The 54,974-nt window shown below is 69.0% G+C and carries 59 protein-coding genes and 1 tRNA gene (2 of these 60 running past the window's edge); 26 read left to right on the top strand and 34 right to left on the bottom strand.

The features are described from left to right. Positions 1-670: the 3' portion of an alpha/beta fold hydrolase gene (locus tag GPZ80_RS07360; protein WP_187219382.1), read on the top strand. It extends 266 nt beyond the left edge of the window; only the last 670 of its 936 coding nucleotides appear in the window; its start codon lies beyond the left edge, outside the window; its stop codon occupies positions 668-670. Between the two features lie 7 nt (positions 671-677). Here the strand turns inward: GPZ80_RS07360 and GPZ80_RS07355 are convergent, their stop codons facing one another. From GPZ80_RS07355 to nth, 4 genes are read right to left on the bottom strand one after another with little or no spacing between them, the layout of a single operon-like run. Next, a complete protein-coding gene (locus tag GPZ80_RS07355) occupies positions 678-1,862 on the bottom strand; it encodes a MarP family serine protease (protein WP_187219381.1) in 1,185 nt (394 codons plus the stop codon). Positions 1,863-1,865: 3 nt separating this feature from the next. After that, positions 1,866-2,555, bottom strand: a complete 690-nt coding sequence (locus tag GPZ80_RS07350; RefSeq protein WP_187219380.1) for an NUDIX hydrolase — start codon at positions 2,553-2,555, stop codon at positions 1,866-1,868. Beyond that, entirely contained in the window at positions 2,552-3,142 is a 591-nt protein-coding gene (locus GPZ80_RS07345) for a TlpA family protein disulfide reductase (RefSeq protein WP_187219378.1), read from the bottom strand. The genes GPZ80_RS07350 and GPZ80_RS07345 overlap by 4 nt, the downstream gene beginning before the upstream one ends. Continuing rightward, positions 3,139-3,855, bottom strand: coding sequence for an endonuclease III (gene nth / locus GPZ80_RS07340; RefSeq protein WP_187219773.1), 717 nt, complete (start codon positions 3,853-3,855; stop codon positions 3,139-3,141). Before nth ends, GPZ80_RS07345 begins: the two co-directional genes overlap by 4 nt. A 188-nt stretch (positions 3,856-4,043) precedes the next feature. On the opposite strand from nth, the gene GPZ80_RS07335 reads away from it, so the two are divergent. From GPZ80_RS07335 to dnaN, 4 genes are all read left to right on the top strand, one after another. Next, a complete protein-coding gene (locus GPZ80_RS07335; protein WP_091380583.1) occupies positions 4,044-4,295 on the top strand; it encodes a hypothetical protein in 252 nt (83 codons plus the stop codon). A 155-nt stretch (positions 4,296-4,450) separates the two neighbouring features. Further along, positions 4,451-5,125 carry a Crp/Fnr family transcriptional regulator gene (locus tag GPZ80_RS07330; protein WP_091380091.1) on the top strand — a complete coding sequence of 225 codons (675 nt, stop codon included), beginning with the start codon at positions 4,451-4,453 and terminating at the stop codon, positions 5,123-5,125. Positions 5,126-5,515: 390 nt separating this feature from the next. Then, positions 5,516-6,757 (top strand): MFS transporter, encoded by a 1,242-nt coding sequence (locus GPZ80_RS07325; protein ID WP_187219376.1) that lies wholly within the window; start codon positions 5,516-5,518, stop codon positions 6,755-6,757. 53 nt (positions 6,758-6,810) lie between these two features. After that, complete coding sequence (dnaN, locus tag GPZ80_RS07320; RefSeq protein WP_187219374.1) at positions 6,811-7,908, top strand: DNA polymerase III subunit beta; 1,098 nt, start codon at positions 6,811-6,813, stop codon at positions 7,906-7,908. Between the two features lie 339 nt (positions 7,909-8,247). On the opposite strand, the gene GPZ80_RS07315 is transcribed toward dnaN, so the two are convergent. Together GPZ80_RS07315 and GPZ80_RS07310 are read right to left on the bottom strand one after the other, a co-directional pair. Then, complete coding sequence (locus GPZ80_RS07315) at positions 8,248-9,039, bottom strand: MBL fold metallo-hydrolase (protein ID WP_187219372.1); 792 nt, start codon at positions 9,037-9,039, stop codon at positions 8,248-8,250. Continuing rightward, complete coding sequence (locus GPZ80_RS07310) at positions 9,036-9,857, bottom strand: NUDIX hydrolase (RefSeq protein WP_222719037.1); 822 nt, start codon at positions 9,855-9,857, stop codon at positions 9,036-9,038. The genes GPZ80_RS07315 and GPZ80_RS07310 overlap by 4 nt, the downstream gene beginning before the upstream one ends. A 520-nt stretch (positions 9,858-10,377) precedes the next feature. On the opposite strand from GPZ80_RS07310, the gene GPZ80_RS07305 reads away from it, so the two are divergent. Continuing rightward, complete coding sequence (locus GPZ80_RS07305; protein WP_187219369.1) at positions 10,378-11,250, top strand: Gfo/Idh/MocA family protein; 873 nt, start codon at positions 10,378-10,380, stop codon at positions 11,248-11,250. On the opposite strand, the gene GPZ80_RS07300 is transcribed toward GPZ80_RS07305, so the two are convergent. Genes GPZ80_RS07300 through sp36 form a run of 4 tightly spaced genes read right to left on the bottom strand, consistent with a single transcriptional unit; the run spans position 11,247 to position 13,403 of the window. Continuing rightward, the gene (locus GPZ80_RS07300; protein ID WP_187219367.1) at positions 11,247-12,164 is read right to left on the bottom strand and encodes a hypothetical protein; all 918 of its coding nucleotides are present in this window, start codon (positions 12,162-12,164) and stop codon (positions 11,247-11,249) included. The genes GPZ80_RS07305 and GPZ80_RS07300 overlap by 4 nt on opposite strands. Before the next feature lie 23 nt (positions 12,165-12,187). Beyond that, positions 12,188-12,793, bottom strand: coding sequence for a hypothetical protein (locus GPZ80_RS07295; RefSeq protein ID WP_187219365.1), 606 nt, complete (start codon positions 12,791-12,793; stop codon positions 12,188-12,190). Continuing rightward, positions 12,790-13,245 carry a RidA family protein gene (locus GPZ80_RS07290; RefSeq protein ID WP_187219363.1) on the bottom strand — a complete coding sequence of 152 codons (456 nt, stop codon included), beginning with the start codon at positions 13,243-13,245 and terminating at the stop codon, positions 12,790-12,792. The genes GPZ80_RS07295 and GPZ80_RS07290 overlap by 4 nt, the downstream gene beginning before the upstream one ends. Continuing rightward, positions 13,245-13,403, bottom strand: a complete 159-nt coding sequence (sp36, locus tag GPZ80_RS07285; protein WP_091380118.1) for a Sp36 family protein — start codon at positions 13,401-13,403, stop codon at positions 13,245-13,247. The genes GPZ80_RS07290 and sp36 overlap by 1 nt, the downstream gene beginning before the upstream one ends. Before the next feature lie 49 nt (positions 13,404-13,452). Between sp36 and GPZ80_RS32500 the strand changes: the two genes are divergently transcribed. The 3 genes from GPZ80_RS32500 to bagB are packed head-to-tail and all read left to right on the top strand — an operon-like array spanning position 13,453 to position 15,905. Then, on the top strand, positions 13,453-13,701 hold the full coding sequence (locus GPZ80_RS32500; RefSeq protein ID WP_187219361.1) for a hypothetical protein: 249 nt from the start codon (positions 13,453-13,455) through the stop codon (positions 13,699-13,701). A 42-nt stretch (positions 13,702-13,743) separates the two neighbouring features. After that, a complete protein-coding gene (gene bagA / locus GPZ80_RS07275; protein ID WP_187219359.1) occupies positions 13,744-14,748 on the top strand; it encodes an ATPase BagA in 1,005 nt (334 codons plus the stop codon). Then, entirely contained in the window at positions 14,745-15,905 is a 1,161-nt protein-coding gene (gene bagB / locus GPZ80_RS07270) for an ATPase BagB (RefSeq protein WP_187219357.1), read from the top strand. The genes bagA and bagB overlap by 4 nt, the downstream gene beginning before the upstream one ends. On the opposite strand, the gene GPZ80_RS07265 is transcribed toward bagB, so the two are convergent. After that, entirely contained in the window at positions 15,863-16,177 is a 315-nt protein-coding gene (locus GPZ80_RS07265; protein ID WP_091380130.1) for a WhiB family transcriptional regulator, read from the bottom strand. The two genes, bagB and GPZ80_RS07265, sit on opposite strands and share 43 nt — an antisense overlap. Positions 16,178-16,445: 268 nt before the next feature. Between GPZ80_RS07265 and GPZ80_RS07260 the strand changes: the two genes are divergently transcribed. Next, positions 16,446-18,944: a transglycosylase domain-containing protein gene (locus GPZ80_RS07260; RefSeq protein WP_187219355.1), complete on the top strand. Its 2,499-nt coding sequence runs from the start codon at positions 16,446-16,448 to the stop codon at positions 18,942-18,944. Between the two features lie 356 nt (positions 18,945-19,300). Here GPZ80_RS07260 and GPZ80_RS07255 read toward each other — a convergent pair whose 3' ends face one another. Further along, positions 19,301-19,771: a GatB/YqeY domain-containing protein gene (locus GPZ80_RS07255; protein ID WP_187219354.1), complete on the bottom strand. Its 471-nt coding sequence runs from the start codon at positions 19,769-19,771 to the stop codon at positions 19,301-19,303. Between the two features lie 69 nt (positions 19,772-19,840). Here GPZ80_RS07255 and GPZ80_RS07250 point away from each other — a divergent pair, with 69 nt between their 5' ends. Then, positions 19,841-20,806 (top strand): metallophosphoesterase, encoded by a 966-nt coding sequence (locus GPZ80_RS07250; protein ID WP_376771652.1) that lies wholly within the window; start codon positions 19,841-19,843, stop codon positions 20,804-20,806. A 17-nt stretch (positions 20,807-20,823) separates the two neighbouring features. Continuing rightward, positions 20,824-20,897, top strand: a tRNA-Pro gene (locus GPZ80_RS07245). 122 nt (positions 20,898-21,019) lie between these two features. On the opposite strand, the gene GPZ80_RS07240 is transcribed toward GPZ80_RS07245, so the two are convergent. After that, positions 21,020-21,619 carry a LacI family DNA-binding transcriptional regulator gene (locus tag GPZ80_RS07240; RefSeq protein ID WP_312880177.1) on the bottom strand — a complete coding sequence of 200 codons (600 nt, stop codon included), beginning with the start codon at positions 21,617-21,619 and terminating at the stop codon, positions 21,020-21,022. 131 nt (positions 21,620-21,750) lie between these two features. On the opposite strand from GPZ80_RS07240, the gene GPZ80_RS07235 reads away from it, so the two are divergent. Together GPZ80_RS07235 and GPZ80_RS07230 are read left to right on the top strand one after the other, a co-directional pair. Further along, a complete protein-coding gene (locus tag GPZ80_RS07235; protein WP_187219350.1) occupies positions 21,751-22,389 on the top strand; it encodes a hypothetical protein in 639 nt (212 codons plus the stop codon). Continuing rightward, positions 22,361-23,272 carry an NAD(P)-dependent oxidoreductase gene (locus GPZ80_RS07230; RefSeq protein ID WP_246476850.1) on the top strand — a complete coding sequence of 304 codons (912 nt, stop codon included), beginning with the start codon at positions 22,361-22,363 and terminating at the stop codon, positions 23,270-23,272. Before GPZ80_RS07235 ends, GPZ80_RS07230 begins: the two co-directional genes overlap by 29 nt. A 7-nt stretch (positions 23,273-23,279) precedes the next feature. Here the strand turns inward: GPZ80_RS07230 and GPZ80_RS07225 are convergent, their stop codons facing one another. The 3 genes from GPZ80_RS07225 to GPZ80_RS07215 all read right to left on the bottom strand — a co-directional run bounded on the left by GPZ80_RS07225 (position 23,280) and on the right by GPZ80_RS07215 (position 27,425). Further along, positions 23,280-23,780: a type II toxin-antitoxin system VapC family toxin gene (locus GPZ80_RS07225; RefSeq protein ID WP_187219348.1), complete on the bottom strand. Its 501-nt coding sequence runs from the start codon at positions 23,778-23,780 to the stop codon at positions 23,280-23,282. Continuing rightward, entirely contained in the window at positions 23,773-24,516 is a 744-nt protein-coding gene (locus GPZ80_RS07220; RefSeq protein WP_187219347.1) for a hypothetical protein, read from the bottom strand. The genes GPZ80_RS07225 and GPZ80_RS07220 overlap by 8 nt, the downstream gene beginning before the upstream one ends. An 851-nt stretch (positions 24,517-25,367) precedes the next feature. Then, positions 25,368-27,425 (bottom strand): hypothetical protein, encoded by a 2,058-nt coding sequence (locus GPZ80_RS07215; protein WP_187219345.1) that lies wholly within the window; start codon positions 27,423-27,425, stop codon positions 25,368-25,370. Positions 27,426-27,583: 158 nt separating this feature from the next. Here GPZ80_RS07215 and GPZ80_RS07210 point away from each other — a divergent pair, with 158 nt between their 5' ends. Continuing rightward, positions 27,584-27,928 carry a hypothetical protein gene (locus GPZ80_RS07210; RefSeq protein WP_187219343.1) on the top strand — a complete coding sequence of 115 codons (345 nt, stop codon included), beginning with the start codon at positions 27,584-27,586 and terminating at the stop codon, positions 27,926-27,928. A gap of 39 nt (positions 27,929-27,967) precedes the next feature. On the opposite strand, the gene GPZ80_RS07205 is transcribed toward GPZ80_RS07210, so the two are convergent. Genes GPZ80_RS07205 through GPZ80_RS07195 form a run of 3 tightly spaced genes read right to left on the bottom strand, consistent with a single transcriptional unit; the run spans position 27,968 to position 29,494 of the window. Then, the gene (locus tag GPZ80_RS07205) at positions 27,968-28,552 is read right to left on the bottom strand and encodes a hypothetical protein (protein ID WP_187219341.1); all 585 of its coding nucleotides are present in this window, start codon (positions 28,550-28,552) and stop codon (positions 27,968-27,970) included. Positions 28,553-28,610: 58 nt separating this feature from the next. Beyond that, positions 28,611-28,820, bottom strand: coding sequence for a ferredoxin (locus GPZ80_RS07200; RefSeq protein WP_187219339.1), 210 nt, complete (start codon positions 28,818-28,820; stop codon positions 28,611-28,613). Between the two features lie 32 nt (positions 28,821-28,852). Further along, positions 28,853-29,494, bottom strand: a complete 642-nt coding sequence (locus GPZ80_RS07195; protein WP_187219337.1) for a hypothetical protein — start codon at positions 29,492-29,494, stop codon at positions 28,853-28,855. A 61-nt stretch (positions 29,495-29,555) separates the two neighbouring features. On the opposite strand from GPZ80_RS07195, the gene GPZ80_RS07190 reads away from it, so the two are divergent. Continuing rightward, on the top strand, positions 29,556-31,397 hold the full coding sequence (locus tag GPZ80_RS07190; protein ID WP_187219335.1) for a S9 family peptidase: 1,842 nt from the start codon (positions 29,556-29,558) through the stop codon (positions 31,395-31,397). On the opposite strand, the gene GPZ80_RS07185 is transcribed toward GPZ80_RS07190, so the two are convergent. Next, complete coding sequence (locus tag GPZ80_RS07185; protein ID WP_187219333.1) at positions 31,398-31,955, bottom strand: NADPH-dependent FMN reductase; 558 nt, start codon at positions 31,953-31,955, stop codon at positions 31,398-31,400. An 81-nt stretch (positions 31,956-32,036) separates the two neighbouring features. Here GPZ80_RS07185 and GPZ80_RS07180 point away from each other — a divergent pair, with 81 nt between their 5' ends. The 3 genes from GPZ80_RS07180 (at position 32,037) to GPZ80_RS07170 (ending at position 35,260) form a co-directional block, all read left to right on the top strand. Continuing rightward, complete coding sequence (locus GPZ80_RS07180; RefSeq protein ID WP_187219332.1) at positions 32,037-33,086, top strand: alpha/beta hydrolase; 1,050 nt, start codon at positions 32,037-32,039, stop codon at positions 33,084-33,086. Positions 33,087-33,149: 63 nt separating this feature from the next. Further along, positions 33,150-34,382 (top strand): MFS transporter, encoded by a 1,233-nt coding sequence (locus GPZ80_RS07175; protein ID WP_187219330.1) that lies wholly within the window; start codon positions 33,150-33,152, stop codon positions 34,380-34,382. A 56-nt stretch (positions 34,383-34,438) separates the two neighbouring features. Then, positions 34,439-35,260 carry a hypothetical protein gene (locus tag GPZ80_RS07170; protein WP_187219328.1) on the top strand — a complete coding sequence of 274 codons (822 nt, stop codon included), beginning with the start codon at positions 34,439-34,441 and terminating at the stop codon, positions 35,258-35,260. Positions 35,261-35,405: 145 nt separating this feature from the next. Here GPZ80_RS07170 and GPZ80_RS07165 read toward each other — a convergent pair whose 3' ends face one another. Beyond that, positions 35,406-37,160, bottom strand: coding sequence for a serine/threonine-protein kinase (locus GPZ80_RS07165; protein ID WP_187219326.1), 1,755 nt, complete (start codon positions 37,158-37,160; stop codon positions 35,406-35,408). 142 nt (positions 37,161-37,302) lie between these two features. On the opposite strand from GPZ80_RS07165, the gene GPZ80_RS07160 reads away from it, so the two are divergent. The 3 genes from GPZ80_RS07160 to GPZ80_RS07150 all read left to right on the top strand — a co-directional run bounded on the left by GPZ80_RS07160 (position 37,303) and on the right by GPZ80_RS07150 (position 40,179). Continuing rightward, positions 37,303-38,145, top strand: coding sequence for a helix-turn-helix domain-containing protein (locus tag GPZ80_RS07160; protein ID WP_187219324.1), 843 nt, complete (start codon positions 37,303-37,305; stop codon positions 38,143-38,145). 6 nt (positions 38,146-38,151) lie between these two features. Continuing rightward, a complete protein-coding gene (locus tag GPZ80_RS07155) occupies positions 38,152-38,355 on the top strand; it encodes a DUF397 domain-containing protein (protein WP_187219322.1) in 204 nt (67 codons plus the stop codon). Positions 38,356-38,448: 93 nt separating this feature from the next. Beyond that, positions 38,449-40,179 (top strand): LPXTG cell wall anchor domain-containing protein, encoded by a 1,731-nt coding sequence (locus GPZ80_RS07150; RefSeq protein WP_187219320.1) that lies wholly within the window; start codon positions 38,449-38,451, stop codon positions 40,177-40,179. Positions 40,180-40,248: 69 nt separating this feature from the next. On the opposite strand, the gene GPZ80_RS07145 is transcribed toward GPZ80_RS07150, so the two are convergent. After that, positions 40,249-41,310 (bottom strand): aspartate-semialdehyde dehydrogenase, encoded by a 1,062-nt coding sequence (locus GPZ80_RS07145; RefSeq protein WP_187219318.1) that lies wholly within the window; start codon positions 41,308-41,310, stop codon positions 40,249-40,251. Then, on the bottom strand, positions 41,307-42,572 hold the full coding sequence (locus GPZ80_RS07140; protein WP_091380180.1) for an aspartate kinase: 1,266 nt from the start codon (positions 42,570-42,572) through the stop codon (positions 41,307-41,309). Before GPZ80_RS07140 ends, GPZ80_RS07145 begins: the two co-directional genes overlap by 4 nt. A gap of 179 nt (positions 42,573-42,751) precedes the next feature. Here GPZ80_RS07140 and GPZ80_RS07135 point away from each other — a divergent pair, with 179 nt between their 5' ends. Both GPZ80_RS07135 and GPZ80_RS07130 read left to right on the top strand, forming a co-directional pair. Then, positions 42,752-43,963: a putative hexosyltransferase gene (locus tag GPZ80_RS07135; RefSeq protein WP_187219310.1), complete on the top strand. Its 1,212-nt coding sequence runs from the start codon at positions 42,752-42,754 to the stop codon at positions 43,961-43,963. Further along, positions 43,953-44,531, top strand: coding sequence for a nitroreductase family protein (locus GPZ80_RS07130; protein WP_187219308.1), 579 nt, complete (start codon positions 43,953-43,955; stop codon positions 44,529-44,531). Before GPZ80_RS07135 ends, GPZ80_RS07130 begins: the two co-directional genes overlap by 11 nt. Here GPZ80_RS07130 and GPZ80_RS07125 read toward each other — a convergent pair. Together GPZ80_RS07125 and GPZ80_RS07120 are read right to left on the bottom strand one after the other, a co-directional pair. After that, complete coding sequence (locus GPZ80_RS07125; protein ID WP_187219307.1) at positions 44,528-44,866, bottom strand: hypothetical protein; 339 nt, start codon at positions 44,864-44,866, stop codon at positions 44,528-44,530. The two genes, GPZ80_RS07130 and GPZ80_RS07125, sit on opposite strands and share 4 nt — an antisense overlap. A 46-nt stretch (positions 44,867-44,912) precedes the next feature. Continuing rightward, positions 44,913-45,209, bottom strand: coding sequence for a hypothetical protein (locus GPZ80_RS07120; protein ID WP_187219305.1), 297 nt, complete (start codon positions 45,207-45,209; stop codon positions 44,913-44,915). A 238-nt stretch (positions 45,210-45,447) separates the two neighbouring features. Between GPZ80_RS07120 and leuA the strand changes: the two genes are divergently transcribed. Then, positions 45,448-47,238, top strand: coding sequence for a 2-isopropylmalate synthase (gene leuA, locus GPZ80_RS07115; RefSeq protein ID WP_187219303.1), 1,791 nt, complete (start codon positions 45,448-45,450; stop codon positions 47,236-47,238). Between the two features lie 49 nt (positions 47,239-47,287). On the opposite strand, the gene GPZ80_RS07110 is transcribed toward leuA, so the two are convergent. The 7 genes from GPZ80_RS07110 to GPZ80_RS32025 all read right to left on the bottom strand — a co-directional run bounded on the left by GPZ80_RS07110 (position 47,288) and on the right by GPZ80_RS32025 (position 52,497). Continuing rightward, a complete protein-coding gene (locus GPZ80_RS07110; protein WP_187219301.1) occupies positions 47,288-47,854 on the bottom strand; it encodes a P-loop nucleotide/nucleoside kinase family protein in 567 nt (188 codons plus the stop codon). Positions 47,855-47,942: 88 nt separating this feature from the next. Further along, complete coding sequence (locus GPZ80_RS07105) at positions 47,943-48,506, bottom strand: LppU/SCO3897 family protein (protein WP_187219299.1); 564 nt, start codon at positions 48,504-48,506, stop codon at positions 47,943-47,945. A gap of 116 nt (positions 48,507-48,622) precedes the next feature. Beyond that, a complete protein-coding gene (locus tag GPZ80_RS07100; protein WP_187219298.1) occupies positions 48,623-49,087 on the bottom strand; it encodes a helix-turn-helix transcriptional regulator in 465 nt (154 codons plus the stop codon). Beyond that, on the bottom strand, positions 48,975-49,850 hold the full coding sequence (locus tag GPZ80_RS07095) for a flavin-containing monooxygenase (RefSeq protein WP_246476849.1): 876 nt from the start codon (positions 49,848-49,850) through the stop codon (positions 48,975-48,977). The genes GPZ80_RS07100 and GPZ80_RS07095 overlap by 113 nt, the downstream gene beginning before the upstream one ends. A 111-nt stretch (positions 49,851-49,961) precedes the next feature. Next, on the bottom strand, positions 49,962-50,879 hold the full coding sequence (locus tag GPZ80_RS07090; RefSeq protein WP_187219296.1) for an alpha/beta fold hydrolase: 918 nt from the start codon (positions 50,877-50,879) through the stop codon (positions 49,962-49,964). A gap of 47 nt (positions 50,880-50,926) precedes the next feature. After that, positions 50,927-51,835 (bottom strand): nucleotidyl transferase AbiEii/AbiGii toxin family protein, encoded by a 909-nt coding sequence (locus GPZ80_RS32030; protein WP_222718982.1) that lies wholly within the window; start codon positions 51,833-51,835, stop codon positions 50,927-50,929. Positions 51,836-51,849: 14 nt separating this feature from the next. Then, entirely contained in the window at positions 51,850-52,497 is a 648-nt protein-coding gene (locus GPZ80_RS32025; RefSeq protein WP_222718981.1) for a hypothetical protein, read from the bottom strand. An 80-nt stretch (positions 52,498-52,577) separates the two neighbouring features. Here GPZ80_RS32025 and GPZ80_RS07080 point away from each other — a divergent pair, with 80 nt between their 5' ends. Continuing rightward, the gene (locus GPZ80_RS07080) at positions 52,578-53,084 is read left to right on the top strand and encodes a DinB family protein (RefSeq protein ID WP_187219294.1); all 507 of its coding nucleotides are present in this window, start codon (positions 52,578-52,580) and stop codon (positions 53,082-53,084) included. A 44-nt stretch (positions 53,085-53,128) separates the two neighbouring features. On the opposite strand, the gene GPZ80_RS07075 is transcribed toward GPZ80_RS07080, so the two are convergent. Further along, the gene (locus GPZ80_RS07075; RefSeq protein ID WP_187219292.1) at positions 53,129-54,190 is read right to left on the bottom strand and encodes an ABC transporter ATP-binding protein; all 1,062 of its coding nucleotides are present in this window, start codon (positions 54,188-54,190) and stop codon (positions 53,129-53,131) included. Between the two features lie 20 nt (positions 54,191-54,210). Continuing rightward, a protein-coding gene (locus GPZ80_RS07070; RefSeq protein ID WP_312880176.1) for an ABC transporter ATP-binding protein crosses the window boundary here: on the bottom strand, positions 54,211-54,974 show its 3' portion. The gene runs 322 nt beyond the window's last position; the window shows 764 of its 1,086 coding nt (coding positions 323-1,086); its start codon lies beyond the right edge, outside the window; it ends in the stop codon at positions 54,211-54,213.

Here is a 54,974-nt window from a genome sequence, read left to right as displayed (position 1 = left end):
GGCGGGCGACATCGCCGGCCTGGTCAAGTCCCTCGGCGAGAGCCGCGCGCACCTCGTCGGGCACGGCTGGGGCGGAATGGTCGCCTGGACCGTCGCCGCCCTGCACCCACGCGTGGTGCACTCGGTCGCCACGCTGTCGGCGCCGCACCCGCTGGCCCTGCGCACGGAGATCCGCCGCACCGCGCTGCGCGGGCAGCGGCACAACCAGGCCCGCGCGGTGGGACACGTGTTCCGCGCGCAGGTCCCGATGGCGCCGGAACGCTGGCTCACCCGCGACAACGCGGCCACCGTGGCAACGCTGATGAAGGCCTGGTCAGGTCCGATGTGGACCGGACACCGCGACTTCTCGGCCGCCGTCGACCAGTACCAGCGGGCCATGCTCGTCCCCGGCGCGGCGCACTGCTCACTGGAGTACTACCGGTGGGCGATGCGGTCGCAGCTGCGCAGCGAGGGCAGGCGCTACGTCGAGGCCATGCAGCGCAAGATCGAACACCCGGTCCTGCAGCTCTACGGCGCCGAAGACCCCTGCGTGCTCGCCCGGACCCGCGACGCCTCCACCCGCTGGCTCGGCGCGCGCGCCGAGAAGCACGTCCTGCCCGGAATCGGCCACTTCCCGCACGAGGAAGCTCCCGCCGCCACCAACAAACTGCTCACCACCTTCCTCCAATAACCGCGAGTCAGGAGGCGCAGCGGCTGGTGCCGACTCGTTCCGTGAGGCCGGGGGCGCGGCCGACTTCTTCGCGGACCTCGGCGGCGGTCAGCGCGAAACCGGTCTCGGAGTTGTCCACGGCCGCGCCGAAGATCACGCCGATTACCTGGCCGTTGGTGTCGACAAGCGGGCCGCCCGAGTTTCCGCTGAGCACCTTCGCACGCAGGGTGAACACGTCGCGGTTGACCGTCGCCGAGTCGTAGATGTCCGGTCCGCGAAGCGGGATCCGGTCGCGCACGCGCGCGGGGGAAGCGGTGTACGGGCCGTCGAGCGGGTATCCGAGCACGATCGCGTCCTGCCCGCTCTTCGCGTCACCAGGAGCGAACGGCAGCGGCGGCGCGGTCAGCCCGGGCACAGCGAGGATCGCCACGTCGGTCGCCGGGTCGTAGAGCACGACCCGCGCCCGCAGCTGCGACTCGCCCGACTCCACGCTGACCTCGTCAGTGCCCGCGACCACGTGCGCGTTGGTCATGACCCGCTCGCGCGCGATCACGAACCCGCTTCCCTCAAGTGCCCGCTCGCACGAGGGCGCCTTGGCATTGATCTTGAGAACGCTCGGCCGCACCCGCTGGACGACAGCGCTGGCCTGCAGCGCCGGGTCCGGCGGCTCGACTTCCTTGTTCGGCGTCCGGTTGAACGGGTCGACCGCGGCCGGGAACCCCGACACGTCGAGCAGCTGCCGAAGCTCGTTGGGCAGGCCGCGCGCGGCCTGCGGCATGACCTCGTTGACGCCGCCGAGCACCGCCGAGTCCTTGATCGCCGACGCCAGCCCCGGAAGCCCGCCCACGGTCGTCAGCGGCAGCGCGATCAGCCACGACACCACGAACACGACGGCACCCTGGACCACCGCCCCGAGCGCGCTGTCGACACCCGCGAGCCGGGGTGAGGAGAACTTCTGCCGGATGGTGCGGCCGATCCACACGCCGAAGGTCTCGCCGAGCGCGACGAGCAGCACGAAGATCGCCACCGCGAACGCGACCCTGGTCGGCGTCGAATCGATCCGGGAGACCACGAGCGGCGCGAGCTTGATGCCCGCGACCGCGCCGAGGAGAACCCCGATGAACGCGGGCAGCGCGGTGATCACCCCCTGGCGGGCGCCTGAGATCGCCGCGAGCACGGCGAGTGCGACGACCAGCACGTCCACCCAGTTCAAGCCTCAGACCTCCGCGCCTCGGTTACCGGTGGAGCGCCACGCTACGTCAAGGTCTCGGACATCCGTGGCATCCCATGGCTGTTCCCAGCCGCCCACCGCGAGCAAAAGCGTGAGAAGACCAGCCGTGAAACCCCACACCAGCATGTCCGGCACCGCGAAACCCGGCCCCATGTACCCCGACGGGTGCTTCACCATGAACCGGTTCGCCGGATCGGCCAGGTGCGAGATCGGCACCCGGGCCACAGCCTGCGTCTCCGCCGGATCCACCGCCCACACCCGGCTCGGCTTCTCCCAGTAGCCGACCACCGGCGTGACATGGAATCGCGACACCGGAATGTGCAGCGACGGCAGCAGTGCGACCGGCCGCACCCCGGACGGGTCGACGCCGGTCTCCTCGATGGCCTCGCGCAGCGCGGTGGCCACCGGGCCGTCGTCCTCGGGCTCGGTCTTGCCGCCGGGGAAGGCGACCTGGCCGGAGTGCTTGTCGTCACCGGTCGCGCGGAGCTGTAAGAGCACGTCAGGACCACGCTCGGGGTCTTCGCCCAGCAGGATCAGCACGGCGGCGTCGCGGGCGGTGTCGTCCGGCGGCGAGAACCGCCGCCACATGTCCGCGTCGAGGTCGGCGGTGGCGGCGACCAGCGGGGCGAGCCAGTCCGGCAGCTCGGCCGGGTCGACCAGCGGTCCGTGGGTCATCGGGCGCCTCCGAGATAGCGGGCGACGGCACCGCGCACGTCGTCGACCGACCGCAGCAGCCGCGGGTCGGAGATGAACGTCACGGTCCCGTCCGCGGAGATCAGGTAGCTCGCGGGGAGCGCCGCCGGGATTTTCAGGGCGCGCTCCACGGAGCCGTCTGTGTCCAACAGGTTGGGGAACTTGACGTTGAGGTCTCGAAGGAGGCCTAGAGCGTCACCGGTAGGACTCTTGATCGCGAGGCCGACAACGGCGATAGCGTCCGTGCCCGTCGCGTACTCGGCAAGGACCGGGAGTTCCTCGCGGCACGGCTGACACCACGTGGCCCAGACGTTGAGCAGCACGGGACGTCCCGCGAGCACCCCCGCGACCTCGACCCGCGCCCCGTCGGCCAGGCATTCCGCTGTGATCCCGCGCACCGATTCCGGGCCGCCCGCGGCGGTCGGGCAGGGCATGAGCGCCGCTTCGGCCCGCGCCGAGGTCAGGTCTGGACCTGGGGCCGGGGGCCGGGGTGCGTCCCCGCGCGGCCAAACCGCGACGACCCCGGCGACCAGGAGGATCACCGCGACCAACACCCAGCGCGACTTCACTCGCTCGGCTTCCCGGGGCGGTAGCCGTCGCGGGTGCGCTCGGCCAGGGCGATCAGGTGCTCGGCCTCGACGCCCTTGACCAGCTTCGCCGCCTGCTCCGGCTCCGTCGGTCCCGCGCCGTAGGACGGGCAGTCGCGAAACAGCAGGCAGGCGCCGCACGCGGGCTTGCGCGCGTGGCAGACACGGCGGCCGTGGAAGATCACCCAGTGCGACAGCATGGTCCAGTCTTTGCGCGGGACCAGCGCGCCGATCGCGTGCTCGACCTTGACCGGGTCTTCCTCCTCGGTCCATTTCCAGCGGCGCACCAGCCTGCCGAAATGGGTGTCGACCGTGATCCCGGGCACGTCGAAGGCGTTGCCGAGGATCACATTGGCGGTCTTCCGACCGATGCCCGGGAGCTTCACCAGGTCCTCGAGCCGCTTGGGAACCTCGCCGCCGAAGCCCTCCACGAGGGCGGCGCCGAGACCCATCAGCGAGTTCGCCTTGTTCCGGTAGAAACCGGTCGGGCGGATCATCTCCTCCAGCTCAGCGCGGTCGGCGCCGGCGTAATCGGCGGCCGAGCGGTACTTCGCGAAGAGGGCGGGAGTCGTCAGGTTGACCCGCACGTCGGTGCACTGCGCGGACAGGATCGTCGCCACCGCCAGCTCCAGCGGGGTGGTGAAGTCCAGCTCGCAGTGGGCGTCCGGATAGCCCTCGGCCAGGGCGCGGGTCATCCGGCGGGCGCGGCGGGTCAGGGAGAGACTGGATTCCGCCTCCGCGGCGGCGGCAGCACGGGGCGGGCGTCGGGTGGTCGGAGGCACCTCGTTAGCCTACGGGCCGTCGGACAACCCGAAATGTGCCCCAGACGTCTACGCATCAGACCATCGAGAATCTTCAACGACAGACGAGGATCGACGACACCATGGCAGTCTGGTTCGTGTTCGTAGTGCCCCTGGTGATCATGTTTTTCGCGCTGTTCATGGAACGCGTGGAAACCCGTCTTCGCCATGTCGCGGTCCAAGAGACCGATGTCGAGGAGTTCCTGGAGTCCGCCCGGCCCGACGAGGTCCGCGCTCTCTACGGCCACGGCATCGGACGCGCGCTGGAGCTGTTCCGGCTGCGTAGGGTCGGTGGACGCGCCGCGAAGCTGCGCGGTCGCAAGGGCGGGGCATAGGCGCTAGGGTCATCCAACTGGGCGATCATTGCCCGCCGAACGCGCGACCCGCGCTTACGGCGAGCCGTCAGGGCAAACCTGGCGAACGCCCTACACTGTAAGCGTGATCGGCGTCGCATCGATGCGGCGGCCGAGGTGGATACAGGAGGACCGAGGTGGATGAGACCCTGGCCCGTGCGGGCATCTTCCAAGGGGTCGAGCCGGCCGCGGCGGAAGCGCTCGCACAGACGCTCGAAGCCGTGGAGTTCCCCCGGGGACACGTGATCTTCGCCGAAGGCGAGCCCGGCGACCGGCTGTACATCATCCAGTCCGGCAAGGTGAAGCTCGGGCGGAAGTCTCCGGACGGCCGCGAGAACCTGCTCGGAATCTTCGGACCGTCCGACATGTTCGGCGAGCTGTCGATTTTCGACCCGGGCCCGCGCACGTCTACGGCGACCACGGTCACCGAAGTGCGCGCGGTGACGATGGACCGGCCGGCGCTTCGCCAGTGGATCGGCACCCGACCGGAGATCGCCGAGCAGCTGCTTCGCGTGATCGCCCGGCGGCTGCGGCGCACCAACGGCATGCTGGCCGACCTCATCTTCACGGATGTGCCCGGTCGCGTCGCCAAGGCGCTGCTGCAGCTCGCACAGCGTTTCGGCAGCCAGGAAGCCGGGCTGCTGCGGGTCACGCACGATCTCACGCAGGAGGAGATCGCCCAGTACGTCGGCGCCTCCCGCGAGACCGTCAACAAGGCGCTCGCCGACTTCGCGCACCGCGGCTGGCTGCGGCTCGAAGGCAAGAGCGTGCTGATACTCGACCCCGAGCGGCTCGCTCGCCGGGCTCGCTGACAAACGCATAAAGAGGCGAGAGGTCGGGCGCCGCCCCCGACGCGGCGCACCGACCTCTCGCAAGTGCGCGAACCATCCCCCGACGGTCCACGCTCCCCGCCCTCCGGGCTAGGCCCCGAACCCGTGTGCCGGAGGGAATTCGTGGTGTTCAGTTGGCGTATCGCGCTCCGCCAGTTGGGTGTAACGCGCTACATACAAACCATCGCAAATCACTGGCGCTGAGCTCAAGAGGTATCACCCTCAAGGACTCCGACAGCCGGGTTTCGTTGCGCGAGTTCGCACGGAACACCCTCTACCGTTATCCAACCGAGACCTACCACCAAATCTGGTGTCTTAAACCACCCAATATTTACTGGTACGGCCGTACCAGAGTGCGGCATACTGGTACGCATGTCCCACTCTGCCGGTTTCGCCGACTACCGCACGGCCCTGACGACCCCAGGTGCGCGCGGTCCGGTGCTGTCGGCCCTGGTCGGCAGGCTGCCGATCGCGATGATGGGCCTTTCGCTGCTGCTTTACGTCCAGCGCTCCACCGGATCGTTCGCCATCGCCGGCCTCGTCTCGGCGGGCTCACTGATCGGTGTGGCCGTCGGGTCGGTGACCCAGGGCCGGATCATGGACCGGGTCGGCCCCTCGCGGCCGCTGCTGGTCGCCTCAGCCGTGTTCGCGGTGTTCACCACCTTGGCCATCCTGGCGGTCGAGGCGCACGCGCCGACGATCCTGCTGGTCATCCTCGGTTTCGCCGTGGGAACCACTGAGCCGATGATCGGCTCGGCGTCCCGGGCGAACTGGACCCGGCTGCTTCCCCCAGGCCCCGCCCGCAACGCCGCGTTCGCCTACGAGGCGATCAGCATGGAGGTCTTCTTCATCCTGGGCCCGGCGCTGGCCGGCGTGCTGCTCGCGGCACCGTGGGCGGGGACCGGCGTGGTCGCGGGTGCCGCCTGCATGATCGTCGGCGGCACGTCGTTCGCGCTGATGCCGACCGTGCGCCACTTCCGGCCCAACAAGGTCGACCGCGTGGACCACGGGATGCTCGGCGCGCTGGCCTCCCCCGGCATGCGCACGGTGGCCCTGGCCGCGATGGGCTTCGGCGCGACCATCGGCTTCATCGAAGTCGCCGTCCCGGCCGCCGCGACGGCCGCGGGCAACCCGCCCGCGGGTGGGTTCCTGCTCGGTCTGTGGTCGATCAGCTCGGTGATCTTCGGCGTGCTCTACGGAATGAGCCCCTGGCCTCGGGCGATGTCGCTGCGGCTGCCGGTGCTCCTCGGCGGGTTCGCCGTGCTCGTGGCGTTCCTCGCGATACCGACGTCGCTGATCTGGCTTGGCGCGGCTCTGCTGCTGGCGGGCATGCTCGTCACCCCGCAGGCCACCGCCCACTCGGCGGCGCTCGAACTGGTCGCGCCCAAGGGCACGGTCACGGAGGCGTTCGGCTGGGTGATCACGGCGGTGACGCTCGGGTTGGCGCTTGGCCAGTCAGTGAGCGGCTACCTCGTCGAGCACGTCGGTCTGGCGTCGGCATACCTCGGCGCCAGCGTGGTCGGGCTGCTCTTCACGGCCATCGTGTACGCCCGACGGAACACCGTCGTGGACGTGAACGCCCAGGTCAAGACCATGGAACCCGCCCTCGTGTAGCCACCTGTGGACAACTTTTCGCCCATGTCGGTGGATCGGGCTACGGTCCATTCATGGACCTGACGATCACCACAGCCCAACTCGCCGCAGCCGCCGCCGACGTCGTCCGGCTGGTGCCGGGCAAGCTGGTCGACCCGGTGCTCGGCGGTTTACTGCTCACCGCCGACGCCCGGGGAGTGGTGCTCGCCGCCAACGACCGCGAACGCACCGCCCGCATCAGCTGCGACGCGCTCGTGCACACCGAGGGTCAGGTGTTGGTCCCGGCCAAACCGCTGGCCGAGACGCTGCGGGCACTGGATCAACCGCAGGTCCGACTTGTCGTCGAGGGCGCCCGGCTCGCCATCCGGGCCGAGGGTGCCCGCTTCGCCCTGCCGCTGCTCGATGTGGACCTGCACCCCGGCGTCACCGAGCCGCCCGCCCCGAGCGGCTCGGTGTCGGCGACAGTGTTCGCCTCGGCCCTGTCCACGGTCGCCACCACAGCCGCCCGCGATGAAGCGCTGCCGATCTTCACCGGTGTCCGGGTGCGTTCGGAGGGCGACAAGCTTGTGCTTCGGGCCACCGACCGCTACCGGATGGCCATCGCCACCATTCCCTGGACCCCGGGGCCGTCGACGATCGACGCCCTCATCCCGGCCACCCTCCTGGCGGAGATCGGCAAGCAGGTGGTGGGCGATGTGTGGATCGGCGTCGACGCCAACCGGCTGTCGCTGGCCTGGGAGGACATGGTCGTCACCACGGCGGTACTGGACGGCACGTACCTGTCGGAGTCCAAGCTCGCCCTGTCCGACTTCGACACCCACGTCGAAGCCGACGCCGACGCCCTCGCCGGCGCAACCCGTCGAGTCGCCCTCTACACCGACGCCCGGGGCGTGATCTCCCTGGAAGTCGGCGACAGCGAAGTGCGCCTGCGCACCGCGGACCGCCAGACCGGCGAAGCGGAGGAATCCGTGAAAGCCACCATCGACGGCGGCCGAACCAGCCCGTCCTACCAGGCCCGCTACCTGATCGACGCCTTACGACCGTTCGCGGGCAGGCGGATCCAGCTGGCGATCCAGCCGGGGATGCGGGCAACGGTCGTGACGGCTGTGGAGGGTGGGGAGGTGGATCTGCGGTACATCATCATGCCGATGCTTCCGCCGAAGACCGGCTGACTCCTGCTACCGCCAGGTGCCCTGGCTGCCTTTGGTTCCCTTGCCGACCAAGTGGGGTTGCCGTCGGTGTTTCCATGCCCGGCAAGGGGGTTGGCCTCGGTGGTCCTCCGAGATGCCGTTGGAACCGGTCCTCACACCCCCACCAACCCGGCCGCCGTTCCCCAGGCACGCCTTGGGGATCGGTGCCTCGTGCCCCGCCAGCGAGATGGCCGTTCCCAGGCACGCCGCGGGGATCGGTGCCTCACGTTCCTGCTGGGTGGTGATCCTTCCCAAAGGTGCCGTTGGGGTCGGCAGGGCCCGTTGCGGGTTCGTGGGCAGCGATGTCCCGAGGCTCGCGGGTCAGGCTGGTTCGGTGCGGCGCAGGTATTCCAGTTGCGCCTGGACGGACCACTCCGCCGCCGGCCATAGGGATTGGTCGACGTCCGCGTAAACGATCTCCACTACCTGTCGAGGAGTTGCCGTTGGTCCCAAAGTTCGCAGGGCCGCCCGGATCTGGTTCAACCGCACTTCCCGGTGTGCCAGGTACTCCCCCGCGATGGTGGCCAGGTCGGGCAGGTCCGGTCCGTGACCTGGCAACACCACGCCTCTTCGGGTGCTGAGCAGTCGGAGAGAGTCCAGGTACTGACCGAGGTCGCCGTCCGGTGGGGCGATCACGGTCGTGCCGCGACCCAGCACGGTGTCGCCGGTCAGCATCGCCGATTGTCCATTGTGGTCAATCGCGAGGCAGATCGAGTCGGCTGTGTGTCCTGGGGTGTGGATGACTTCCAGGCCCAGACCTGCCAACGCCAGTTCTTCGCCGTCGACGAGAGGACCTTCGCCACGACACAGTTCACGGTCAAACGCTCGCACGGGTGCGTCCGCCTGGCGGGCCAGCCACGTTGCGCCTTGGACATGGTCGGCGTGGTGGTGGGTGATGAGGATGGCCTCGATCTTGCCCGCGGCCCCGATCACGCGGGTCAGGTGTGGTTCGTCCTCGTAACCCGGGTCGACCACAACGCAGCCCTCTGCGCCGGGGGCGCGGAGGAGCCAGGTGTTGGTGCCGTCGAGGGTCATCGCGCTGGGGTTGTCCTCCAACAGCACCGAGGCGAAGGGCGTGACCTGCCGGACGACGCCGTAGGCGGGGTGGCTCATTCGGCGACCCCGTACGCCGGGTCGCCGGGTAGGACCACCCGGACCTGGGTGCCGTCGCGGATGACCTTGGGGATGATCTTGTCCACGGCGCGTTCGGCGGCCATCGCGGAGGCTACGGTCGGGTGCTCGTCCAGGTCGGCGAGGGTCACCCAGGTGGGCGGGAGCAGGCCTCGGCGGCCCTCCGCCCAGTCGCGCAGAGCTTCCGACGGGGGCTGCCAGGCGACGTCCTCGGCTTCCGTCGTGTCCCCGTCGGCGTGCTGGCCGACGGGCATGGCGGCGAGGAAGAAGCGGGTGTCGTAGCGGCGGGGCTCCTCGGCGGGGGTCACCCAGTTCGCCCAGGGGCGCAGCAGGTCGGCGCGCAGGACGAGGTTGTTGTCGGCGAGGAACTGGGCGAAGGAGTACTTGCGGTCGACCAGGTGCTGGCGAGCGTCGTGGAAGGGGCGCGCGTCGGACACGACGCTGCCCGCGTCCGGGCCCGCCAGCAGGACCCCGGACTCCTCGAACGTCTCCCGCACCGCCGCGCAGACCAGGGCACGCGCCATCGGCGGGGAACACCCGAAGCGCTCGGCCCACCACGCGGGGTCCGGGCCGTGCCAGGCAACGGAGGCGTCCTCGTCGCGCGGGTCGACGCCGCCGCCGGGGAACACCGTCATGCCGCCGGCGAAGGCCATCCCGACCACCCGCCGCAATAGGAAGGCCTCCAGGCCGGGCTCGCCGTCGCGGACCAGGATCACGGTCGCGGCGTCCTTCGGGACGACCGGCGGGTCGGGCGGCTCCGCGGGGACGAATCCCTCCGGCAGCACCAGTTCCTTGGGCAGTTCACGCACGCCCCGACCCTACGCGGTCGGGGCCGCCCCGGACTGTGCCACCGGCCACGCACCACCGCCGCCACCCCGGTCCCCATGGCCATGCGCCGACCACCCCCACGTGTGACCGCAGGGCCGAACCGATGACTGCCGCGAAGGGGCATTACCCACCTCGCCCACGTCCTCGACTCTGGACGCATGGCTGGCGAAATCCCTCTGCGCACGGGGTCAACCGAGTCGGACTGGGTGACCTACCTACAACAGCTCCTCCGCGCGGCTGCTCGACAACGGCCCCAAGGGCATCACGCGCGCCATGGCACCGGATCGTCGCCGGCGCCAAGACCGACAGAACGGCCGAAGGCACGTGGCTCGCCCCGGACGACACCGAGCCGGCAGAGCCACGAGGACGTGGAGACCCGGTGCGAGGCGGGTCCACTCAGGCCGAACAAACATCTTCGGCTACGCGGCGGGCACCCTGCGGCCTTCCACGACCACCCGCACGAGGTATAGACCACTCAGGCAAAATGCCCCCATGGGCGACAACTTTTTGCGAGTCGGACTGGTCGGAGCAGGGCCCTGGGCGGAGGCGGTGCACGGTCCGGGCATCGCCGCGCACCCCGCGACCGAGTTGACAGCCGTGTGGGCACGGCGCCCTGAGGCGGCGGCCGGGATGGGCGCTCCGGTCATCGCGGACTTCGACGAACTCCTGTCCACTGTCGACGCCGTGGCCTTCGCCGTCCCGCCCGCCATCCAGGCCGAGATGGCGATCAAGGCCGCCAACGCGGGCAAGCACGTCATCCTCGAGAAGCCGATCGCCGACTCCGTCGAGACCGCCGTGCGCCTGGTCGACGCCGTCGAGCGGGCGGGCGTGGCATCCATGGTTGTGTTCATCCGCCGCTTCGCGCCGGAGACCATTCAGTGGCTCGACGACGTCCAGGGCCAGTCCTGGTTGGGCGGCAACGCGCGGTGGCTGTCCGGGGCGCTGCTGGGCGGCAAGTACTCAGGGTCGGCCTGGCGGCATGCCGGCGGCGCGCTCGTCGACGTCGGACCGCACGTCTTCGACCTGCTCGACGCCGCGCTCGGCCCCGCGGTCGAGGTCGTCGCCGCCCATCACGGCACGGCCGACCTGTGGACGGTCGTCCTCGCGCACGAGAGCGGCGCGACCAGCACCTCGACCCTGTCGATGTTCATGCCGGTGGACCCTTCGGTCACCGACCTGTCGGTCTACGGCGACGGCGGTTACCGCGAGCTGACCGGCCGGGCGACCAGCGCCCAAGTCGCCTACGCCGCCCTGCTCGACGACTTCACCGGCCTGGTCCGCGACCACCGCACCGAGCACCCGTTGAACGTCCATAGAGGACTCATGATCCAACGGCTGCTCGACGCGGTCGCACAGAAGCTCTAGCTCTTTTCCTTCTGCTGCAAGGGAACACCATTGACCAGGGTCGACCGGTTCGCTTCCTGCCAGTCGTAGGACTCGCTCGACTTCCAGGCCGGGGTGTCGCTGCCGCCCTCGCGCCGGGCGAGTTCTTCCTGCAGTTCGCGCAGCAGCGTCAGTTCCTGGTCGTCGTCGGCCTCGCCGTCACTCGCCTGCGGAATCCAGGGCTCCGGGGTGGCGACGGGCTTGGTCTCGGTGGTGGTCCGATCCTTCCACGCCTTCGTGACCGTCGGCTTGGACGACGAGCGCTCCAGCGGAACCGACGTCGCGTAGCGCATCGCCGAGTGGTGGTAGTCGCTGGATTCCGTGCTGTCGCGCAGAACCTCGACCGACGCGGTCAGCCCCGCGCGGCGCAGCGCGTGCTCGACGCGGTACGCGGTGGCCGGGCCGGAGCCGGTCGGGCCGATCCGGATGAGCACGATCCGGTGCGGCACCGGGCCGGAGGCGGCGCCCGCGGGCGTGAGCCGCCACACCGCCCACACCGCGCGGATGTCCGGAAGGACGTCGAGGACCTGGATCGTCGCCTCGGCGACCCCCTGGTCGGCGCCGACGCCGCCGATCTTGCCCGCGGAGAACTTGTGCGTCGTGCTGACCGCGGTCTCGATCACCTTGATCCGCTCGACCACCGCCGGGTCGCAGTGCGCCGCCACCATCAGCTCGGTCAGCTCGTCGCGCTCGACCCGGGTGACCGGGATCGGACCGGCGGCCAGCGAGCCGACGATCAGCTCCAGCGCCCGGTCGACTTCGGTGGAGGCGAGCAGTTCGCGGGCGTCGGCCAACGCGTCGTCGTCGAGCCTGCCCGCGAGGGACAACAAAAGATCATGGACGCGGACCGGGAGTGTCACTCCCGCCCATCCGGCACCAGCGGCGACCTTCGTCACGATGGACCCTCCACGTAGTCGGGCTAGCTCGGGACTAAGTGCCCCTTGGCCACCAGCGGTTCCGAAGCCGCGTAGGCGGCCTCGTGGTACGCGGGCATCTCGAGGTCGTCCGGGAGGACCTCGACAGCCGGTTCGTAGGTCCCGAGGGCCCGCAGCACGCGCTGCAGTTCCCCGGTGAGCCGGGCGGCGTCACCGGTGGTGGTGACCAGGACGACCCTGGTCGCCGCGCCACCCCCGGCCCGGTCGCGCCGCCACGCCGACCGCGCCTCGACCACGTCGGGTCGACCGCGCAGCATCGCCATGAGGACGACCGCGACCGAGTCGCCCATGCTCACCCATTCGGGCGACTCCGCAGAGAAGGTGTAGTCGACATCGTCGACTTCGTCTACCCACGAGACCGCATTGAGCCGTTCGCCGTCCGCGCCGGACGGCAGCAGCGCGCTGTTGATCAGGCGGAACTCGGCGGGCGTTATGGCGACCCGCTCACGGAGCAGGGTCAGCGGCAGAGCGCGCGCGACCGCGTCGAGCGAGTCGCTGGCCAGCCAGTCACGCAGCCGCCACAGTTCCCGGTCGCCGAGTCGGCCCGCGAGCCGCAGCAGCAGCTCGTGGCACTCGGCCGCGGCGCTCACGCGACCTCGACGATCAGCTCGACCTCGACCGGCACGCCCAGAGGCAGCTCAGCGACGCCGACGGCGGACCGCGCGTGCCTCCCGGTCTCGCCGAAGATCTCGGCCAGCACGTCGGACGCGCCGTTGATGACGCCGGGCTGGCCGGTGAACCCCTCGGCGGAGGCGACGAACCCGACGACCTTCACGACCCGGGTCACCGCGTCGAGCCCGACGAGGCCGTCGACCGCCGCGAGCGCGTTGAGCGCGCACACGCGGGCGAGCTCGGCGGCGTACTCCGGGGTGATGTCGGCGCCCACCTTGCCGGTGGCCACGACCGCCCCGTCGACGATCGGCACCTGGCCCGAGGTGTAGACCAGCGAGCCCGTTCGCACGGCCGGGAGGTAGGACCCCGCGGGCGCGGGCACCTTGGGCAGTTCGATGCCCAGTTCGGCGAGACGGTCGTGCCTGCTCATCAGGCCCCCTTGGGACGCTTGAGGTAGGCGACCATCTGCTCACCGGTCGGCCCGGGGACGACGCTCACCAGCTCCCAGCCGTCCTCGCCCCACTGGTCGAGGATCTGCTTGGTCGCGTGGATCAACAGTGGCACCGTGGCGTACTCCCACTTCGTCATGGGCGGCAGCCTAGAACAGCTTCATACAGTTGATGGGTACGGTTGCGAAGTGGAGACCTGGCGTGTGCTCGCGACCGCCCTGCTCGGGGCGGGCGGAATCGTCTTGTCGCTGGTCACGATGGCCAAGGTGCGCGAACGCACCGGCTCCGCGGGCAGCGTCGCCATCGCGGGCGCGATCTGCGTCACTGTCCTGGCGTTGCTCTGCGTGCTGACGCTGACCGTCCTCGCCCCGCCCGTGGCCTGGGGCGTCGTGATCGTCGTCGGGATCGCGGGCTCCGCGATGCTGCTCGTCGGCTGACCGGTCGGGCGGGAACGTCCGCCGGGCAATTACGCTGAATGCGTGACTACACCCGTCGTCGGCTGGACAGAGGAAGTCGCCCGCGCCCGACTGCACGTGGTCACGGGCAAGGGCGGCACCGGCAAGACCACCCTCGCCGCGGCGCTCGCGCTGGCCATCGCGTCGGCGGGCAAGCGGGTGCTGCTGGTCGAGGTCGAGGGCAGGCAGGGCATCGCCCAGCTCTTCGACACCCAGCCGCTGCCGTACTCCGAGGAGCGGGTCGCCCTGACCGCGGCGGGCGGCGAGGTCAAGGCGCTGCACATCGACGTCGAGGCCGCGCTGCTCGAATACCTGGCGATGTTCTACAACCTGGGTTTCGCGGGCCGCACGCTCAGCCGGATGGGCGCGATCGAGTTCGCCACCACCCTGGCGCCGGGCCTGCGCGACGTGCTGCTCACCGGCAAGATCAAAGAGTGCGTGACGCGCACCGACGACCACGGCAGGCACGTCTACGACGCCGTCGTGCTCGACGCCCCGCCGACCGGCCGGATCGTGAAGTTCCTCGACGTCACCAAGGCCATGGCCGACCTGGCCAAGGTCGGCCCGATCAAGGGGCAGAGCGACGGCGTGATCCGGCTGCTGCATTCCGGCGACACCGCCGTCCACCTGGTCACCCTGCTGGAGGAGATGCCGGTGCGGGAGACCGTCGAGGCCGTCGAGGAACTCGACGAGGCCGACCTGCGGCCCGGCGCGATCATGGTCAACCGGGTCCGGCCGCCGCGCCTGCCCGCGCGCTCGGTCACCGCGGCCGCCGACGGGCGGGTCGACGCGACCAGGGTGCGCAACGGGCTCATGTCGGCGGGGCTCAAGCTGTCCGCCGAGGACATCGACGGGTTGGTCGAGGAAACCGTGGAACACGCCATCAGGGTCCAAGCCGAACAGAGCGCGCGCGCTCAACTCGCGGAGGTCGACCTGTTCGCCGTCGAACTGCCCGACCTCGTCGACGGTGTCGACACGGCCGCGCTGTACGAGCTGGCCGAGGTCCTCGTCGATCAGGGCGTCCGATGAGCGGCCTCGACGTCGACGCGCTGATCGACGACCCCGCGACCCACGTCATCGTGTGCTGCGGGTCCGGCGGCGTCGGCAAGACGACGACCGCCGCCGCCATCGCCGTGCGCGCCGCCGAGCGCGGGCGCAAGGCCGTGGTGCTGACGATCGACCCCGCGCGAAGGCTGGCCCAGGCGCTGGGCTTGAAGGAACTGGGCAACACCCCGAAGGCGGTATCGGTCGAGGGCTTCGAGCCCGCGGGCGAGCTGAGCGCGATGATGCTCGACATGCGCCGGACGTTCGACGACATGGTGCTGGCGCACGCGGGCGAGAAGCGCGCGCAGGAAGTCCTGCAGAACCCGTTCTACAAGACGATCTCGTCGTCGTTCTCCGGCACGCAGGAGTACATGGCGATGGAGAAGCTCGGGCAGCTCGCGGGCGAGGCGCAGTGGGACCTGATCATCGTCGACACCCCGCCGTCGCGGTCCGCGCTGGACTTCCTCGACGCGCCGCAGCGGCTGTCCACGGCGCTCGACGGGCGCATGATCAAGCTGCTGACCGGCCCCGCCCGGGCGGGCGGCTGGGGTCTACGCAAGGTCGTCAGCGCCGGGTTCGGCCTGTTCGCGAAGGCCGTGTCCACGATCGTGGGCGGCCAGCTGCTGGCTGACGCGTCCGCGTTCGTGCAGGCCTTCGACGGCATGTTCGGCGGTTTCCGCGAGCGCGCCCAGAAGACCTACGAGCTGCTGCGCTCGGAGGGCACGGCGTTCGTCGTGGTCGCCGCGCCCGAGCCGGACGCGCTGCGCGAGGCCAGCTACTTCGTCGAGCGGCTGGCCGCCGAGTCGATGCCGCTGGCCGGGCTGGTCGTCAACCGTACCCACCCGGTGCTGACCGCGCTGTCCGCACCGAAGGCGATCGCCGCCGCCGACAGCCTGGAGTCGGCCGGTGAGGCCCCCCTGGCCGCGGCGGTGCTGCGACTGCACGCCGACCGGGTGGCACTGGCGCAGCGGGAGCGTCGACTGATCTCCCGCTTCACCAAGGCACACCCGGCGGTCGCGCTGGTCCACGTGCCCGCGATGCCCGCCGACGTGCACGACCTGGAAGGCCTGCGACGGATCGGGACGAGCCTGGCCGGAGATCAGCCGACGCGGACGTCCTCTTCCTCGTCGTCGAAGGAGTGACTCCGACGCGCGTTGTCGAGCAGGTCGCGCCAGGAAAGCACGTCCGGCCTGCGACGTAGCAGCGCCCGGCGTTCCCGCTCGGTCATGCCGCCCCACACACCGAACTCGATGCGGTTGTCCAGCGCCTCCGCGAGGCACTCGGTCCGCACCGGACACGCGATACAAACCAGCTTGGCCTTGCGCTGCTCGGCGCCGCGGACGAAAAGACCGTCCGGATCCTCGTCACGGCACGTCGCGCGAACTCGCCAGTCGACCTTGGTTTCGAGATGCATAGCCCCCACCCCTGTCGTCGTCGCGACCCTGAACCGAATACCCCCCGGTACCGGTTGCGTCCCAGCCCGTGGGCTGTTCTGCCTGTCGTGAGACGTTGACGAACCTTAGTGGGTATCGGTTCCATCGAAAACATCGGGGAGACGCGCGTTACGTAATTTGATGAACTCGCAACCTGCCAAGGTGAGAGAATCCCGCGCTCGGCGGAGTTGTCCACAGGCGCGCGTCGTCTCACGGTGAGTCGACGGCCAGGCGCGTACGCTGACCGATGTGCGTTTGGGAGACAGCCTGCTGAAACTACTCGGTCTCTGCCTGCTCGCCGGTGTGCTCGTGGCCGGGATGCTGTTCCCGGTCATGGGGGCACTCGGGGTGGTGTCGAACCGAGCCAGTGACACGATCGACAGTGTGTCGGCCGACCTCGTCGCGACCGACCCACCGCTGATCACCACGATCACCGACAGCGCGGGGGCGCCGATCGCGTCGTTGTTCGACCAGTACCGGATCCCGGTCACCCCGGATCAGATCTCGCCGACCATGAAGGCGGCGCTGGTCTCCATCGAGGACCGCCGGTTCTACCAGCACAACGGTGTCGACTGGAAGGGCACCATCCGCGCGGCCGTGTCGAACCAGACCGGTGGCGACGTGCAGGGCGCTTCGACGCTCACGCAGCAGTACGTGAAGAACTACTTGATCAACGTGGTCAACCGGGGCAACAAGACCGAGCAGTCCAAAGCCCAGGAGCAGACCATCGCGCGCAAGCTGCGCGAGGCGCGGATCGCGATCCAGCTCGAACAGAAGATGAGCAAGGAAGAGATCCTCACCGGCTACCTCAACGTGGTCGAGTTCGCCTACGAGGTCTACGGCATCGGCGCGGCGTCGAGCGCCTATTTCGGCACCACGCCGGACAAGCTCTCGGTCGCCCAGGCCGCCCTGCTCGCGGGCGCGGTGAACAACCCGGTGCTCTACAACCCGTGGCGCAAGCCCACGGAGACGCTCGCCCGGCGCAACGTCGTGATCGACAAGATGGTCGAGAACGAGAAGCTCTCCCCCGACGCCGCCGAGGCCGCGAAGAAGGAAGACCTCGGGATCCTCCCCTCCCCGAAGAAGCCCGCCGCGAACTGCGTCGGCGCCGGGCCGGAGTACGGCTTCTACTGCCAGTACGTCTACGAGTACCTGCAGAAGCTCGGCTTCACCCAGGACCAGATCCAGACCGGCGGCTACACGATCAAGACGAGCTTCGACGCCCGCGCCACCCAGTTGGCGAAGGACGCCGCCGAGGCCGAAGTCCCCAAGACGACACCCGGTATCGCCAACACGATGGCCATCGTGCAGCCAGGCAAGGAGCGCCACCAAGTGGTGGCCCTGGTGGCCAACCGCGACTACGGGCTCGACGCGGCGAAGGGTCAGACCACCTACGGCTTGCCCAGCCGAGTGGCGAACAAGTTCGGCGCGGGCTCGATCTACAAGATCTTCACATCGGCCGCCTACCTGGAAAAAGGCGGCGGCATCATGAACCAGATCGACGTGCCGGCCACCCACAACTCCTCGGTGTTCGTCGGCGGCAGCCCGAAGAGCTGTCCCCGCACGGGTGCTCCGAATGATGGGGACACGCGGGTGTACTGCGTGAAGAACGCCGCGGACTACCCGTCGAAAATGACGTTGCAGGACGCGCTGGCCAAGTCCCCGAACACCGGTTTCGTCATCCTTGAAGAGCGTGTCGGCATGGGCCCGGTCGTCGACATGGCCAGCCGCCTCGGCCTGCGCGACACGATGGCGTCCAGCATGGGAGGCGTCGACCCGGACCCCACGCACAAGAGGGACGAGTACCGGCTGAGTCAGTCCGACTACTTCAAGCCCTCCGAGCGAAGCCCCGGCAAGGCGTCCTTCACCCTCGGCCCAGGCCCGTTGAGCACGGTCGAACTGGCCAACGTGGGTGCCACGATCATGAGCGGTGGCGTTTGGTGCCCGCCGACCCCGCTGATCGAGGTCCTCGACCGCAGCGGCAAGAAGGTCGAGGTCAACGAGCAGCCCTGCGAGCAGGCCGTGGCCGAACCGTTGGCGAACGGACTCGCCGTCGGACTGTCCAAGGACGACACCAGCGGTACCGCGAACCGGGCCGCGACCTCCGTGGGCTGGAACCGACCGATGATCGGCAAGACCGGCACCACCCAGGAGTACAAGTCGGCGGGCTTCCTCGGAGCCACCCCGCAGTACTCGGCGGCCGTCCTCACGTTCAACGACAGTCCGAAACCCCAGGGCATCTGCGACACCGACCCACCGCGCCTGTGCGGGACGGGCGGAAACATCTATGGCGGCAAGGTGCCCGCACGTACCTGGTTCCAGACGATGTCGAAGTACCTAGACGGGCAACCGGCCCTGCCGCTACCGGTGGCCGAGCCGCGCTACCTCGACGGCGGCCCCGAGATCAAGGTCCCGGACGTCATCGGCAAGTCCCAGGAAGAGGCGACGACCATCCTGCAGAACGCGGGCTACAAGGTCACCGCCACCGATCGCAACGACGCTCGCAAGAAGGGCACCGTCGTCGGCCAGTCCCCGCGCGGCGCGGCCCTGGCAGGCGAGACGATCACCATCTACGTCAGCACGGGCTACGTGCCGCCGCCCCAGACCTCCGACACACCAGCCCCGCCGTCGGAACCCCCGCCTGGTGGCGGTCCAGGCCAGCCGCCACCTCCGGGTGGCGGAACCGGGCCACCGGGCAATGGTGGGGGCAACGGTCCACCGATCACCATCGGACCGGTTGACCCATGACAGCACTGGGCCGCTATCCCGACGCGGGATAGCGGCCCAGTGTCATTTCCAGCCTTGTGAGGCATTCCCGCATCGCCTCGGCCGAGATCGCCCGCGCGAGGAATCTCCGCCGCAGTCCTACTCGCCCGGACCCAGCTGGGACCGCCCGGCGAACCGGCCGACCCGCCCAGCCCGCCCTGATCCACTGAGGCGGACTGGAACAAGCTGGGTCACTATCCCGGCGAGGAATAGCGGCCCAGTTTCGCTACGGACCCGCCGGCTGAGGGGACCGTGACGTCAGCCAACCGCGGTTACCCCAGCAACCCGCACATTTGCCGGAAGGCGGCCAACACCCAAATTCCGGGGAGGCGGAACAGTCAGCCAGTCAGCTTGGCCTTCACCGCTGCGGCGACGCGGCCGCCGTCGGCGCGGCCCGCGACCTTGGCGTTGGCGGCCTTCATGACCTGACCCATCTGCTTCGGGCCGGGCGCCGCACCCAGCTGCTCTGTGACTTCAGCCACAGCGCTGTCCACCAGGCCGGCGAGTTCGGCGTCGTCGAGCTGCTTGGGGAGGTAGGCGGCGAGCACCTCGGCCTCGTCGAGTTCGGCCTGGGCCGACTCGGCTCTACCTGCGCCCGCGAAGGCTTCCGCGGCTTCCTTGCGCTTCTTCAGTTCACGGGCCAGGACCTTCAGGACCTCATCGTCGGTGAGTTCCCTGGCCGAGTCGCCCGCGACCTCCTCTGTGGTGATCGCGGAGAGGGCCATCCGCAGGGAGGCCGTACGGGTCTTCTCGCGGCCCTTCATCGCGGCGGTCAGGTCCGCCTGCAACCGGTTCTTGAGCTCAGCCATGTCGAGAACCCTACTGGCCGCACAAACGCAATACCCGGCACGCACACCGCGCCACGTACCCTCGTTGGCGTGAGTGACCTAGCCACGACCCTGCGTCGCATCGCCGTCGGCACGACCGCCCTGGGCGCCGCCACCCTCGCGTACGCCGCGGGATACGAACGGACCCGCTGGACGCTGCGGGAGGCGACCCTGCCGGTCCTGGCCGAAGGCTCCCGCCCGCTGCGCGTGCTGCACATCTCCGACCTGCACATGATGCCCGGGCAGAAGTCGAAGCAGGCGTGGGTGGCCGAGCTGGACAGCCTCAACCCGGACTTGGTCGTCAACACCGGCGACAACCTCGCGCACAAGCAGGCCGTCCCCGCGGTGATCCGGGCGCTGAACCCGCTGCTCAACCGGCCTGGGCTGTTCGTCTTCGGGAGCAACGACTACTACGCGCCCAAGCCGAAGAACCCCGCGCGATACCTGTTCCCCTCGGACAAGCGCATCCACGGCATCTCGCTGCCGTGGCGGGACCTGCGCGCCGCCATGCTTGAGCGCGGCTGGCACGACCTCACCCACACCCGCACCCGCCTGACCGTCGACGGCCGCCTCATCGCCGCAGCCGGCGTCGACGACCCCCACCTCAAGCGCGACCGCTACGACGAGATCGCCGGCCGCCCGGACCGCACGGCCACCCTCCGGCTGGGCGTCACCCACTCCCCGGAGCCGCGCGTCCTCGACCGCTTCGCCGAGGACGGCTACGACCTCGTCCTGGCAGGGCACACCCACGGCGGCCAGCTCCGCATCCCCGGCTACGGCGCCCTGGTGACCAACTGCGAACTCGACCGCTCCCGGGCCCGCGGCTCGTCCCGCTGGGGCGCCCACACCTGGCTGCACGTGTCCGCCGGAATGGGCACTTCCCCTTACGCCCCAGTGCGTTTCGCCTGCCCACCGGAGGCAAGCTTGTTGACCCTGGTCCCCCGCACCACCAGCGGCGACCCGGCCCGCGAGGCCACAAGGGGAGCCCGATTCGGAGCCCGCGCGAAGGTTCGCTAGACTTCGTTCGTCGCACTCGGGGTGTGGCGCAGTTTGGTAGCGTGCTTCGTTCGGGACGAAGAGGTCGCAGGTTCAAATCCTGTCACCCCGACGCAAGAAATAGCAGGTCAGCCCCCGTCCACAGTAGATGTGGACGGGGGCTGATCTGCGTTCATGGCGGCTCTCGGGAGAAATCTGGGAGAAGATCTTGCCGTTCGACTCCCCCGCCCTCGATCACTTCATCGTGAGTAGGTAGTCGAGCACCTGAACCGGCGACGTCGGCCCCAGTGCCCGCCTGGCATCGAGCGCGGCTTCCCAGAGGCCCGTGAGATCTTCCATCAGGCGGTCCCGCATCAGCTGCGTCACGTGGGAGTACCGCGCCTGGACAGAGCCGTCCTGGTGGCCCATCCGCTCATCGGTGAGCGACTTCGGAACCCCCAGCTCGTCCATGAGCGTCTTGTGCGTGTGCCGCAGACCGTGCGGCGTCAGCCCACTTGCGATGGGCAGCCAGCATGCAGTCGCCCTGCCCGGCGCGTTCCTGCCGCGCACGGGTATTCCGGGCCACGGCTCCCCCAGGATCGGCACCGGCCGCGCTGGCCGCGGGGCCTTGCTCGGATACCACCCGGTGACCGCGGGCTTGAACAACCAGGTGGCGAACCCGGTGCGCCGCCAGTGCGCGGAGAGTTGCCCAGCCGGGCCGCCACGCACGTAGCCAAGTTCAGCAATGGCCAACTCAACATCGGTCCTCGTGGCGTTCTTGACCTTCTCCGGACGATTGAGCACGGCTGACACCGTGCCGGTGGAGACACCCGCCCGTCGCGCGACGTCGACCACGGTCGCTCCAACCTTGCGGACCGACCCGTTCGCGGCCCTATGGCCGCTGAAAACGTAGCTCCGTTCGTGGCAGGCGCATACCGGCGGCGAGTTTTCCGCCATCTGGCTCGCGTCACTTCTGGAGAAGCCTCATGAACGCTGAAAACACCCCTTCCCGCGGTCCCGCGTCGGTAGTGAGTGCGCTTCGCCTGTCGGAGGAGCGGGCCTGTGAGGGCTACCTGGCCGCCCGCAAAGCGATGGTCGTGACCGGAACCCGAGCCCTGTCGCTGGGCAGGTTGGTCGCGGAACAGCCGGAACGGGCGGACTACCGCGAAGCGTGGTTCGCCGCCCGGGCCACCCACACCGATGCACTCATCCGCACCGAGGTCGCTCACGAGCGGTGGTTGCGGGCGCAGCTGCGCACCGACGCCGCCTGGACCGCAGGCGCGGAGTTCAAAGACGCGGCCTGGCTGAACCGAATCATAGCGACATGTTCAGACTTGAAGGCGGACCTGACTATCGCGTGGGTCTTCTGCGACGCAGAGACCATGCACACCTATGTGCGCCATCGCGGGGCTGCTCGGGATTCCACCAAACTCGCCGATTGGGACACCTATATTGCGTCGATCGACCTAGATTTCCGCCCGTTGATCGAGCACCACGTAATCGATAACAGCGCATCCGGCCTACCACTGCAAAGCCAAGCACGTTCGTTCCTGGCGACGCTCGATCTCGGGCGCAGCGATTCAGAAGGGCGGGACCTTGCGGCTAGTCAAGGCTCTGATCAGTAACGAGACGGACGACGAGATCGGGTTTGAGGTCCTCGGATCGCTCTCACGGCTCGAACTAGCCACCTATGACCCCGGCGTGGCTGAGCTTTCGCAAGAGCAGCAACAGGCGGAAGTCCTGATTGCTCCATACCGGAGCAGCTTGCGGCCGATCCGCTTGCTACCGCTGCTCCCTAAGCTGCGTATGGTCCAACTTCTCTCTGCGGGCGTAGACGAGTGGGCAAGTCGCGTCCCGACCACCGTCAATCTCGTGGGCGCGCGCGGCGCGCACGCTGGGCCGGTGTCAGAGTGGGTCCTGTCAGCGATCCTTGCTCAACTCCGCGCGTGGCCTACGTTGGTGCGATTCCAAGATCAGGGCATCTGGGCGCATCGAAGGTTCGAAGCGGACACCCTTCAAGGGAAGAAGGCTTTGATTGTCGGCGCTGGCAGCATCGGCACACTTGTGGCACACCGCCTCGCAGCGTTCGGGGCCACAGCAACTCTTGTAGCGAAGAACGCCCGCCCGGGTGTTTACTCATCCGACGATCTTTTGAGCCTGCTTTCAGGACATCAGATCGTCGTCGTATGTGCACCTCTCACGACCGAGACCGACGGTTTGATTGACGCCAAGTTCCTTGCCGCCATGGACGACGGCGCCCTACTTGTCAATGTCGGACGCGGCCGGATTGTCGACACCAACGCGCTGGTAGATGAGCTGAATCGTGAGCGTATTCGTGCCGCGCTCGACGTGACGGAGCCCGAACCGCTGCCAGAGGGGCACCCACTTTGGCAGTGCCCTGGACTCCTGCTTAGCCCTCATTCAGCACGCACAGTGCCGGGGACAAATCGCCTGTGCTACGAGGTCGCAGCGCGCCACATCGAAGAATTCTTGAGTTCCGAATCATAGGCAAACGTCAGTCCTGCCCACTGAACAGATTTTGCGGCGGCGGGTCCGGTTCAGGGACCGGAGACGGTGCGCAAATCGAGAGACCTGCATATTTGCCATCGACTCTCAGCAAAGAGTGGTCTCTCGTGTAGAGCGTGGGGCACTGCCAGGCGATGGCGGTAGCCAGGACGGTCGCGTCCGGCCCCTTCAGTTTGTGTGCGTTGGCCAGGATGCCCGCCTCACGAGCGAGTCGCTCGCTGAGCTCAGCTACGAGAAATCCGCAGTCGCGTAACCAGAGCCGAACGTGCTTGATGCGCGCGGCCCGTTCTTCAGCACCGCCTTCGTCACCGTTGATAACGCCACAGCCCGGCACCTCGGCGAGCACCACCGCGGGAAGAAGGACGGTGTGCTCATCGTTGTGCTTCTCGAATATCCAGCGCGCACGAGCCGCGGACTCACGATCGTTGCCGGTGAGGAAGTCGACGATGACGCAGGAGTCGACCACGACCTTGGGCAGCCTGTTAGTCACGCTGGCGTCTCACCCACTCCACCGCGTCGAGCCCGTCCGTCCAAGTGGTCCCGAGGATGCCCGCAACGTCATCGAGAGTCACAGCGGCGCGGGAACTCTCGATCACCTCGATTCCCTCAGCGTTGACGGTGGTGACCTGATCGTCGGCATCCCGGTGCACGCGACCCCAGATCTCGACCTCGTAGTCGAGCGCGGCGCGGATGTCAGACTGGAGTCGATGCGGAAAGGTCACCTCGACGCTCGCTCCAGTTCGGTAGTCCTTGATTCCAGCGCTCCGCTTGCTTGGGCTGTTGTTGTACCGGTAAAGCGTGCCCCGCACCGATCCGAGGGACACGGGCAGAGGCATGATGCTGTTCTTGGCATGTTGGGCGATTGCGCCATCGATCATGTGGATGCTCTTGCCAATGCGCAGCCGGATCGCCTTCACTCCACGACGTGTGGCAACGCGCTCCAAGTCGATGAGGCCAGCGACGGCCTCAGCGCTCCAGCAGCGCGGGATGCCATCCCCGTTGGCGAGGAAATCCACTCCGTCGTGGAAGGCTTCCGCGCGCGCCTGGTCGACGCGTACAGCGATGACCGCACTGCCAATCTTCAGCTCGGTAAGGTTCAGTTCCGCAGGATTCACGCCAGAGATGTGCCGCAAGATCTTTTCGACGGCGAGGATCGTGTCGGCGACCGCGCGGGGGTCGATACCACCATGCGGCCCGTCAAGTTCGATCCGGATCTCGTTCGTCATGGGTCGTTGGCACCTCCCCGGCTCTCCTCATGATGCGCGATGCCCCGACGTAGCGTCGGATGCTGAAGCGCTCCGTTACACGATCTAACGATCGAACCCAAGTGGGATGTACCCCGTTTGGGTGACGTTCACATCATGACTTGCCTGAGTCCTCGCTGGATAGGTCTCGGGACGGCACCGCAACAGCGAACTACGGCTGAACCAGCAGCGGCCTGGTTCAGCCGTAGTTGTTCAGCCCTTCGGCGCGACATGCCCGCCGATCACGGCAAGCAGCAGCGTCCCTTGGGGTAAGCGCAGTTCGGCGCACCAACCCACCCGACGCAAGCCCACGCCGATGCTCCCGGGTTTGGCCGAACGCTGCGGGTTTCAAACCCGCAGTGCTGACCAAACCCGCACCCAAACCCGCACAGTGTTTGCGCTGGTCAACTGGCCTGTTCGAGCGATGTTGCGGGTTTGCGGGTTTGTTTTCAGGTCTGAAGGTGGTGATGTTGTCTGCTTGTTCGACGACAGTCGAGGCCGCCCCGACCATGCACGAGGGGCGCAGGACGATGCTGGGAGAATTCTGGGAGAAATACCCCCGAAACGCGCCTTTGGCAGCCGATGTGGACCAACAACGCCCAACGGCCTGACCAGCGTGTTTCCCTCCCGATCCAGGTCAGGAGCGGTGCCGAACCTTATTCGGGACGAAGAGGTCGCAGGTTCAAATCCTGTCACCCCGACGCACATCAGGCCGGTTCGCATTACGCGAACCGGCCTGATTTCGTCTGTGGCTCACCCAGCTGTTTGGCCAGGTGGCTGCCTAGATACGCGAAGGCCGCACCTGCGTCGCAGGTGCGGCCTTCGCTGACTGGTTACGCGCGGTTGATCTGCATCTGCGGGATGGCCTTGGGGGTGGCCAGCTCGTTGGTGACCATCGGTTGCGACGGCGGGTAGATGTAGAACGTCCCGACGACGTCCACGACGATGTCGACCTTGCCGGTGTTGTTGTAGATGTTGAAGCGGTTGCCGGGGCCGATCAACGTCTGCACCGCGTTCGGCACGATCGATCCGGCGGTCGGGTTCAGGTTGGACGTGCCGGGCCTGCCCACCCCCGACAAGCCCGCGGGCCAGACCGTCACGTACGTCGACTCGGTCGGGAGGACCGCTGTGACGTTGGTGGCCAGCGCGTAGGTGTCGTCGTTGGCTACGGCGTCGGCGTCGATCGTGGCCGTGGCGCCGGTGCCGAGCGCCGACGACCAGCCCTGGCCGGTGCGGGTGTCGGTGATGCGGGTGGGCACGTTCGGCTCGAAGCGCAGGCCGTTGGACAGGGTGCCGTCGTCGTAGAAGCCGACGATGTCGACGATGATGTGGCTGTCGTTGTTCGTGTACACCCCGATCCTGGGCGTGTCTGTCGCCCCGCCACAGTCGGCGCCGCAGCGTGAGACGGGGACGATCGCGAAGTTCGGCACCGACCGCCCCGCGCCGAAGTTCAGGGTCGACGTGTTCGGCATCTGTTCGTCGATGCCGTTCCAGGCGGTGAGGAAGCCGGGCCCGCGGGAGTCGGTCGAGGTGATGTTGACCGCGAGAGCGCGGACCTGCCCGTTGACGGACCCGCCGAACGACGCGTACGAGTAGATGTAGTGGTCGGCCGGAATCCGGCCCTGTCCCCATTCGCGGGTGTCGGTCAGGCGCACCGGACTGCGCAACGGCTGGTACTGACCGCCGATCGCGGCGCCGTAGGGCTGGGGCTTGGAGTAGTAGCCGATGACGTCCACGATGACGTGGGCGGCCGCGCCGCCGTTGTACAGGTTGATCGCACCGTCCGCGCCCAGCTTGACCGTGACCGAGTTCGCCCCGGTCCAGCCGTGCGTGAAGTTCAGCGACGACACCGTGGGCCGCGGCACGCCGGTCGGGTAGACCGAGAGGAAGCCGGAGCCGTACGAGTCGGTGACGGTCACGTTGAGCACGACCGTCGATGCCGCCGCGTCCACACCCGCGCCCGTCAACCGCAGGGGCAGGGTCTGACCGGAGTTCAGCCTGCCCTGCGGCTTGCCCGAGCGGGTGTCGAGGATGCGGAAGGACTTGAGGGAGTGGTAGGTGCCCCGGGCGGTGCGGTAGCCCTCCACCGACAGCCCGCGCGTGATCCTGCCCGCGAAGGTGTCGTTGGCCAGCGCCAGCACCGCGCTCTGCTGCCCGACAGCGGTGGCGAAGGGGATGACGGTGAGCTCGCAGACCTGGCCGTAGGACAGGGTCTGCCCGGTGCAGCCGTTCGCGGTGATCCGGAACGCGTCCGGGTTGGCACCTTCCAACGTCGCCGCACCGAAGGTGGTGGGGAGGGTGCCGTTCACCTCGACCTTGACCTGCTGCGGCGTGCCTGCCTCACCGACCGGCTGGGACCAGAAGCCCAGCGGGTAGTCCCAGGCGTCCGCGGTGCGGTAGTCGAGGCTGGACTTGAACCGGATCTCGCCCTTGACGAGTCCGTTGCTGTTGGGGCACTGAAGTGAGTAGTCGGCGGCGAACGCCGTGAACTGCCCGGTGGCGTCGTCGTAAACGGCCTCCAGGACGTTCACCGTGCCGGTCGCGCCACACTCGTAGTGGTTGGACACGTTGATCACCGTCGTGGTGTCCGAGGTGTTGAACGCCGAGATGGCCGGGTAGGACTGCCCGGCGACGAACCGCGTGCCGTTCGGCGGTGACACGTTGAGGTTGGTAGTCACCTTGTAGTCGTTGGTGTAACCGGCCATCGCCAGCGCATACCCGTTGGAGGTCTGCTGGTAGGTGTGGAGGATGTTCCGCGACGCCTCGAAGGAGAACGTCCCGTTGCCCTCGACACCCCATCCGTCGAAGTGTGCGGTGTACGCCGTGTGCGGCGCGATGGGCGGACCTTCGGCGACGGCGGTGGGCGCGAGGCCCACCAGTCCCGCCGCCATGATGAGCACTGTGCCGGCGCAGGCGCCGACACCACGAAGAGTGCGCACTCTTCCCCCAGATTGTTTGCTGAATAGGTGCCCCCGAACCGGGGGGAACGATATACGAGGGGGCAGGTCGCCGGCTGCGGATAAACACCGAACGTTCAAGGCTGTGCGTCATGACCGACTCCGACATGTCCGCTCTGCGGAAGCGAGCCGAAGCGGGTGACGCGGACGCGCTCGACGAACTGGTCGAACTCGCCGGCGAGCGCGGCGACCTCGACGAGCTGCGGCGGCTCGCCGGTCAGGGCAACTCCGACGCAACCGACCTGCTGATCGAACTCGCCGCTGAGAACGGGGACCTGAACGAGCTGCGGCGGCTCGCCGACAACGGCAGCCCCGACGCCACCGATCAGCTGATCGAGCTCGCCACCGAGTTGGGAGACCTGGGCGAACTGCGACGGCTCGCCGACAAGGGCAATTCCACCGCCGCCGAGCAGCTTCAGGAACTCACCGGCGAGTGACGAGATCAGGCCCAGTCCGGGCCTGATCTCGTGCACGAACTACAAAGCCGCCCGCAGATGTGAGGCGAAAGCACTTGCCGAGGCCGTGAGCCAGGCGTCCACCGAGGCCAGGTTCACGTTGCGGGCCAAGCGGTGTTCCTTGCCTCGCCGGACGTCGACCATCAGGGCGGTTCCGCCGGGAACCAAGTCGTCCATGCAGATCTGGAGGATTCGCAGAGCCGCGTGGGCCGCGTCCCTTTCCAGGGGTTGTTCCTTGAAGTGGAACATGATCACCTGGTCCCCCGCCGACGACCGGACCGCCAGGTGCGGGACCACCGACAGGTCCACGTCCCCCACCCGCAAAGCGCTTGCCCCGCAGCGGATCGGCACCGCCCGCGCCTTGGACCACCAGCCCACGAATCCGTCGGCGATCTCGGCGAACGCGCGAGGCTGGCCGGTCAACTCGGCCTGGTCCACCGCCCGCGCCAGGACCGATAGGTCTCCTACCGACACGGCTACCCGGATCGCGTCGAGGATGGGGCGGTAGAACTGGACGTCGCCTGCCACCAACTGGGCGGCGACGATCTCCGTTCGCCTGCGCCTGCCGCTCGTCGCGTACTCCGCGAACGATGTCGTGCTGATCATCGTGGCTCCCCTCGTTTCCCTTGCCTACCAAGGAAAACTACCCGAGGGGTACGACAATTCAGGCCAGCAGATCGCGGCCGTTCTCGGTCACCGAGATGGCCATCGCGGGGCACGATTCGGCCGCTTCGAGGACGTCGTCGTCGGGCTCCACCTCGGGGGAGTTCGCGACGGCGCTGACGCCCTCCAGGGTGAAGTGGTCAGGGGCGATGCCCGCGCACAGACCGGAGGCCATGCACGCCCCCGCGTTCACTTCCAGTTTCCAGGTCACTGATCCAACATAAGCCCAAAGGCGGCCGTGAACTACTTCTCCCGGAAGGTGTTCACGACGTCTCGCAGCGCGGGCTCGCTCGCGGCCCGGCGGTCGGCGAGGGTCCAGGTGAGGATCTGGTGGTAGGCGCGCTCGCCTTCGACCACCGTGCACCAATACACGACGGCCATGTCCTCGAACGAGCCGTGGATTTCGTACCGCACGGCCGGGTGGCCGCCGAGGGTGGTGTCGACCGGCTGCCCGACGACCGCCCCGGACAGCTCGGTCAGGGAGATCTCCGCGGTCTCCTCGTAGTCGGCGAAGTCCTTGAAATCAGCCTTGTCGTCGCTGATCACCATGAGGTAGCGCTCCTGGAAGACCTGTCCCAGGGCGAGCACGCTGCCGGGGAGCCGGTATTCCTCGGGCAGCTCGACCCACCGTTCGGGCACCGTCATGGCGCTGCGGCCGTCCTCGGCCGTCACCGTCTTCGTCGCGCGGTCCAGGTCGGCCGCGGAGGCGGCCGGGCGCTCGGGGGTGCGAGTGGTCTCGACGACCAGCCACGTCACGGCCGCGAGCATCGCCACCACCAGCACGGACAGCAAGGCCCACAGCTTGACTGGCTTCTTGCGCGGTGGCTCCGGCGCGCGCGGGGCTAAGTGAACCGGCGCGAACTGACCCTGCCAGGGTTCTGACATCGCGGCTCCCCACCAGCGCATCGGACGACGTCCAGGCTACCCGCCTGGCAGGATCGGACCTGTGACCAACCATCCTGTCGCCGAGGTCCCCGACCGCCTGTTCGCCGATGACGAAGCCGAGCAGCGGTGGCGCGCGCGGTTCCACGCCGCGCGGCTCTCGCTGCCCAGTTGGGCCAGGGACGCCCCCGACCGCAACGTCTATGTCTCCAACGCCAGTGGTGTCTGGGAGGTCTACGCCTGGGACCGGGCCACCGACACCCACCGCCAGGTCACCGACCGCCCCAACGGCACCCTGCACGCCGAGGTGGCCCCGGACGGCCGGCACATCTGGTGGTTCGCCGACACCGACGGCGACGAGTTCGGCGGCTGGGTGCGGGAGCCGTTCGCCGGTCTCCCGAGCGGCACCAAACCGGTCCCCGCGGTCGCCGGGACCAAGGACGGTTACCCGGCGGGCGTCGAGATCGGCCGCGAGGTCGCCGTGGTGGGTGTCGCGGACGACGACGGCACGACGATCTTCCTGGCCCGCGGCGACGCCGACGCCGAGGTGATCTACCGCGACGAGCACGACGGCGGCGTCTCGGCGCTGTCGTTCGACGAGCGGCTGGTCGCGATCGCGCACTCCGAGCACGGCGACAACCGCCACCCGGCGCTGCGGGTGCTGTCGGTGGCCGACGGGTCGACGGTGGCGGAGAAGTGGGACGGCAAGGGCAAGGGCCTCGACGGCATCGCGTTCTGCCCGGTCGCGGGCGACCCGAGGCTGCTGGTCTCGCATGAGCGCCGGGGCCGCGAGGAGCTGCTGATCTGGGATGTCGAGGCCGACACCGAGCAGGAGCTCACCATCGACCTGCCCGGCGAGGTCACCGCCGCGTGGTTCACCGACGGCACCGCTCTGCTGGTCGCGCACACGCACGAGGCCCGCGATTCCCTGCACCGCTACGACATCGCCACCGGCACTTTGTCCACTTTGGACACTCCGAAGGGCACGATCGGTTCCGCGAGCCCGCGCCCGGACGGCACGGTCGAGTACTCGTGGTCCAGTGCCGCCGAGCCGACGGTCGTGCGCGCGCTGTTCACCGATGGCACCGAGCGCGTCCTGCTCGCCGCCCCGGGCGACACCGCGCCGCACTCGGTGAAGCTCGAAGACGTCTTCGTGGAGACCGAGGACGGCCGCGTCCACGCCCTCGTCTCCCGCCCGCAGGACGCCCCGGACGGCCCACTGCCCACGGTGTTCAGCCTCCACGGCGGCCCGCACGCCGCCGACGAGGACCGCTTCTCCGCCTACCGCGCCCTCTGGCTCGACGCCGGGTTCGCCGTCGTGCACGTCAACTACCGCGGCTCCACCGGCTACGGCTCCGCCTGGCGCGACGCCATCGAGGGCAGGCCCGGCCTGACCGAGTTGGCCGACGTCGCCGCCGTGCACGCCTGGGCGGTCGAGTCCGGTCTCGCCGACCCCGCCCGCTGCGTGGTCAACGGCGCTTCCTGGGGCGGCTACCTGAGCCTGCTCGCCCTCGGCACCCAGCCGGAGCTGTGGGCCGCGGGGGTCGCCGGTGTACCGGTGGCCGACTACCTGGCCGCCTACGAGGACGAGATGGAGCCGCTACGCGCGTTCGACCGCGCCCTGTTCGGCGGTTCACCCGACGAGGTGCACGACCGCTACGTCGAGTGCTCCCCGATCACCTACGTCGACAACGTGCGGGTGCCGGTGCTGGTGGTGGCGGGCGAGAACGACCCGCGCTGCCCGATCCGGCAGATCGATAACTACCTCGACCGCCTCGCCGAGCGCGAGGTCCCGTACGAGGTCTACCGCTACGACGCGGGCCACGGCTCGCTGGTGGTGGCCGAGACGATCAAGCAGTCGCTGATCGAGGTGTACTTCGCGCTGAAGGCGCTCAAGCTGCGCTGATCAGGAGTGCGCCAGGGCGAACTCGACGACCTGCAGGCCAATGGTCCGCAGGTTCGTCGAGACCTGCGGGTCGCCGCACTCACCGGACTCGTCGAACAGCAACTCGGCCGAGTTCACCGCGACACCCAGCGGGGTCGGCCAGCCGCGCAGCGAGTGGACGACCGAGCGCAGGGCGGTCAGCGTGGTCACCGAGGCCTGCCAGCCGGACGCGGTGGCCACGCAGCCCACGGCGCGGCCGTGCAGGTAGGGGCGAGCGTCCCCGCGGAGGTCTTCGACGTAGTCCAGGGCGTTCTTGACCAGTCCGGACACCGTCCCGTGGTAGCCGGGCGAGACCAGCACGACCCCGTCGGCCTCGCGCAACTCCTCGACCAGCCGCATGGCGGCCGGGGAGCGCTCGGGGACGGCCGGGTCGTAGAACGGGAGCACCAGGTCCGCCCCGGACAGGATCGTCGTCTTCGCCCCTGCCTCCGCCGCCCCGGCCAGCGCGACCCGCAGGGCGCGCTCCGACTGGGAGTCCGCGCGCAGCGACCCACCGATTCCGACCACCGAGACCGTCACGCTCCCCATCCTTCCACCCGACTGACGGGTGACCAGCGGCCTACCGGCGGGTAACGTCCAGCTTCGAGTCGAGGAGGCTTGATGTCAAAGCTTATGAACAACGTCCCCCCGCGCGTCCAGGCCGCGACCGTCCGGGCGACCTACGCCCTGCCGAAGGCAGTGCGGCGGCTCCTCGCGGGCGCCCCGATTCGCATTGACGGCCAGGAATTGGCGCTCGATGCCCAGCTCCTGCTGGTCTTGGAGAAGCTCGCCGGGTACAAGCTCGCCGACGGCACGCCCGTGGAGGCGCGCAAGCGACTGGAGGCCTCCAAGGCGCTGGTGAGTGGGCCCCCGATCGAGCCGGTCGCTGTGCGCGGTCTCACCATCGAGAACGACATCCCGGCCCGCTTCTACACCCCCGACGGCATCGGCGACGACGCTCCGCTGCTGGTTTTCTACCACGGTGGCGGCTGGGTGGTCGGCACCCTCGACTCCCACGACAACCTCTGCCGCTTCCTCGCCATCGAGGCGGGCGTGAAGGTCCTGTCCGTCGACTACCGCCTGGCCCCGGAACACCGGTTCCCCGCCGCCGCGGACGACGCCCTGGCGGCCTTCCACTGGGCCGTGAAGAACGCCGCCGAACTGGGCATCGACCCCGAGCGGATCGCCGTCGGCGGCGACAGCGCGGGCGGCAACCTGGCCGCCGTCACCGCGCACCAGGCCGTGCGGGCAGGCGGCCCCAAGCCGGTATTCCAGCTGCTGTTCTACCCCGCCGTGGACGCCTCGGTCCGCCGCAAATCCCGGGAGCTGTTCGCCGAGGGCTTCTTCCTCACCAGCGACGACATGGACTGGTTCAGCGACCACTACTGCCCGGACCTCGCCGAGCGGTCGGACCCCCGGTTCTCCGTCCTGCTGGCCGAAGACCTGACGGCCATGCCCCCGGCCTACGTCGCCACGGCGGGCTTCGACCCGCTGCGCGACGAAGGCGAGGCCTACGCCGAGAAGCTGAAGGAGTCCGGCGTCGCGGTGATCGCCCGGCGGCACCCGGATCTGATCCACGGCTACGCCACGTTCCTCGGGGTGGGGACCAGGTTCAAGGAAGCGACGATGGAGGCGGCGACCACGCTGAAGGCAGCGCTCGCCCTGACCTGAGCCCGGCCCGAGCCCGGCCGAAATTCGGTTGCCTAGACCAACCGAAAGAGGTCGGATGAACCCATGCAGCAGTACCGCCGGACGCTCGGCCTGCCCGGTGTCCGCACGCTGATGATCGTCATGCTCTTCGCGCGGATCCCGGTCTCGGCCGCGGCGATCGTGCTGATGCTGCATGTCGCCGTCGGCATGGACCGGGGGTACGGCCAGGCCGGTCTCGTCGGCGCCTCGGCGACGATCGGGATCGCGCTCGGCTCGCCGATCATGGGCCGGGTGGTCGACCGCTACGGCCTGCGCAGGCTGCTGATGATCGTCACCGTCGGCGAGACGGCGTTCTGGGCGTCGGCGCCGTTCATGGACTACAAGACGCTGCTCATCCTGGCGTTCTTCGGCGGCTTCTCGGTGATCCCCGCGATGTCGATCGGCCGCCAGGCGATCGCCGCGGTGGTGACCGGCGACCTGCGGCGCACCGCGTACTCGCTCGACTCGGTCTCGACCGAGCTGACATTCATGATCGGCCCCGCGGCGGCGGTCGCCCTCGCGACGCAGAAGTCGACCGAGTGGACGCTGACGGCGATGGCGGTCGCCGTGTTTCTCAGCGGCTCGCTGCTGTTCCTGATCAACCCCAAGATGCGGGCCGACCACGAAGAGGTCGCGGGCGGGCGACGGCTGCCGCGCCGGGAATGGCTGACCCCGCGGCTGGTCGGCGTGCTGGCCGTCGGCGCGGGCGCGATCTTCGTGCTCGCCGGAATCGATGTCGCCGTAGTGGCCGCGCTGCGCGAGACGGGCCAGCTTGAGTGGACCGGCCTGGTCATCGCGATCACCTGTGTCGCCTCAGCCGTCGGCGGTGTCGTCTACGGAACGCTGCGCAAGCCCTTCGAGCAGTTTGTCCTCATGGGACTGATGAGCCTGTTCATCCTGCCCGTCGGCTTCGCGTCGGGTCAGTGGTGGCCGCTGTTCGCACTGGCGTTGATCCCGGCGACCGCGCTGTGCGCACCGACGCTGGCCGCCACGAACGAGAAGGTGAGCAGCCTGGCTCCGGCGTCGATGCGCGGGGTCGCGACGGGGTTGCAGAGTTCGGCCTTCACCCTTGGCGCCGCGGCGGGAACTCCCCTGGTTGGCTTCGTTGTCGATCATGGTTCACCCGCTTGGGGATTCGCCGTCGTGGGGGCCGGTGGACTGATCGTGGCGGGTGTCGCGGCGGCTACCTGGCGTTTTCACGAAAAGGTGAATGTCGGTTCCTGGCAAGAGGAACCGTCGGAGCTGTGCTTACGATCGGCTAGCCCGGGCAACGACTGAGTCGTACGACTGAACGCACTTCGGATCTTCAACTCGTAACAGGGGAAGTGAGCCGAATGTTCAGGAAATTGGCCATTGGTTTGGCCGCCGCTGCCACCGGTCTGGTGGGCCTCGGCGTGCCGTCGGCCGCCGCTGAACCAACCGAGACGTGCAGTGAATCGATCGACAGCTTGAAGGCCAACCTGGCCGCGCTGAGTGAAGAAGCGCAGGCCGAGACGCCGGATCTCGCGACGACCACAGACCTCGTCACGTCGTTCCGGACTCTCGTGACCACGCTGCAGACCGACGAGTGCCTGCCGGAGGTGCCACCGGGCGAGGGCGTGGAGCTCGACTCCTGTCACGAGGCCACCGCGAAGCTACTGTCCCATTTGTACAGTGCGATCGCGTTGGTGACCTCGGCTGAGGCCAATGCCGCCGCCGTGGGCGCCGAGGCCGAGGGCGCAGCCAAGGCGCTCGACAAGTTGACCGAGGGCGAGTGCGTGAAGGACGAGGCTCCGCCGGAGGAGCCGCCTGCGCCGCCGGTCGAGGAGCCCGCACCGCCGGTTGAAGAGCCCGCACCGCCGGTCGAGGAACCCGCACCCCCGGTTGAAGAGCCCGCACCGCCGGTCGAGGAACCCGCACCCCCGGTTGAAGAGCCCGCACCGCCCGTTGAGGAACCCGCACCGCCGGTCGAGGAACCCGCACCGCCCGTTGAGGAACCCGCACCGCCGGTCGAGGAACCCGCACCGCCCGTTGAGGAACCCGCACCGCCGGTCGAGGAACCCGCACCGCCCGTTGAGGAACCCGCACCGCCCGTTGAAGAGCCCGCACCGCCCGTTGAAGAGCCCGCACCGCCGGTCGAGCTGCCGGAGCCCGTACCAGGCCCCCAGCGGCCCTGATCAGCACCGATCGGCACTGATTCAGCACTGATCAATCCGGGTGAGCTGGGAGTCGCACAGATCAGCCGGAAACGACACTGATCGGCGCTGCTTGGCACTGACGAAGCGCAGGCCATCGCCCATGGCGGTGGCCTGCGCTTGCTTGTCAGATCAGCAGGTAGCCGAGTCGGAATTCCTGCTTGTAGCCCTCGCAGTCGGAGTGGATCGAGTCGAAGTGGCCGCCGCTGTACGTGCAGCGGTACAGCGAGGCCGACTTCGCGCCCTCCGGGGGCGCGGTGAAGATGTAGCCGAGCAGGCCGATCACCTTGTGGCCCTCGCAGCCGCCGCTCTGGTCGGCCGACGTGAAGTGGTCCTCCGAGGCGTTCTGCTTGCAGGAGTACAGCTTCTTGGTGCCTGCCGTCGGCTTCGCGGACAGCGCGCCGAGGGGGAATTCGCGACTGTAGCCGGCGGGCGCGGGGTAGGCCGGGGTGGTGAGGACGTGCCAGCCGGTCGGGTGGTTGTAGCGGGTGACCGTGATGCGCGTCCACGTCGGCGGCGGCGTGGTCGTGGGGCCCGCCGAGACCCCCGTGGTCGGCTTGGGCGGGACGGGCTGGCCCGGCGAAGCCGTCGTGGGCTTGACCGAGCCGGAAGCCGCGGGCCCCGAAGACGGTGCGCCTGATTCGCTGCTGCTCGGCGGCGCGGTGGAGGAACTGGGCGCGCCGGAAGAGGACGTCGGGGTCTCCGTCAGCGTGGCGGGCGGGGTCGACGACTGGGTCTGCTTGTCCACGACCGGCATCGCCGTCGGGGTGCCCTCATCCCCGGGGACGAGCACGAAGACCGCCACCAGCGCGGCGACGACGACCGCCGCCGCCCCCGCCAGGAGCGCGGGCACCTTGCGGCTGGCGCCCTTCTTCTCGTCCCACGGGTCGTCGCTCACCCACGCCGGGGCCGCGGGGGCCACGGGCGCCACAGTGTCCATCACGTTCTCGCGGGTCGAGCGCCGCGGGGCGACGACCGCCATGGTGGGGCCTGCGACGAGTTCGGTGGACTCGGCGACCGGGGCGACAAGTTCGGTGGAGCCGTCCGGGGCGGCGACCGGCGCGAACGTGACGGTCGCGTCCGTGTCCGCGGGCGCGCCGAGCAGAGCGGCGGCCCTGGTGCCGGTGAGCCGCTGCGCCGGGTCCTGGCTCAACAGGCCGTTGAGCAGGGAGCTGAGGGGCTCGCCGCAGCGGCTGGGCTGGGGACGCTCGGTGAGGATGGCGTGCATGGTGGCGGCCGTGGTGGTCCGCGTGAACGGCGCTTTGCCCTCGACCGCGTGGAAGAGGGTCGCGCCGAGCGACCACAGGTCGGACGCGGGCGCGGGCTGCGCCCCGGCGAACAGCTCCGGCGCCATGTAGCCCGGGGAGCCCATGATGCCGCCGGTCGCGGTGAGGCTCGGGTCGTCGACGCCGCGGGCGATGCCGAAGTCGGCGAGCTTCACCCGGTCGCCGGGCAGCACCATGATGTTGCTCGGCTTGACGTCGCGGTGCACGATCCCCGCGTCGTGCGCGCTCTTCAGCGCGCCGAGCACCTGGCGGGCGATCGTCACGACCCTGGCCTCGGCCAGCGGGCCCGCGGCGATGAGGTCAGCGAGCGTAGGGGCCTGGACCAGTTCCATGACCAGGTAGGCGAAGCCCTGGTCGAACGACACGTCGTACACGGTGACGATCGCGGGGTCGTTGAGCCCGCCCGCCGTCCGCGCCTCGCGCAGGACACGTTCCTGGAAGACCGCGGGGTCGTGGCCGGGCGGGAACGGCAGCTCCTTGAGCGCGACCCGCCTGCCGATGACCCGATCCTCAGCGAGCCAGACGACACCCATGCCGCCGCGGCCCAGTTCCCCAAGTAGTGCGTAGCGCCCGGCGACCAGTCTCGGCTCGGCCATGAGTTCCCCCTCCGCGCTGTCCGCGCGACAGCCTACGAAAGGGAGATGAGGGCGATCCTGCCGGGTCGCGATCTCACCACCCGCGACGGTTACACCGTTCGGGCAGGTTGCGGCGGGTGGGAAGGACCGTTGTCATGGGTCGATGATCAGCAACAGGCTGCCCGCCCGGATGCGGGCCTTGGCGATGGAGTTGAAGGTCCTTCGGGCGCAGTCCGGCCTGAACACCCAGAAAGCGGCCGCGCGCATCGGAACCTCCACTGCGACGCTGAATCGCACGGAGAAAGCGAAGCGGATATCGCACATCACGGATGTCGCGGCACTGCTGGCGGTCTATGGGGTGACCGGGCCGAAAAGGACGTGGCTGCTGGAATTGGCGGAGAACCTGAACGCCCGGGAATGGCTGGAGACCGGCGACCGGCTGCCCCACTTGCTACCCGCATTGGCGGGCTTCGAGGCTGAGGCGGACGTGCTCGTGAACTTCGCGCACTCGATCGTTCCTGGTCTCCTGCAAACACCTGCCTACGCCCGGGCACTCCATGCCTCGGAGGACATCACCGGAACTGATCAAGAGGCGATGGTGGCGGCACGCCTCGAACGCCAGAAGGTGTTGATGAGTCCAAATGGCCCAAAGTACGTGGCCATCCTCGATGAAGCCGTTTTGCGCAGGCCATATGGCGGATCGGAGGTAATGGCCCAGCAGATCCACTGGCTGATCGGGAGAGCGCGCATGCCTAACCTGAACATCCTCGTGATCCCGTTCCGGCACGGCGGATATCCCAACCCCGGGATGTTCTCCCTGTTTGAGTTCCGATCGACCCCTCCGATCGTCTACGTCGAGACCGAAGCAGTATCCGGGTTCCTGGATGCCCCTGAAGAGATCAAGAAGTTCCAGGGCAGGGCAGCTAAGCTCGTGAAGGTCGCGTTGGGGTCCGCCGATACGGTGAACTTCCTGACCAGGATGGCGGCCGATTACGAACGGAGCTGAAACGGCATGCGCACAGAGTGGCGGAAATCGACCTTCAGCGGTGCCGGTCAAGCCGACTGTGTGGAGATCGCCTACTCAGCCACCGTGCGTGTCCGGGACTCCAAGAACCCCACCGGCGGCACGCTCAGCTTCCCCGCGAGCGCTTGGGCCCCCGCACGTCTGACCTGCTCCGAATGGCCCAACGCCGTGCGCCCGACCGCTCTCGCGTGACTCCACTCGTCTAGTCTTCCCGCGCCGGACGCGTTCGCAGCCGGCACTGGGGGCCGGCTCGGGGACGGCCGTGGTCAATTGGAGTTTGCTTTCATGTCCTTGTTCCGCCATGCCCGGGTGACGGCCGCCGCGTGCGCCGTGGCCGCGGGAATGCTGGTCACCGCACCAGCCCACGCCCAACCGGTCGAGCCCGATCCCGCACCGTCGTCGGTGTCGGCCGAGCCCTCGGCCCCGGTGTCGGAGCCCGCGCCGGAGCCGTCGTCCGCCGCGCCGAGCGCGCCCGCCGAGTCGGTGGCGCCACCGCAGCAGAAGCCCGCAGACCAGGCCGATGCCAACCCTGTGCAGCCGTTCGCGGTGGAGGTCACTCTCGACAAGACCTCGTACCAGACCGGTGAGCCGATCAAGGGCACCCTCAAGATCACCAACACGACGGCGGGCCCGCTCAAGGCATCGGCCTACCCGATCGCTCCCGAGAGCACCATCACCCTGCACTACCAGAGCCGGAGCAAGATCGAAGCCGGTGTCCAGCTCGACGCGGGCCAGAGCCACACCCATGAGCTCGAAGGCGTCGTGGGCGACCCGAACGCCACTACCGCCGTCCTCACGGGGTGGGTCCAGTCCGGCGACTTCAGCCACCGATCGACCTCGTTCACAATGACCGCCGCGCTGAAACAGGTCCACGGGAAGATCGCGGGTGTCGTCTACCTCGACAAGAACGGCAACGAGAAGATCGACGCCGGTGAGGTCGCGGCAGACGCCACCGTGACAGCAGACAACAGCCTCGTCCAAAATGGGCGGCTGACAGTCAAGACCGACGCCGAGGGTCGATTCACCTTCGATCGACTCGCTCCCGTCCCGCACTCGGTGTTTCCGGAGGTCGGCGACTGGACGTTCCGGTACACGGCCGTGCAGGTCGACCTGTCCGACGGCAACATGGATCTCAAGCTGCGCGGCGTCCGCCCGTTCAACGAGGGTCTGACCGCGTCGGTCAAGTTCAAGCAGGACAGCTACAAACCAGGCGGCACCGCCGAACTCGTCGTCACTCTGACGAACACTGGCACGGTTCCGATGGTCGGCATCAACGTGGCCTGCAACCGCAGCGGCGAAGGCCCTGGGCTGCAGGGGACGGGCCCCGGCTGGGGTGATTTCCCTTGGGACCGCAAGGGCGTCAGCATCGCACCGGGCAAGACCGAGACGTTCGAGGTCAGCGAGATCATCCCGGTTGCCTATGGGGACTACGGCGTCGTGGTCGCCGAGTGCGACTTCGGCTGGGACGGCCGAAACAACGCTGAGGCCGGCGACAGCGCCCGCCTCATCACCGACGCCACCGGCACCGTGCGCACCGTCGCATTCCAGGACGGCAACGGCAACGGCTGGTCGGACGAAGGCGAGACCATCGAGGGCGTCGACGTGCAGCTGGTCGACCCGGACACCGCCAAGGTCGTGGCGAGCGCGCGCACCAATGGCAAGGGCGTCGCCGAGTTCAAGGACACGCCCGCCGGGATCTACCTCGCGGACGTCAACGGACCGTGGACCGTGTTCAACCCCGAGGGATACCGAGTCCTGGTGAAGGGCAATGGCTGCTGGTATTCCTGCGACTTCGAGGTCGAGTTGAAGCCGGGTGTCGACGCTGATCCCACGCCGAACCCAGTGACGACCGTGCCCACCGCGCCCCCGGCGGCTCCTGCTCCGCAGGCGCGGTCCGGAAACCTGCCGGACACCGGCGCGAACGTGGTCTGGCTGTCTGTCGGCGGCCTGACCACCCTGCTCGCCGGGGCCGTGTTCCTGATCGCCGCCAACCGCAGGCGCGCCAAGGCAAACTGAACCACCTGAGACAGACAGGCGGGCCGCGACGGAATTCTCCGTCGCGGCCCGCTGGTCTGTGTCGAAGGCTTAGCGCTTGGCCAGCTGCTCCGCGATCTCGTAGGTGTTGAGCGCGGCGCCCTTGCGCAGGTTGTCACCGCAGACGAAGAAGTCCAGGGTGTTCGGGAAGTCCAACGCCTGGCGGATGCGTCCGACGTAGGTCGGGTCGCCGCCCACCACGTCGGCCGGGGTCGGGAACTGGCCCTTCTCCGGGTCGTCCACCAGCACCACCGACGGCTGCGCCGAGAAGATCCCCCGGGCCTGCTCGACCGTCACCGGGCGGGCGAACCGCGCGTGGACGGCGAGCGAGTGCGTGGTGACCACGGGCACGCGGACGCAGGTGGCCGAGACCTTCAGGTCCTCGATGCCGAGGATCTTGCGGGACTCGTTGCGGACCTTCAGCTCCTCGCTGGCCCAGCCGTCCTCCTTGAGCGAGCCCGCCCACGGGATGACGTTCAGCGCGAGCGGCGCCGGGAAGGGCGAGCCCTCCTGCGACAGGCCCGCGGCGGCAAGGGCCTCGCGGACGTCGCCCGCCCGGCCGCCCAGGTCCTTGCCCGCCACGGCGGCGTACTCGGCCTGGAGGCGGTCGATTCCGTCCTGCCCGGCGCCCGAAGCCGCCTGGTAGGAGGCGACCACGAGTTCCCGCAGCTCGAACTCGCGGTGCAGCGCGCCGATGGCGGCCATCATCGACAGGGTGGTGCAGTTCGGGTTGGCGATGATGCCCCGGGGGCGGTCGGCGATCTTGTCGCTGTTGACCTCCGGCACCACCAGCGGCACATCGGCGTCCATCCGGAACGCCCCGGAGTTGTCGACGGCGACCGCGCCACGGGAAGCGGCGATCGGGGCCCACTGGGCCGAGACCTCGTCGGGAACGTCGAACATGGCGACGTCGACGCCGTCGAAGACCTCCGGCGCCAAGGCGATCACCGTCAGCTCCTCGCCGCGCACGGTGAGCTTCTTGCCCGCCGACCGCGGCGACGCGATCAGCCGGACCTCACCCCACGGCCATTCCTTGCGGCCGTTCATGATGTCGATCATCACGGTGCCCACGGCGCCCGTGGCGCCCACGAGGGCCAGCGTCGGCTTGGTCATCGTCCAGTCCCCCCATACACGACGGCCTGCTCGTCGCCGCCGAGGTCGAACGCCTCGTGGATCGCGCGCACAGCCTCGTCGAGCTGCGTGTCGCGGATCAGGACCGAGATCCGGATCTCCGAGGTGTTGATGATCTCGATGTTCACGCCCGCCTTGGACAGCGCCTCACAGAAGGTCGCCGTGACGCCCGGGTGCGACCGCATCCCGGCGCCGACCAGCGAGACCTTGCCGATGTGGTCGTCGTAGAGCACCGCGGAGAAGCCCAGCTCCTCGCGGATCTTCTCCAGCGCCGCCACGGCCGTGGGGCCGTTGCTCTTGGACAGGGTGAAGGTGATGTCGGTCTTGCCGGACGCGGTGCTGGACACGTTCTGCAGCACCATGTCGATGTCGATCTCGCTGTCGGCCACGGTCCGGAAGATCCGGGCGGCCACACCGGCGTGGTCCGGCACGCCGGTCACGGTGACCTTCGCCTCGGACCGGTCGTGCGCGACGCCGGTGATCATCGCCTGTTCCACGGTCAAGTCCTCCATTGATCCGGCGACGATCGTGCCGGACTTTGTGCTGTACGACGAGCGGACATGGATCGGGACGCCATAGCGGCGCGCGTACTCGACGCAGCGCAGCATGAGCACCTTGGCTCCACCCGCCGCCATCTCGAGCATCTCCTCATAGGTGACGCGGTCGAGGCGCTTCGCGTCGGGCACGATGCGCGGGTCGGCGGTGTAGACCCCGTCGACGTCCGTGTAGATCTCGCAGACGTCGGCGTTGAGCGCCGCCGCGAGAGCGACCGCTGTGGTGTCCGAACCACCGCGGCCCAGAGTGGTGATGTCCTTGGTGTCCTGGCTGACGCCCTGGAAGCCGGCGACGAGGACGATGTAGCCCTCGTCGAGCGCGGCCTGCACGCGGCCGGGGGTGACGTCGATGATCCGGGCCTTGCCGTGGACCGACGTGGTGATCACACCCGCCTGGGAACCGGAGAACGACCTGGCCTCGGCGCCGAGCGCGCTGATCGCCATCGCAACGAGCGAGTTGGAGATCCGCTCACCCGCGGTGAGCAGCATGTCCATCTCGCGCTCCGGCGGGACCGGATTCACCTGTTTGGCCAGGTCAAGGAGTTCGTCGGTGGTGTCACCCATCGCGGAGCAGACCACCACGACGTCGTTCCCCGCTTTGCGCGTCGCGACGATCCGCTCGGCGACCCGTTTGATCCGGTCGGCGTTCTCCAGCGAGGATCCGCCGTACTTCTGGACGACGAGCGCCACTGCGTGCAACCTCCTCAGGCCCGCGGGCGGGCGGCCGAGGCCGCCTCGCTTATCGCAGGAGAGCCTACCTGCGCACCGGCTTCGTCCCGAGGTGCTCTGTGTCTCCCGCCACTCCCCGACCGCCTGCGCACGGGCGGCTACGCTGGGCCGGACGGCCAGCAGATGTGGAGAGGATCGGGGTGTCTGCGACGGACGTGGCGCCCGCGAGCGCCGAGGAAACCACGACGGCGACGCCTGAGGTGGCCCCTAGGCGTGCGCGGCGGTGGACCGCCCGACGGATCACCCATGTCATCGCACCCGCCGTGATCTTCCTCGGCATCCGCGAGTTCGGGCTGCTGATCCTGAGCTGGATGGCCGGGCGCAACGACATCTCGACGACCGACGCGCTCAAGTCGTGGGACGGGCAGTGGTTCCTGGCGATCGCCGGGAACGGCTACGCAGGTGTCCCGCCCGGCCTGGTCGACGCGTTCGGCAAGCGCAGCTTCGAGACACCGCTGGCCTTCTTCCCCGGCTACCCGACCGTCGTCGGCTGGCTCAACGACCTCGGTTTCCGGCTGCTGCCCTCGGCGCTCGCGGTGACCGTCGCCTTCGGTGTGGTGTGCGCGTACGGGCTGACCAGGCTGGGCACGATCGTCGCAGGCGGCTCGCGCACGGTCGGGCTGATCCTGGTGGCGCTGTTCGCCGCGTCGCCGATGGCGATCGTGCTGTCGATGGCCTACTCCGAGGCGATGTTCTGCGCGCTGGCCGTGTGGGCGCTGGTGTTCGTGCTGGAACGGCGGTGGGTCGGCGCCGGGATGTGCTGCGCGGCGGCGGGACTCGTGCGGCCGACCGCGTCGGCGCTGATCCTGGCCGTGGGGCTGGCCATGCTGGTGGCGGTGTTCCAGCGGAAGGACTCGTGGCGGCCGTGGCTGGGCGGGATCATCGCGCCGGTCGGGCTGATCGGCTACCTCGCCTGGGTGGGCGTGCGGACCGGCGAGTGGGACGGCTGGTTCGCACTGCAGCGGCGGGGCTGGGACTCCGAGTTCGACGGCGGTGTCGCGACCTTGCGGTTCACCATGGACGTCCTCGGCAACGCGCGGTCGGTGCTGGAAGTGGCGACGGTCGGGCTGATCGTCGGCGCGCTGGCCCTGCTGGTCATCGGCTGGCGACGGCGGCTGGAGTGGCCGCTGCTGGTGTACGCGGCCGGGGTGCTGGCGATGGACCTGTGCTCGAACGGGCTGATGAACTCCAAGGCCCGGCTGATGCTTCCGGCGTTCACGCTGCTGCTCCCGATCGCACTCGGCCTGGCGAAGCGCCGACCGTCGACCGTGGCGCTCACGCTCGCCGGGGCCGCGGTGGCGTCGGCGTGGTTCGGCGCGTACTCGATCACGGCCTGGGGCTATGCCATCTGACCCTGGGCCATCTGGCCCGCACCCGCTGATCGCGGCCCGGTGGAGCCCGCGTGCGCTCGACCCCTCCGGCACGGTGTCGGAGGAGGCGATGCGGCGGATGCTGGAGGCGGCCCGGTGGGCGCCGTCGTACGGCAACACCCAGCCCGCGCGCTACCTCGTGGGGCTGCGCGGGACGCCGACGTTCGACCGGATCTTCGGGCAGCTCAACCGCGGCAACCAGGCGTGGGCGGGCAACGCCGGCGCGCTGCTGGTCGCCTGCGCGGCGACGGTCAACGCCAAGGGCGAGGTGCCGTACGCGGAGTACGGCGTGGGGCTGGCGACGGAGAACCTGGTGCTGCAGGCGGTGGCCGAGGGTCTGGTCGCGCACCAGATGGCGGGATTCGACAAGGCCGGGATCGCCGCGGGGTTCGACCTGCCCGCGCAGATCAGGCCGCTGGTGGCCGTGGCGGTCGGTGTGCTCGGGCCGCCGGAACTGCTCCCACCGGAGAAGCGCGAGCGTGAGACGAGGCCCCGGTCGCGGCTGCCGCTCTCCGAGCTGGCCTTCACCGAGTGGGGCACATCCTTCTAGCCGAGCCTGCGGATCAGCTTGGCCACGATCATGGTGACGACCAGCCAGAAGATGGCGGCCAGCCCGTAGTTGACCAGCACGCCCAGTTTGGAGTCCTCGGGCGCGAACAGGTTCTTGAACGCCAGGACGACGACGTCCGCGGCCTGGCGGACGAAAGTCGTGATGCCGTTGCCCGGGTTCGCGTTGCCCATCACGAGGATGACGTGCACGACCAGGACCAGTGCGATCAGCAGACCCGCCCACCGCACCAGGTTCGCGACAAGTCCGACGATGTCGGCGCGCCACTGCGCGCTGGTGCGGCTCTGGCGGCCGGTTTCCTCGGTGCTGTCAGCCATGCTGGCAGTCTGGCACGGCTGACAGCCTGCGGCTACGCATGCGCGGTCAGCTGACGACCCGGGCGATGATGCCCGTGACGACGATCCAGAACAGCGCCGCGAGGCCGTAGTTCACGATCATGTTCAGCGTCGCGTTGGCGATCGGGAACAGGCCGGGGAAGAACAGCGCGAGCGGTTCCGCCATGGACTGGATGAACCTGGAGAAGGCGTTCGCCATGTTCGCGCCGAAGATGACCAACAGGACGTAGACGACGATGATCAGAGCGAACAGCGCACCGATGCCGGACACGATCCGGGCAGCGGTGCCGGTGCCTCGTGTTGCATACCATCTGCGCGTAGTCATGCTCGAAGGGTGCCCCGACCTGCTGATTCGCAAACTCGGCCAGATGGTCTAACAAGGTCGTCGCCCAGCATGTGGACGCGGGTTTCCATATCGGGCCGGTCCCTGGCTACTCTGAGTGCGTGGCTCACGCTCTCCTCCTGCTTCGCTGCCGCGACGGGGCCTGATTCAGGCCGGCTCCCCGTCGCGGAGTTCGGGCGTCGCCGCCGGTCCCCGACACCGTTAAGCAGGAGCCCCCGCAATGAGCAGTTCAGACGCCTATTCCTCCGCCAACAGCCGGATCCGGACGCCGTCGCGTCCCATCCCGGACGGCCAGCCCGCGTGGAACCCGCAGCGCGGCAGCTCGATGCCGTTCCACCGGTACCGCCCGTTCCCCGAGCTGGTCGAGCCGATCGACGTACCCGACCGCACCTGGCCCACCAAGCGCATCACCAAGGCGCCGCTGTGGTGCGCGGTCGACCTGCGTGACGGCAACCAGGCCCTGATCGACCCGATGTCGCCCGCCCGCAAGCGCCGCATGTTCGACCTGCTGGTGCGCATGGGCTACAAGGAGATCGAGGTCGGCTTCCCGGCCGCGAGCCAGACCGACTTCGACTTCGTCCGCGAGATCGTCACCGAGGGCGCGATCCCCGAGGACGTGCGGATCCAGGTCCTCACCCAGGCCCGACCCGAGCTGATCGAGCGCACCTTCGAGGCCGTCGAGGGCGCGCACAGCGCGATCGTCCACCTGTACAACTCGACGTCGATCCTGCAGCGGCGCGTGGTGTTCCGGCAGGACCGCGACGGCATCAAGAAGATCGCCACCGACGGCGCCGAGGTCGTGCTGTCCTTCGCCGAGAAGTACGGCGACACCGACTTCCGGTTCGAGTACTCCCCCGAGTCCTACACCGGCACCGAGCTGTCCTACGCCGCCGAGGTGTGCAACGCCGTGGCCGGGATCTGGCAGCCGACGCCCGAGCGGCCGATGATCGTCAACCTGCCCGCGACCGTCGAGATGGCCACGCCCAACGTGTACGCCGACTCGATCGAGTGGATGCACCGCAACCTGGACAACCGGGACTCGCTGGTGCTGAGCCTGCACCCGCACAACGACCGGGGCACCGGCGTCGCCGCGGCCGAGCTGGGCTACCTGGCGGGCGCGGACCGCATCGAGGGCTGCCTGTTCGGCAACGGCGAGCGCACCGGCAACGTCGACCTGGTCACCCTGGGGATGAACCTGTTCAGCCAGGGCATCGACCCGCAGATCGACTTCTCCGACATCGACGAGATCCGGCGCACGGTCGAGTACTGCAACCAGCTGCCGGTCGCCGAGCGCCACCCGTGGGGCGGCGACCTGGTGTTCACCGCGTTCTCCGGCAGCCACCAGGACGCGATCAACAAGGGCTTCGACGCCATGCGCGTCGACGCCGACGCCGCGGGTGTGGGCGTCGACGACCACCCGTGGGAGGTCCCGTACCTGCCGATCGACCCGAAGGACATCGGCCGGTCGTACGAGGCGGTCATCCGGGTCAACTCGCAGTCCGGCAAGGGCGGCGTGGCCTACGTGATGAAGACCGAGCACCAGCTCAAGCTGCCGCGCCGGCTGCAGATCGAGTTCTCGCAGGTCATCCAGGCCGTGACCGACAGCGAGGGCGGCGAGGTCAGCCCGAAGGAGATGTGGGACGTCTTCGCGGGCGAGTACCTGGACCGGATCTCCCCGCTGCGCCTGCGGCGCAGCCGCATCTCTGACGACGGTGAGGGCCGCGACGAGATCGCGGCGACGGTCGGCGTCGAGGGCGAGGACCACGAGATCACCGGTGCGGGCAACGGCCCCATCGCGGCGTTTGTCGACGGCCTGGCCAGCGTGGGCTACGACGTCCGAGTGCTGGACTACTCGGAACACGCCCTGACCTCGGGCGACGACGCCCGCGCGGCGGCGTACGTCGAGTGCGCGGTGGGCGACCAGGTCCTGTGGGGCGTGGCGATCGACAGCTCCATCGTGACGGCGTCGCTGCGGGCTGTGGTGTCCGCGGTGAACCGGGCGCACAAGTAGGACCACGCAAAGGTGCGCGTGCCGCTCGGCGGCACGCGCACCTTCTCGGTCATCGAAGCAGTGCGCCGACTGCCGCCTCGATCGGGCCGACGTCCGGGGTCTCCTGAGCTGAGGTGTCGACCTCGACGACGGCGTCGACTCCGCTGGACGGCTTGAAGATCGACGGCTGCAGCTCGCCCCGCTGGAACTGGGACGCGAGTTGCCGGTCGATCTCGGTCACCCGGGCGCGGAGGCGTCCGTCGATGACCGATTCGCGAGCGGTGACATGAACGGCGAGCACTCTGGCGTCGGCCAGGGCTGCCAACAGCTTGTCGGACAACACGGATGACTCCACGACGAAGCTCACCCGTGCCGCCGCGAACAGCCGGGCCGCGTCGACCATCGCCGCCTCGGCCCGCTGGCTCACCGGACCGCCCGCGACATGGAAGTCCGGGGTGAACCGGACGCCGCCGTCCTCGGCCGCCGAGGCGGAGGACAGCCCCAGACCGGTCTTGATCTCATCGCGGGTCAGGAACGGCACCCCGAGGCGGCTCGCCGTCGCGCGGGCGACAGTGGTCTTCCCTGCCCCAGGGCTCCCGCACACCGCGACGACCACCGGCCGATCCAGTCCTGACATGCGCCGATCGTGTCCGATCTTGGCTGGGAGGACAAACGAAAGGTGCGCGTGCCGACGAGCGGCACGCGCACCTTTCTGTGTCAGAGCGTCAGGAGGCTTCGACCTGCGTGAGGCAGAGGGTCAGCTTCGGCTCGGTGTAGGACAGCGGCGCCGAGTCCGTGCACAGCTTCTCGTCGACGACGCCGTCGGCCTTCTTGACGACCTTGATGGCGCCCGCCTTGCACTCGGTCTTCGCCATGCCCATGGCCTTGGAGGTCGTGGGGTCCTCGTAGCAGGCGCCCTCGACGAGGTTCGGGACCAGGCAGAGCTTCGAGTCCGGGCCCTTGCGCGCGGTCTCGGTGTACTCGTCGTAGGCGCCGCCGCACTTCTCGGAGGTCGAGCCGAGGACCTTGCCGATGGTGTAGTTCGCCTCGGCGGCGCCGCAGTCGACGACTTTGAAGTCGGGCTTGGCGGTGGTGCCGGTGACACTCGCGCACTCCCCGGCCTTGGCCTGCGCCGCGTCACTGGAGAAGTAGTTGAACCCGTAGACGAGTCCGGCCACGACGATCGCGCCGACGATGTAGGACAGGATCTTGACGCCGATGCTTTTCTTCTTCGGCGCGGGCTCCTCCGCGGGAACGTACGGAGCGGGCGCGGGCGTGTCGGTGCTCATGAATACCTTCAATTCCTGGAATGCCCTCAATTACACGCGGGATCGCATGGCGGGCCGGCGGGACGCTACCGGGAGTGAGCAAAAGCGCGTGGGCGTTTTATCAAACCGAGCTCAGTTCAGACGAGCCGGTTCTCGTAGGCGAACGCGGCGGCAGCGGTCCTTGAGGAGACATCCAGCTTTGTGAAGATGTTCGACAGGTGACGGGCGACGGTCTTCTCGCTCAAAACCAGCCTGGACGCGATCTCCGGGTTGCTGCGACCGGCCGCCACCAACCGCAACACCTCGACCTCCCGCGCGGTGAGGCCACCCGGTGCGGCGGGGGTAAGGAGGTGGGCCGCCTCCTGTTCGGCGGGGACCGCGCCGAGGTCGTGGAAGACCTGGCGGGCGGCGGCGAACTCCGTGGTCGCGGACTGCTCGTCGGCCAGCTCGCGCAGGGCGCGGCCGATGAGGACGCGGCACCGGGCCAGCTCATACGGTGAGCTGAGCCGCTGCCACTCCTGCCGGGCCGCACGCAGTTCGGGCAGCGCCGCGGCGGGGTCGGATCGGGCGAGCAGGACCGCGCCCCGCGCGTAGCCGGCCATGGCGCGCAAGGCCGGGCAGCCGAACGCAGCGGCGATGTCGGCCAGTTCGACACCGAGTTCGTCGGCACGGTCGGTCTCGTCCGCGGGTGAGCACGTGTCGGGCCGCGAACGCCAGCAAGGGGTATGCCGCGCGGAACCTGCGGGTCTCCATCCGAACCGGGATCTCGCCGCAGTCGCGTCCACAAAGGACGGTTTCGTGGGTGGGCGCCACCTCGTAGGCGATGTCGGTGCCCGAGTGCGAGGCGCCGACGACCAGGACCTTGCCCGGTCGCAGCTGACCGGGCCTGCGGTACTCGCTGGAGTGCGGCTGCCGGATGCTCGGGCCGAGTTCGCCCGCGAAAGCGGGGATGTAGGGCGTACGCCTGAAAGTGCCGGTCGCGACGACCGCGTTGTCGCACGTGATCGTGTCGGCCCCGATGGTCGCGGTGTACCCGCCCTCGGGCCGGGCCTCCAGCAGATCGATGCGGGTGCTCATCCGCACCGAAAGGTCCCAATGCAGCGCATAGGTCTCGAGGTAGTCGGCGACCTCGTCCTTGTGCGGGAACGCCCAGCCGTCCAGCGGGAAGGGCTGGCCAGGCAGGCCGCTGTACTTCGCGGGCGTGTAGAGCCGCAGCGTGTCCCACTGCCTGCGCCAGTTGTCGCCGACCCGGTCGTTGCCGTCGACGATGAGGAACGGACGGCCGAGTTCACGCAGGTGGTAGCCGGTGGAAAGGCCCGCCTGGCCCGCTCCGATGATCAGGGTCTCGATGTGTTGGGTGGTCATGTCGCGCCTCCTGAAGTGGTGGCTTCGACGCTATGGACCCGGTGTGGCGGCCGCGTCGGACAGAACACCCATCTGCCCGCGGCGGGCGATGGGTAGGTTCGCGCACGCCGGTCAGCACGGGCGGCCGCCGCGCAGGATCTCCCGCCAGCGGGCCGGGTCGTACTCGGCGGGGTCGGTGGTCTCCAGGAAGTCGTCGAGGAGTTTGACGAACCGCGCGGGGTCGTCGTGGTGCGGGAAGTGGCCGGAGTCGGGGAACATCTCCAACCTGCTTCCGGGCAGCGCGGCCTGGGCGACCTCGGCTTGGGCGGCGGGCACGATCCGATCCCGCGCACCCCAGACCAACAGCGTCGGCATACCGACGGCGAGGTAGCTGCGGTCGAGCATCGTCACCACTTGGCCGCGCTGGTCGACGACCGCCCGCAAGGTGCGGAGGAACGCGGCTCGGGCTCGGCGTTCCCTGAGCAACCGGTAGCGCTGGAGGACGTAGGTCAGGTCGGTGGTGTGGCTGGACACGGGCAGCCGGGGCAGGACGGCCAGGATCCCGTCGGCGAGCGCGTTGACCGGGCGCGACACCGCCAGCGGGATCACCGCCTCCGCCCACGGCCCGGCGGCCAACCGCAGCAGCGGATGCACCGCCCGACCCGCCCCACCGCCGCTGACCAGCACCAACCGCTCACACCGCTCGGGAAACTGGTAGGCGAACTGCATCGCGACCCCGGCACCCAGCGAATGCCCGACGACGGTCACGGTGTCGACGTCGAGGACCGCGAGGAGGTCGCGCATCCCGCAGGCGTAGGCCGCGGCGGCGTAGTCGGCCCGGGGTTTGTCGGAGTCACCGTGACCGAGCAGGTCGGGCGCGATGACGGTGTAGCGCTCGGCCAGGTCGGGCAGCACGTCCCGCCAGGTCTCGGAGGAGTCGCTGATGCCGTGGATGAACAGCAGGACCGGACCGCTGCCACCCATCCGGTAGGCACGCCGGTAGCCGTGGATGTCCTTGAACCGCAAGGTGATCAGGCCATCGGTGTCCATCCGACCAGTGAGCCACGGCCGTGTTGTCGGCCGATGACTTGCCTGTTTCAGGCTCGTTCGGCGTCCCAGGCCGCGCTGAGGGCCACGCCCAGACGCCAGGCCCACTGCTTGGGGTCGCCGTCGATGTCCGGGTATTCGTCCTGGAAGTTGACCCAGTCGACGTCCCACGACAGGACGGACTCGGCCACGAACCCGTCGGCTTCGCGTTGCAGTTCGGGCCGGAGGAGATCGACGACGAGGTCGCGGTCGGGCACCGCGGTCTGCTCGGCAAGCAGGACGGCGTCGTACAGGTCTTTGCCCTGAGGGTAGATGTCGGTCGCCAGCCACAGCAGCTTCCAGGCCAGCGAAAGCTCCGGCGTGGCGGCGAGCAGGGTCCGGTCGACGCCCGGGATCACAAGGGGGACAGGGGGAACCGGCAGTTGCTCGCCGAAGACGAAGTCAAGTTGCACGGCTCCGCGCGGCAGGCCGTCGACGGCGAAGGGGAACACCAGGCGGCGGCCGTCGGCGCGCTCGTAGGTCCAGATGTCCTCGGCCGTCACCTCATCGGCGCGCAGTCCCGCGCCGGGGGTCGAGCGGACTGCGGCGACGATGCCGTCGAGCATCGCGGCGTCCTTGATCGAGCGGGACGCGGGGAGGACGACGAAGTCGATGTCGCCCGGCTCCCGCGCGGCGTCGCCCACCCAGGCGCGCATGGTGATGCTTCCGCGCAGCACCAGCGAATCCGCCCACGGGGAATCGGCGACGACCCGCACGAGGTGGTGCATCGCGTCGCGGCGGGCCGCGCGCCAGCGGGCGCCGGTGGCGGCGTCGGCGAAGGTCGGCTCGCCGTGCCGGTAGGCCTTGGGGAACTGCCGCAGAGCCGGGTCGAACGCGGCTCGCTGAGCCACGCCGTCGCCGCCTTGGACCGGCTGGTAGGTCGAGGGATAGCCGGGCAGGCCGGCCGCGACCGTCCGCATCCGGTCTCCCCTGGTCACGTCCTGGCGGACCACCGGTCGGGCGTCGAACTAGCCGTCGTCGAGGCGGAGGTTGTCGTCCACCACGACATACTCCTGCTCGACGGCGACGATCTCGTAGCCTGCCCCACGCAGGGCTTCGACCAGCTCGTCGAGAAACTCGCGGGCGGTCGTCCGCCCCGCCATCCCGACGCGCTGGGTGACCGCTCCTCCCACCCGTCGGCCCGCTTGCGGCGCACGCTGCGGGAAGGCCGGGCGCGGTGCGCCTCGGCGAGTTCGGTCAGCTCACGCAGCCGCGCCAGGTCGCCCTCGGGCAGCAGGATTTTGACGTGGTGCTCGAAGTACCTCGGAGCAGGCTGCACCTTGGCCTCGTCGTCCGTCGCCGGCACCCCTTCGTTCCAGGGCGCCGCCTCGATCTTGACCCGAACGACCCGGATGCCCAATTCCTTGAGCCGCTCGACCCAGCGCTCCGCCTTGCCGCACTGGCGTTCAAGCGTGCCCGAACCGCCCAGGGTCAGCATCGGCTGGGACGGCGACACCCCGCGGTCGAGCAGGATGTGGGTGAGCTTGAGCCCGTTCTCCTCAGCGAACGCGGCAAGCCTCTGGAGGTCACCGGCGGACACCGTCAGATGGATCTCGAAGTCCCCCGTGATTTCGGCGTGCATGCCCGACGGTCTCACGCCCGTGACCTGCGACGCGAACCCATTGCCGCGAAAACGTCGGCGGCCAAGGACATGATGTCCGGGTGGACACGCAGCAGAGAACCGAACCCTCGCGGATAGCGGACGAGCGCACCTCACTGACCCAGTTCCTGGACTGGCAACGGCAGACCCTCGAAATGAAGGTCGCGGGCCTAACCGCCGAACAGCTCAGAGAGAAGGCCGTTCCGCCTTCCGCCATCTCCCTACTCGGGTTGGTCCGGCACCTCGCCGAAGTCGAGCGGAGTTGGTTCCGCGTTGTCGTCAACGGTGAACAGGTCCCGAGCTATTGGGGCCGCGGGGCAGATGGGTACCACGCCGATTTCGAGGTGGAAGACGCTGACGTGGAAAAGGCGTTCGAAGTCTGGCGTGAAGCATGCGCCCAGTCGAGGGCCGTCGTCGACGGCGCTGAGTCGCTCGACGTTCTCGGGCGGTACGGCGATGAGGAGTACTCGCTGCGCTACGTGCTCACGCACATGATCGAGGAATACGCGCGCCACAACGGGCATGCCGACTTTCTTCGCGAGCGCCTCGACGGAGCCACCGGGGAATGAGCGAGAGCGGCCAGGGAATCCCTGGCCGCTCTCGGTCTGTCTACTCAGGAATGCGCCGCACCGGTCGGGTCGATGGTCAGCTTGTCCGTGTTCTCCGGGAAGTGACACGCCGCGCGGTGGCCGGGGGCCAACTCCGCCAGCGGCGGCTCCTCGACCTTGCAGATCTCCTGCGCCTTCCAGCACCGGGTGCGGAAACGGCAGCCCGACGGCGGGTTGACCGGGCTGGGGACGTCACCCTGCAGCCTGATCCGCTCCCGGTTGCCGCGCCGCGACGTGTCCGGGATCGGCACCGCCGAGAGCAGGGCCACCGTGTACGGGTGCATCGGCCGCTCATAGAGCGCGGTGCGGTCCGCGATCTCCATGATCTTGCCGAGGTACATGACCGCCACACGGTCGGACACATGCCGCACGACCGACAAGTCGTGCGCGATCATCACGTACGTCAGGTCGAACTCGTTCTGCAGGTCCTCCAGCAGGTTGACGACCTGCGCCTGGATCGACACGTCCAGCGCCGAGACCGGCTCGTCGGCGACGATCAGCTTGGGGCGCAAGGCAAGCGTGCGGGCGATGCCGATGCGCTGGCGCTGGCCGCCGGAGAACTCGTGCGGGTAGCGGTTGTAGTGCTCCGGGCTCAAACCGACCAGGGCCAACAAGTCCTGCACGGCGCGCTTGGTGCCGTGCTCGGTCTTGACGTTCTGCAGCTTGAACGGCGCCCCGACGATCGTCCCGACCGTGTGCCGCGGGTTAAGCGACGAGTACGGGTCCTGGAAGATCATCTGGATGTCGCGGCGCAGCGGGCGCATCTTGCCGACGGACAGGTGCGAGATGTCCTTGCCGTCAAAGACAATCTTGCCCGCGGTCGGCTCCAACAGCCTGGTCAGCAGCCTGCCGGTCGTGGTCTTGCCACAGCCGGACTCGCCGACCAGCGAGAGCGTCTCGCCCTTCTGCACGTCGAAGTTCAGGCCGTCGACCGCCTGCACCGCGCCGACCTGACGCTGCAGCAGGCCCTTGCGGATCGGGAAGTGCTTCGTCAGTCCCTCGACGGTCAGCAGCGCCTCGCCGGTCCGCTTGGACTCGGTGGGCTCGGTTTCGGTCTGTGCGCTCACGGCGTCCCCGTTTTCGATACTCACAGCTTCGGCCTGATCTCGGTGTCCCAGATGCGGACCCGGTCCTCGGCGGAAAGGTGGCAGGCGATGTGGTGGTCGCCGCCGATGTCACGGAACTCCGGCCGCACGGTCATGCTCAGGTCGCCGTTGAGGTTGGCGTAGGCGCAGCGCGGGTTGAACGGGCAGCCGTCCGGCACGTTGATCAAGCTCGGCGGCGTGCCCGGAATCGGCAGCAGCCGCTCGGTGCGGTCGCGGTCGAGCCTGGGCATCGAGCCGAGCAGACCCCACGTGTACGGGTGCTGTGGCGAGTTGAAGATGTCCTCGGCGGTGCTGTATTCCACGGCCCGGCCCGCGTACATCACCATGATGTCGTCGGCCAGCTCGGCGACCACGCCGAGATCGTGGGTGATGATGATGACCGCGGAGTTGAACTCCTGCTGCAGATCCCGGATCAGGTCGAGGATCTGCGCCTGCACTGTCACGTCGAGCGCGGTGGTCGGCTCGTCGGCGATCAGCAGCTCCGGGTCGCAGGACAGCGCCATCGCGATCATCGCGCGCTGCCGCATGCCGCCTGAGAACTGGTGCGGGTAGTCGTCGACCCGCCCCTTGGGGTTGGGGATGCCGACCTTGTCGAGCATGTCGATCGCGTGCTTGCGGGCCACCGCCTTGGTGACCTTGTTGTGCACGCGGTAGGCCTCGATGATCTGGTTGCCCACCGTGTAGAACGGGTGCATCGCCGACAGCGGGTCCTGGAAGATCATCGCCATCCGCTTGCCCCGCAGCG

The organism is Actinokineospora xionganensis (assembly GCF_014323725.1).
Taxonomy (GTDB): domain Bacteria; phylum Actinomycetota; class Actinomycetes; order Mycobacteriales; family Pseudonocardiaceae; genus Actinokineospora; species Actinokineospora xionganensis.
This window is presented reverse-complemented; position numbering and strand designations above follow the sequence as displayed.

Excerpts from the sequence above, each read along its gene's own strand:
- GPZ80_RS07350 (WP_187219380.1), bottom strand. The coding sequence starts at position 2,555 with ATGACCCACGGACCGCTGGTCGACCCGGCCGAGCTGCCGGACTGGCTC.
- nth (WP_187219773.1), bottom strand. The coding sequence starts at position 3,855 with ATGACCCGCGCCCTGGCCGAGGGCTATCCGGACGCCCACTGCGAGCTG.
- GPZ80_RS07335 (WP_091380583.1), top strand. The coding sequence starts at position 4,044 with ATGGCAGTCTGGTTCGTGTTCGTAGTGCCCCTGGTGATCATGTTTTTC.
- GPZ80_RS07325 (WP_187219376.1), top strand. The coding sequence starts at position 5,516 with ATGTCCCACTCTGCCGGTTTCGCCGACTACCGCACGGCCCTGACGACC.
- dnaN (WP_187219374.1), top strand. The coding sequence starts at position 6,811 with ATGGACCTGACGATCACCACAGCCCAACTCGCCGCAGCCGCCGCCGAC.
- GPZ80_RS07315 (WP_187219372.1), bottom strand. The coding sequence starts at position 9,039 with ATGAGCCACCCCGCCTACGGCGTCGTCCGGCAGGTCACGCCCTTCGCC.
- GPZ80_RS07305 (WP_187219369.1), top strand. The coding sequence starts at position 10,378 with ATGGGCGACAACTTTTTGCGAGTCGGACTGGTCGGAGCAGGGCCCTGG.
- GPZ80_RS07290 (WP_187219363.1), bottom strand. The coding sequence starts at position 13,245 with ATGAGCAGGCACGACCGTCTCGCCGAACTGGGCATCGAACTGCCCAAG.
- sp36 (WP_091380118.1), bottom strand. The coding sequence starts at position 13,403 with ATGACGAAGTGGGAGTACGCCACGGTGCCACTGTTGATCCACGCGACC.
- bagB (WP_187219357.1), top strand. The coding sequence starts at position 14,745 with ATGAGCGGCCTCGACGTCGACGCGCTGATCGACGACCCCGCGACCCAC.
- GPZ80_RS07265 (WP_091380130.1), bottom strand. The coding sequence starts at position 16,177 with ATGCATCTCGAAACCAAGGTCGACTGGCGAGTTCGCGCGACGTGCCGT.
- GPZ80_RS07255 (WP_187219354.1), bottom strand. The coding sequence starts at position 19,771 with ATGGCTGAGCTCAAGAACCGGTTGCAGGCGGACCTGACCGCCGCGATG.
- GPZ80_RS07235 (WP_187219350.1), top strand. The coding sequence starts at position 21,751 with ATGAACGCTGAAAACACCCCTTCCCGCGGTCCCGCGTCGGTAGTGAGT.
- GPZ80_RS07220 (WP_187219347.1), bottom strand. The coding sequence starts at position 24,516 with ATGACGAACGAGATCCGGATCGAACTTGACGGGCCGCATGGTGGTATC.
- GPZ80_RS07215 (WP_187219345.1), bottom strand. The coding sequence starts at position 27,425 with ATGGCGGCGGGACTGGTGGGCCTCGCGCCCACCGCCGTCGCCGAAGGT.
- GPZ80_RS07210 (WP_187219343.1), top strand. The coding sequence starts at position 27,584 with ATGACCGACTCCGACATGTCCGCTCTGCGGAAGCGAGCCGAAGCGGGT.
- GPZ80_RS07205 (WP_187219341.1), bottom strand. The coding sequence starts at position 28,552 with ATGATCAGCACGACATCGTTCGCGGAGTACGCGACGAGCGGCAGGCGC.
- GPZ80_RS07195 (WP_187219337.1), bottom strand. The coding sequence starts at position 29,494 with ATGTCAGAACCCTGGCAGGGTCAGTTCGCGCCGGTTCACTTAGCCCCG.
- GPZ80_RS07180 (WP_187219332.1), top strand. The coding sequence starts at position 32,037 with ATGTCAAAGCTTATGAACAACGTCCCCCCGCGCGTCCAGGCCGCGACC.
- GPZ80_RS07175 (WP_187219330.1), top strand. The coding sequence starts at position 33,150 with ATGCAGCAGTACCGCCGGACGCTCGGCCTGCCCGGTGTCCGCACGCTG.
- GPZ80_RS07170 (WP_187219328.1), top strand. The coding sequence starts at position 34,439 with ATGTTCAGGAAATTGGCCATTGGTTTGGCCGCCGCTGCCACCGGTCTG.
- GPZ80_RS07165 (WP_187219326.1), bottom strand. The coding sequence starts at position 37,160 with ATGGCCGAGCCGAGACTGGTCGCCGGGCGCTACGCACTACTTGGGGAA.
- GPZ80_RS07160 (WP_187219324.1), top strand. The coding sequence starts at position 37,303 with ATGATCAGCAACAGGCTGCCCGCCCGGATGCGGGCCTTGGCGATGGAG.
- GPZ80_RS07155 (WP_187219322.1), top strand. The coding sequence starts at position 38,152 with ATGCGCACAGAGTGGCGGAAATCGACCTTCAGCGGTGCCGGTCAAGCC.
- GPZ80_RS07150 (WP_187219320.1), top strand. The coding sequence starts at position 38,449 with ATGTCCTTGTTCCGCCATGCCCGGGTGACGGCCGCCGCGTGCGCCGTG.
- GPZ80_RS07145 (WP_187219318.1), bottom strand. The coding sequence starts at position 41,310 with ATGACCAAGCCGACGCTGGCCCTCGTGGGCGCCACGGGCGCCGTGGGC.
- GPZ80_RS07130 (WP_187219308.1), top strand. The coding sequence starts at position 43,953 with ATGCCATCTGACCCTGGGCCATCTGGCCCGCACCCGCTGATCGCGGCC.
- GPZ80_RS07125 (WP_187219307.1), bottom strand. The coding sequence starts at position 44,866 with ATGGCTGACAGCACCGAGGAAACCGGCCGCCAGAGCCGCACCAGCGCG.
- GPZ80_RS07120 (WP_187219305.1), bottom strand. The coding sequence starts at position 45,209 with ATGACTACGCGCAGATGGTATGCAACACGAGGCACCGGCACCGCTGCC.
- leuA (WP_187219303.1), top strand. The coding sequence starts at position 45,448 with ATGAGCAGTTCAGACGCCTATTCCTCCGCCAACAGCCGGATCCGGACG.
- GPZ80_RS07110 (WP_187219301.1), bottom strand. The coding sequence starts at position 47,854 with ATGTCAGGACTGGATCGGCCGGTGGTCGTCGCGGTGTGCGGGAGCCCT.
- GPZ80_RS07105 (WP_187219299.1), bottom strand. The coding sequence starts at position 48,506 with ATGAGCACCGACACGCCCGCGCCCGCTCCGTACGTTCCCGCGGAGGAG.
- GPZ80_RS07100 (WP_187219298.1), bottom strand. The coding sequence starts at position 49,087 with ATGGCCGGCTACGCGCGGGGCGCGGTCCTGCTCGCCCGATCCGACCCC.
- GPZ80_RS07095 (WP_246476849.1), bottom strand. The coding sequence starts at position 49,850 with ATGACCACCCAACACATCGAGACCCTGATCATCGGAGCGGGCCAGGCG.
- GPZ80_RS07090 (WP_187219296.1), bottom strand. The coding sequence starts at position 50,879 with ATGGACACCGATGGCCTGATCACCTTGCGGTTCAAGGACATCCACGGC.
- GPZ80_RS32030 (WP_222718982.1), bottom strand. The coding sequence starts at position 51,835 with ATGCGGACGGTCGCGGCCGGCCTGCCCGGCTATCCCTCGACCTACCAG.
- GPZ80_RS32025 (WP_222718981.1), bottom strand. The coding sequence starts at position 52,497 with ATGCACGCCGAAATCACGGGGGACTTCGAGATCCATCTGACGGTGTCC.